Here is a 54,339-nt window from a genome sequence, read left to right as displayed (position 1 = left end):
CTTGCCCCCGTTGGAGCGCGAAGCGTTCCCCCTGCGATTTCCAATTTGAAAAATCAGGGGCTGCTTCGCAGCCCAACGGGGGCAAGCCCCCTCGCCACAGGTATTGTGGGGTTACAACGACTCCAGACACCCCGCCAAATCATTCCCCAACTTCTCCAGCACCTGCTCATACCCCTGAGCGGTCGCCGGCGTGTACCCGCCCAACGCATCCAGTTCCGCCAGTTTCACCGGCAGGCCGGCCACCAGGGTTTCGGCCAGGCGAGGGCGCAGTGGCGGCTCGCTGAACACGCAGGTTTTGCCGACTTCCTGCAATCGCGTACGCATCGCCGCGACATGCTGGGCGCCGGGCTGCACTTCGGCGGCCACGCTGAATACGCCCGTGTGCTTGAGGCCGTAAGCGTCTTCGAAGTAGTCGAACGCTTCGTGGAACACGAAGTACGGCTTACCGGCAATGCCTGCCAGGCGAGCCTTCAAGCGCAGGTCCAACGCATCCAGGCGCTCATCGAAGGCCTTGAGGTTGTTCTGATAACGCGCCGCGTTGGCGGGATCGGCAGCACTCAGGTCGGCGGCCATTTTTGTGGCGATCACCCGGGCATTTACTGGCGATAACCACAAATGCGCGTCCAGGGTACCCGGACGGTGATCGTGGTCATGTTCGTCGGCATCTTCGGCATGAGACTGACTATCTTCGGCGAAGTGTCGCAGTTTCAGATCAGGCAAATCCTGCACGGCCACGGTTGGCAATGTGCGACCTTTCAGCACGCGGGGCAGGAAACCTTCCATGTCCGGGCCGATCCAGTACACCAGATCCACCGATTGCACTTTCCGTACGTCGGACGGGCGCAAGGCGTAGTTATGCGGCGAAGCACCGGGCGGCAGCAGCACTTCCGGAATCGCCACACCGTCCTGCACCGCCGCAGCAATCAGCTGTAGCGGCTTGATGCTGGTCAGCACTTTGACCTCGGCGTGGGCCGAACCGATCAGCAGGAAACTTGCGATGAATGCGACAAAGATAGAAAAAAGTCGGGACACGATGACCACTCGAAGAGGCGAGAACGGGTAACATAATAACGTCTCTCACAAAATGCGTCGCCGCTCATGCCTAAAACACCGATTGCCAGCCGTCCCCACGACCACTCTCATTGCGTTCACAGCGCATTGTCTGAGGCCGATGCCCTGTGCGCACGTCAAGGCTTGCGCCTGACCGCCTTGCGTCGGCGGGTGCTGGAACTGGTGTGGCAAAGCCATAAACCGCTGGGTGCCTACGACATCCTGGCGGTGCTCAGCGAGCAGGATGGCCGCCGCGCCGCGCCGCCGACCGTGTACCGCGCGCTGGATTTCCTGCTGGAAAATGGCCTCGTACACCGCATCTCCTCGCTGAACGCCTTCGTCGGCTGCAATCACCCGGAACATGCGCACCAGGGCCAGTTCCTGATTTGCCGCACCTGTCACGCCGCCATCGAGCTTGAACAGAAATCCATCAGCGACGCGATTGTCATCAGCGCCAAAGACGTCGGCTTTATCGTCGAAGCCCAGACCGTTGAAGTCATCGGGCTCTGCTCCGGTTGCCAGGGGGCTTGATGAGCAATGCGTTGATCCGTCTTGAGCAGGTCGCCGTCACGTTTGCCGGGCAAAACGTGCTGGAAAACATCGATCTGAGCGTCGAGCCGGGGCAGATTGTGACCCTGATCGGCCCCAATGGCGCGGGCAAAACCACGTTGGTGCGCGCCGTGCTCGGTCTATTGAAGCCGGACAGCGGCAGCGTCTGGCGCAAGCCGAAATTGCGCGTTGGCTATATGCCGCAAAAACTTCACGTCGATCCGACCCTGCCGCTCTCAGTGCTGCGCTTCTTGCGTCTGGTCCCGGGTGTGGACCGGGCGCGGGCGTTGGCGGCACTCAAGGAAGTCGGCGCCGAGCAGGTCATCGACAGCCCGGTACAAAGTGTTTCCGGTGGCGAAATGCAGCGCGTGCTGCTGGCCCGGGCGCTGTTGCGTGAGCCGGAATTGCTGGTACTCGACGAACCGGTGCAAGGCGTCGACGTGGCCGGCCAGGCCGAGCTGTACAGCCTGATCACACGCCTGCGCGACCGTCATGGTTGCGGCGTGTTGATGGTTTCCCACGATTTGCACCTGGTGATGAGCACCACCGACCAGGTGGTGTGCCTGAATCGCCACGTTTGCTGTTCCGGGCATCCGGAACACGTCAGCGGCGATCCCGCGTTCGTCGAGCTGTTCGGCAAGAACGCACAAAGCCTGGCGATTTATCACCACCATCACGACCACGCCCATGACCTGCATGGCGCGGTGGTCAGCGCGGCCCCGTCGGCCAAACCCCACGTTCACGGAGATAGCTGCAAGCATGGCTGATTTTCTGCTCTACGCCCTGCTTGCAGGTCTGGCCCTGGCGTTGGTCGCGGGCCCGCTGGGTTCGTTCGTGGTCTGGCGCCGCATGGCGTATTTCGGCGACACCTTGTCCCACGCCGCGTTGCTCGGCGTGGCCCTGGGCTTCCTGCTGGATGTCAGCCCTGCCGTGGCCGTCACCGTTGGCTGCCTGTTGTTGGCGGTGTTGCTGGTGACGTTGCAACAGCGTCAGCCGCTGGCGTCCGACACCCTTTTGGGAATTCTCGCACCGAGCACGCTCTCTCTGGGCCTGGTGGTACTAAGCTTCATGCACGAAGTGCGGATCGACCTGATGGCCTATCTGTTCGGCGACCTGCTGGCGATCAGTCCGACCGATCTGGCCTGGATCCTCGGCGGCAGCGCGGCGGTGCTGGGGTTGCTGGTGACGTTGTGGCGGCCGTTGCTGGCGATCACCGTGCACGAAGAGTTGGCCACGGTGGAAGGTTTGCCCGTGGCGGCGTTGCGTTTGACCCTGATGCTGCTGATCGCCGTAGTAATTGCCGTGGCGATGAAAATCGTCGGTGTGTTGCTGATTACGTCGCTGTTGATCATCCCGGCGGCTGCGGCACAACGTCACGCCCGCTCGCCGGAGCAGATGGCACTGGGCGCGAGCCTGCTGGGTATGCTCGCGGTGTGTGGCGGGCTCGCGTTGTCATGGTTCAAGGACACCCCGGCGGGCCCGTCGATTGTGGTGACGGCCGCCGCGCTGTTTCTGCTGAGTTTTGTCCTGCCCCGTCGAGGGGTGTAGACTTGCTCGTTTTTTGCGCAAATAGAGAGTCGCAGGAATGAAGCCGTTCGCCTCCCGTTATCTGCTCCTTGTCGCATTTTCTCTGCTGCTGGGCGCTTGCCAAAGCACGCCACCGGCGGCCACCGAGGCCCCCGATGCGCGGGCTACGGCCATCGCACAGCTGGAACAAAACCTGGCCAGCAGCGAACTGGCCACCGCCGAAGATCAATTGGCAACCTTGCAGGCCCAGTCGCCCGACGACCCAAGCCTCGTGCAATATCAACGGCAGCTGGCCGAAGCCTATCTGCGCCGCAGCCAGATCGTGCTGCAAAAAGGTGACGTTAACGCGGCCGCTACCGCCCTGAGTCGTGCCCGGGCGTTGATGCCCAAGGCCCCGGCGCTGACGGGCGGGGTGAACAACGCCATCGTCAATGCACGCAAGGCAGAGCTGGACCGGGCCGAAGCGGCGCTGATGGCGGCCGAGGCCAAGCCGAAGGCGAAAGTGATCGATCCAACGGCTGAAAGCACCACGGTGGCGCTGAACCTCACCGATATGAGCAAACTGCGTCGCCAACTGGACGCTATCGCCGCCGATGTGGTGAATTATGAATGTGCCGTGAGCATTCAGGCGCCGCGTACCCAGGATTACCCTTGGTTAGCCACGTTGCTGACCAAGCGGGTGAAGAAGCTGGATTCGGGGTTCGACCTGAAGCTGGAGAAGCAGATCTTGCGCAACATTCCGGCGCAGATGGTGTTGAGTCCGCGTAAGCCCTGAAAAGCTTCGCGGGCAAGTCGAATCGTCGCACCGCTCGCTCCTACAGGTCCGAGTCGCTCAAGACATCGCACCCGTAGGAGCGAGGCTTGCCCGCGAAGGCGTCCTCACTCGCAATGCATCTCTTTAAGCCGGAATCGCCTTAGCCTTAGGCTCCCGATCCCAAACCCGATGCTGTCCGATCGCCGCAAAAAACGGCTTGATCAACTTCGCATCCGCGCCAACCACCAGCCCCGCATCCACCTCCAGCTTCAACACATCCAGCAACTGCTTGGCCTCGCCATGCAGCGCAATCGCCTTCAAGTGTTTGTATGCCTCGAGCAGGTAATGCAGCGCCACTCCATCGGTGCTCAACGCCTTGATCGACGCCGCGCCACCCGGCACGAACACCGCATCGAAGGCCACGGACGGCAGGCCTTCCATCGATGCATCCACCGGCAATGATTTGCCATCGGCGGTCGTCACCGGCGCGGACGTCGGGCCGAGCAGTTTGGCGTGGGCTCCCTCTGCCGCCAATGCCTTCTTCATTGCATCAATCGCGGCACCATCGACGCCGTTGGCTGCAAGAATCGCCACTTTCCGCGTTTTGATATTCTCTGGCAGCAAGTTGGCCTGGCTCAGGGCCGGCGAGCGATCCAGCGAGATTTTCGGCACGTCCACGGTCCCCGCCTTCGGTGCTGGCAGACCCAGGTTTTGGGCAACACGCTTGGCCAGTTCCAGATCAATATTGGCCAGGATCTCATTGACCTGACGTTCACGAATCCACAACCGATCCACCTTGCCCAGCTCAAAGCTGTAAGCCGAGATGATGTGTTCCTGCTCATGCTTGCTCATGCTGTGGAAAAACAGCCGGGCCTGGGAGAAGTGATCGCCGAACGACTCGCTACGCTGACGGATCTTGTTGGCGTCGATGCGCTCCGGATACGTCTCGAAACCGCCATCCTGCGCGGCCGGTGGGGTTTCCTTCGGCCAGCCGCCATCAATCGAATTCGGCTCGTAGGACGCGCGACCCTTGTCGATGGTCATGCGGTGCAGACCGTCACGCTGGCCGTTATGGAACGGCGCTACCGGACGGTTGATCGGGATCTCGTGAAAATTCGGCCCGCCGAGTCGGCTGATTTGCGTATCGGTGTAGGAAAACAACCGACCTTGCAGCAGCGGATCGTTGGAGAAATCGATCCCCGGCACGATATGCCCCGGGCAGAACGCGACCTGTTCGGTTTCGGTGAAGAAATTGTCCGGGTTGCGGTTGAGGGTCATTTTGCCCAGCGGCGTGATCGGCACGATTTCTTCGGGAATGATTTTGGTCGGATCCAGCAGGTCGAAATCGAAGTCGTGTTCGTTTTCTTCCTCGACGATCTGTACACCCAGTTCCCATTCCGGGTAGTCCCCGATCTCGATGGACTCCCAGAGATCGCGACGGTGGTAGTCAGTATCTTTACCGGCGAGCTTCTGCGCCTCATCCCACACCAGCGAACAGGTGCCGGCGGTAGGGCGCCAGTGGAATTTGACGAAGCGCGATTTGCCCTCGGCGTTCACCAGGCGGAAGGTGTGCACGCCAAAGCCCTGCATGCTGCGCAGGCTTTTCGGGATCGCCCGGTCGGACATGGCCCAAATCACCATGTGCGCCGATTCGGGTTGCAGCGACACGAAGTCCCAGAACGTATCGTGCGCCGAGCCGCCGGTAGGCATCTCGTTGTGAGGCTCAGGTTTTACCGCGTGCACGAAGTCGGGAAACTTGATCGCGTCCTGGATGAAGAACACCGGCATGTTGTTGCCCACCAGGTCGAAGTTGCCTTCGTCGGTGAAGAACTTCACGGCGAAACCGCGTACGTCCCGCACGGTATCGCCTGACCCCCGTGGGCCCTGCACCGTGGAAAAGCGCACGAACACCGGAGTTTTTTGGCTTGGGTCTTGTAGGAATCCAGCCTTGGTCAGTACCGAATGGTTCTCGTACGTCTGGAAGAAACCATGGGCGCCGGTGCCACGGGCGTGGACGATGCGCTCCGGGATACGCTCATGGTCAAAGTGCGTGATTTTTTCACGCATGATGAAGTCTTCCAGCAGCGACGGCCCGCGCGCGCCGACCTTCAAGGTGTTCTGGTTATCCGAGACTTTCACGCCCTGGTTGGTGCGCAGGGCTTGCTCGGTGGCGTCAGAGCGAAACTTTTCCAGGCTGTCGAGCTTGGCGTTGGTGTTGCCGCGGTCCAGGGTATCGGTCCCGGCCAGTGCGCTTTTGGGGGCGGCAGGCTTTTTAGTACTCATCAGTCGTAAACTCCTCGTGGCGATTCCTGCCTTAGCCAGGACGCTTATTCATTCCCCTGGCACGGCACCGGGGGTGTTTTCGAGTTGCCTTATTAGTGACTGATGGGATTTTTTGCCGTTCCTTTTTTATGACCTTTGATCGCGTTATTGCCAAATGAAAGGTTGAATGCCGAATAAATGCTAATAACCTCTATACGGACAGGCTAAAATGCGCGCCCGGCTAACCGCTGATCCCATTCCAACGCGCCCCACAAGGTTCGCTACGTGATCGAGTTTCAAAACGTCCATAAGACTTACCGCGTCGCCGGTAAGGATATTCCCGCCCTGCATCCGACCAGTCTGACGATTGAGAATGGTCAGGTCTTCGGTCTGATCGGTCATTCCGGTGCGGGAAAAAGTACCCTGCTGCGTCTGATCAATCGCCTGGAAGAGTCCAGTGGCGGCAAGATCTTCGTCGATGGCGAAGAAGTCACCGCGCTCGATCCCAACAGCCTGCGGCGCTTCCGTCAGCAGGTCGGGATGATTTTCCAGCACTTCAACTTGCTGGCCTCCAAGACCGTGGCCGACAACGTCGCGTTGCCGCTGACCCTGGCCGGCGAACTGTCCCGCAGCGATATCGACCGGCGTGTGGCCGAGTTGCTCAAGCGTGTCGGCCTGTCCGATCACGCCAAGAAGTACCCGGCGCAGTTGTCCGGTGGCCAGAAGCAGCGCGTCGGCATCGCCCGCGCCCTGGCGACCAAGCCGAAAATCCTGCTGTGCGACGAAGCCACCAGCGCCCTGGACCCACAAACCACCGCGTCGGTCCTGCAATTGCTGGCCGAAATCAACCGCGAACTGAAACTGACCATCGTTCTGATCACCCACGAGATGGACGTGATCCGTCGGGTCTGCGACCAGGTGGCGGTGATGGATGCCGGTGTGATCGTCGAGCAAGGTTCGGTCGCCGATGTATTCCTGCATCCCAAGCACCCGACTACCAAACGCTTCGTGCAGGAAAGCGAGCAGATCGACGAAAGCGAACAGCGCGATGACTTCGCTCACGTGCCGGGTCGTATCGTGCGTCTGACCTTCCAGGGCGAAGCGACCTACGCACCGTTGCTGGGTACCGTCGCTCGGGAAACCGGTGTGGACTACAGCATCCTGGCCGGTCGTATCGACCGCATCAAAGACGTCCCTTACGGGCAACTGACCCTGGCCGTCACCGGCGGTGACATGGAGGCGGCGTTCGCCCTCTTCACCGCGGCTGATGTCCACATGGAGGTCCTGCGCTGATGGAAGCCTTGATGAGTTTCTTCGCCAATATCGACTGGTTCGAAATCTGGCTGGCCACGGGCGACACGCTGTTGATGCTCGGCGGTTCGCTGTTGTTCACCATTTTGCTGGGCCTGCCGCTGGGCGTGTTGTTGTTCCTGTGCAGCCCGCGTCAGTTGCTCGAATCCCGGGGCGTCTACGCCGTGCTGTCGCTGGTGGTGAACATCCTGCGTTCGCTGCCATTCATCATTCTGCTGATCGTGATGATCCCGTTCACGGTGCTGATCACTGGCACGTCGCTCGGCGTCGCTGGCGCGATTCCACCGCTGGTCGTGGGCGCTACGCCGTTCTTCGGCCGTCTGGTGGAAACCGCCCTGCGTGAAGTCGATCGCGGCATCATCGAAGCGACCCAGGCCATGGGCGCGACCACCCGGCAGATCATCACCAACGCCTTGTTGCCAGAAGCCCGCCCGGGCATCTACGCGGCGATTACGGTGACGGCGATTACACTGGTGTCCTACACGGCCATGGCCGGTGTGGTCGGCGCCGGTGGTTTGGGCGACCTGGCGATCCGTTTCGGCTACCAGCGTTTCCAGACCGACGTGATGATCGTCACCGTGGTGCTGTTGCTGGTGCTGGTGCAGGTCCTGCAGATGGTTGGCGACAAGCTGGTCGTACACTTTTCCAGAAAATAAATGGTTCGCGTAACCAAGACATGAGCCGGCCATTCGCTGGCAGGCGCCACACGGGCGCCTCACAAGGAGTTAGCTGAATGAAAAAACTACTCGTCGCATTGGCCGCTGTAGCGGCGTTTTCCGCCCAGGCCGACGAACTGACCGTTGCCGCCACCCCAGTCCCGCATGCGGAGATTCTGGAGTTCGTGAAACCGGCCCTGGCCAAAGAAGGCGTGGACCTGAAGATCAAGGTCTTCACCGACTACATCCAGCCAAACGTGCAGGTCGCCGAGAAGCGCCTGGACGCCAACTTCTTCCAGCACCAGCCGTACCTGGATGAGTTCAACAAAGCCAAGGGCACCAACCTGGTGGCCGTTGCCGGTGTGCACCTGGAACCCCTGGGCGCTTACTCCAGCAAGTACAAGGCGCTGACCGAACTGCCTGGCGGCGCCAACGTGGTGATCCCGAACGACGCCACCAACGGCGGCCGTGCGCTGTTGCTGCTGCAGAAGGCCGGCCTGATCAAGTTGAAGGAGCCGAACAACATCCTGTCGACCGTCAAGGACATCACCGAAAACTCGAAGGACCTGAAATTCCGCGAACTGGAAGCCGCGACGATCCCGCGTGTGCTGACCCAGGTCGACCTGGCGCTGATCAACACCAACTACGCGCTGGAAGCCAAGCTGGATCCGTCCAAGGATGCGCTGGTGATCGAAGGCAACGACTCGCCTTACGTGAACATCCTGGTCGCCCGTCCGGACGACAAGGACAGCGAGGCGATGAAGAAACTGGTTGCTGCGCTGCACAGCCCGGAAGTGAAAGCGTTCATTCTCGAGAAGTACAAAGGCGCGGTATTGCCGGCGTTCTGATCTGAACCGTTACACGATCACACCGCTCACACCGCTCACACCGCTCACACCGCTCACACCGATCGTTCCCACGCTCCGCGTGGGAATGCCTCAACGGACGCTCCGCGTTCGGCTCTTGAAGGGACGCGGAGCGTCCCGGGCTGCATGCCCACGCAGAGCGTGGGAACGATCAAACGAAAAAGGGGACGCCATGAGCGTCCCCTTTTTTGTGCCTGAAACACCGGTCCCTGTAGGAGCCAGGCTTGCCGGCGAAGGCGATTTCACGGACGCCTTCGCCGGCAAGCCTGGCTCCTACAGGACCGTGAAAGGCTCAGTTACGCTTGAGCATCACCGGCAACTGCGCCACCAGCTTCACGTTGTTCAGCGGCGCACGAATAAACCCGCGTTGCGTGCCATCCGGCCCGATCACCGCGAGGTTGCCGCTGTGGTCGACCGTGTAGTTAGGCTTGCTGGTGTCCGCCGGAATAAACGGAATGCTCACCGCGTTGGCCAGCTTCTGGATGTCATCCACGCTCGATGCGGTCAAACCCTGAAATTGCGGATCGAAGTAGCCCAGGTATTGCTTGAGCTGCTGGGGCGTGTCGCGGTTCGGGTCGACGCTGACCAGGATGATCTGCAACTTGGCCGCCGCTTCGGGCGGCAGTTCGCTCTTGATCTGGCGCAGTTGGGCGAGGGTGGTGGGGCAGATGTCCGGGCAGAAGGTGTAGCCGAAGAACAGCAGGCTCCACTTGTCTTTCAGCTCGTTGACCGCCACCGGTTTGCCGTCCTGGTCGGTCATGGTCACGTCTGGCAGGTTACGGCTTTGCGGCAGCAGGATGATCCCGGCGTCGATCAGTGCCGTCGGGTCGCCCTGGCCTTTGCCGGACAGCACCTTATTGACGGTCAGGCCCAGAACCAGCGCGATCAGGGCGACGAGGATGAAGACGGTTTTCTGAGTTCGAGTCATAGGTTCAACAGTAAGTAGTGGTCTACGAGCAGGGCGATAAACAGCAGGAACAAGTACCAGATAGAGTACTTGAACGTATTGATCGCCGCGTGCGGCCGAGTGCCACGGTACAGCACCACGGCCCATTGCAGAAACCGCGCGCCCAGTCCCAACGCACAAACCAGATAGAGCACGCCGCTCATGTGGATCACATACGGCATCAGGCTGACCGCCAGCAGCGCGAAGGTGTAAAGCAGGATGTGGATTTTGGTGTAGTGCTCGCCATGGGTCACCGGCAACATCGGGATATCGGCCTTGGCGTATTCCTCTTTGCGGTGAATGGCCAGGGCCCAGAAGTGTGGCGGGGTCCAGGCGAAGATGATCAGCACCAGCAGCAACGGTTCGGCGCTGACATGGCCGGTGGCCGCGACCCAGCCGAGCAGCGGCGGGGCAGCACCGGCCAGTCCGCCGATGACGATGTTCTGTGGCGTCGCCCGTTTGAGGAAACCGGTGTAGACCACGGCGTAACCGAGCAGGGAGGCGAGGGTCAGCCACGCCGTCAGCGGATTGGTGAAGGCCAGCAGCACCGCTTGGCCCAATACGGCGAGTACCAACGCAAACGTCAGCGCCGCGCGAGGCGACACTCGGCCTTCCGCCAGCGGCCGCTTGTGGGTGCGGGCCATGACCGCATCGATGCGCCGATCCACCACATGATTGACCGCCGCCGCGCCGCCGGCACACAACGCGATCCCCAGATTGCCGAACACCAGCACCGTCCACGGCACCCCGGCGCGGGTCGCGAGGAACATCCCCACCAAGGAGGTGATGAGCATCAGCACCACCACTTTGGGCTTGGTCAGCTCCAGATAATCGCGCCAGATCGCTTGGTTGTGACGCTCGCCAATCAGAACCGCCATGGCATTTCTCCTTTTATTGTTATGGGCCCGGCTGAATGTTTACGCGGGCTGAACCGCCAGCGCGCGGGTGCTTGTTGCTTGACCCGAACCAGGCTGGTTCGCGCGTGATAATTGACCAGCACCATGGTCAGCAACAGCGCCGCGCCGCCCGCGTTGTGGGCAACGGCGATCGGCAGCGGCAGGTGAAACAGCACGTTGCTGATGCCGAGGGTGATTTGCGCGCCGAGGGCGATCAGCACCAAGCCGGCGAGGCGCGTCATGCCGACCACTTTCAGTTGCCAGGCAAGGCCCAGCAGTACCAGCGTCACCAACAGGGCGCCGATGCGGTGGGTCAGGTGAATCGCCGTGCGCGCATCGCTGTCCAGTTGCCCGCCGAGGTAGTTGGGGCCGATGTGTTGGGTCAGGTGAAAGCCGTTGGCGAAATCCGCCGGGGGCAGCCATTGGCCGTGGCAAGTCGGGAAGTCGATGCACGCCACCGCCGCGTAATTGGAACTGACCCAGCCGCCGAGGGCGATTTGCAGGATCACCAGCAACAACCCGGCGGTCGCCCAGTACTGCAAGCGCTTGGGCACGGTCAGCGCGGGCAATACGCCGGACAATCGCAACGTCAGCAAAAACAACAGACTCAAAGTCGCAAAGCCGCCGAGCAAATGCCCGGTGACCACTTGCGGCCAGAGCTTGAGCGTCACCGTCCACATGCCAAACGCTGCTTGCGCAAACACCACGCCGAGCAGGAACAGCGGCAACTTCACCGGTTGCCCGGGATGGCGCCGATGCACCCAGGCGCGACCGGCCAGCACCGAGATCAACAGCCCCAGGGTGCCGGCGAAGTAGCGGTGGATCATCTCGTTCCAACCCTTATGGGCCACAACCGGCGTATCGGGAAAATGCAGTTCGGCATGGGCCAGTTGGGCTTCGCTTTTCGGCACGCTGATAAAGCCATAACAGCCCGGCCAGTCCGGGCAGCCGAGGCCCGCGTGGGTCAGGCGGGTGTAGGCGCCGAGCAGCACCACAATCAGTGCCAGCAAGGTGGCAAACAGCGCGAGGCGAAATCCAGGTTTGGCCATGACGATGCCCTTATCCGATGTTCGACAGTTTCAACAGGTGACGCAGGTCGTTCAGCAGGTCCTTACCCTTCACGGTCGGGTCATAGCGCAGCACCAGATTGCCGTGAGGGTCGATGATCCACAGTTGCGGCGCGGTCTTGTCGCCGGTGGTCTTGCTGAAAGTCGTGAGGTCCATGGGGTAGCGCTGCAACTGCGGATATTCGCGGGTCAGCTTGGCTTCGTAGTCGCTGCTCAGCGGTTGAGCGGCGGCCAGGGCGTGGCTGGCCCGGGAGGCATCGCGGCCGAGGCCGATCTGGATCTGTCGCGCCAGGTACACCAACTGCTGGCAATCCACGGCGCAATCCTTGGGCGCGGTCACCAGCATCTGCCAGCGATCTTCCTGGGCCTGCACGCCAAGGTCGGCGCGGGTCTGGCCGTTGCCGATCAGTTCGCCGTGATAGCTGCGACCGTCCGGCACCCAGAAATTCAATTTATACATACCGGTGGCGAGGATCATCGGACCCACCACCCCCAGCACGATCAGCAGCAACTGCAAACGACCCTTGCGCCGACTTGCCGGGGTTTTCGCCTCAGACATGTTGGGTGGATTCATGGCCGCTCCCATGGTGTTTCTCCTTTGCGTTGTGCCAGCCGAGATAGATAAAAAGGCCGAGCAGGGCGATCGCCATGGCGAACCACTGCACGGCATAAGCGATGTGTTTCTCCGGCCCCATGGCCACCACCGGCCAATCGGCCTGGTAGGACGACGGGCCGGTTTCTTCACGTAATTCGTAGGCAAAGCCTTCGCGGTTCAGCGTCGTCCAGAGTTTGGCGGGCTCGACGGCGGTGATGACCTGAGGCCAGGTTGTGGTGCTCGGATCAGCGTGCAGCTGGAAAGTCGCGCCGGGGGATACGTAGACCCAGGCATCAAGGCTTAATGCTTGATTTGGCGTTTTGAATTGCGGCGGCGTGCGCCGGTCCGGCCATGGCAGCCAGCCGCGATTGACCAGCAGCCAAAGGCCGGTGGCCTGATCGTGAAACGGTTGCAGCAGCTCGACGCCGACCTTGCCGTCGCGCTGCCGGTTATCCAACAGCAGGCTGTGCTCGGCATCGAATTCACCGTGCAGACGCACCCGGCGAAAGGCTGGATCTTGCGTGTTCAGCAGCTCGGCACTGGCCATCGGCTCGGCCGCCCGGCGCTCGGCGTAGGTTTGCAGCAGCGCGCTTTTCTCCGCGCCCCGGCTCAACTGCCAGAACCCCAGTGACACCAGCAGCGGCAACAGCAGCGCCACGACGAGGGTCGGCACGACGCCCGGCCGAAAGCGCTTCATGACGTCGCCAGAAAGTCGGTGATCGCGATAGCTATACTCAACTGCATCGCCTGTCCCCCCGGAGTCTCACCATGCTCAAAGCAGCCATCGTCCTGATGCTGATTGCCACGGTTGTCAGCCTGTTCAGCGGCCTGTTTTTTCTGGTCAAGGACGACAGCAGCTCGAACCGCCTGGTCATTGCCCTGAGTATTCGTGTAGCCCTGGCCGCTACCACCGTTGGCTTGATCGCCTGGGGCTTTTTCAGCGGCCAATTGGTGTCCCATGTTCCGTGGTAGCTGCAAGTGGCAAGCTGCAAGCTGCAAGTTCAACGCTTGAAGCTTGAAGCTCAAAACTTGCCGCTCTAAAGCACATACACGAAAACGAACAAACCGATCCAAACCACATCCACGAAGTGCCAGTACCAACTCGCCGCCTCGAAGCCGAACTGGTGCTCGTTATCGAAGTGCCCGCGCATGATCCGCATCAGCATCACGAACAGGATGATGGTGCCGATGGTCACGTGGGCGCCGTGGAACCCGGTGAGCATGAAGAACGTCGCGCCGTAGATGCCCGAACCGAGAGTCAGTCCCAGTTCGTGGTAGGCGTGCATGTACTCTTCGGCCTGCAAGGCGAGGAAGCCGCAACCCAGCAACACCGTGATCGCCAGCCAGATTTTCAGCGCGCCGCGATGGCCCTTTTTCAAGGCGTGGTGGGCGATGGTCACGGTGACGCTGGAGCTGACCAGCAAAATCGTGTTGATCAGCGGCAGGCCCCACGGGCTGATGACTTCCTTGGGTGGCGGGAACAGTTTTGGGTCCGGCGTATGCAGCAGCGGCCAGGTGAACTGGAAGTTCGGCCACAGCATATGCGCGATGCCTTTCGGGCCTTCACCCCCCAGCGCCGGGCCGGAGATGTGCCGCACATAAAACAGCGCGCCGAAGAAGGCGATGAAGAACATCACCTCGGAGAAGATGAACCAGCTCATGCCCCAGCGGAACGAGCGATCCATCTGTGCGCTATACAAGCCTTGGCGACCTTCCTTGATCACCGTGCCGAACCAGCCGAACAGCATGTACGCCAGCAGCAGGCCGCCGACGAAGAAGATCAGCGGGCCGTGGGATTCCGGGCGCGCCGCTTTCAGGTCGTTGAACCAGGTCGCCAGGCCGAATACCGTGACCAACATGCCGACCGTGGCGATGATCGGCCATTTGCTCTGGGCCGGTACGAAATAGTGTTCATGAGTTGCCATTTATTGTTCTCCTTATCGGGCACGCTCAACCGCCAGTGTTTACAGCGACCGGTGGATGTCGGGCGGTGATATCGAACAGCGTGTAGGACAGCGTCAGGTGCTTCACATCCTTGGGCATGTCACGGTCAACGATGAAACGTACTGGCATCTCGATTCGCTCACCGGGCTGCAGCACTTGCTGGGTAAAGCAGAAACATTCGGTCTTGTGGAAGTACGCCGCCGCTTCACTGGGGGCGATACTCGGCACGGCTTGCGCGCTCATCGGGCGGTCGGTGGGGTTGTAGGCGACGAAAATCATTTCGTTCACCGCCCCCGGGTGCGCCGTCAGCTCGTTGCCCTTGGGATAGAACTCCCAGACCATGTCGGCGTTATTGGTCGACAGAAACTGCACGCGCACCTGGCGCGAGGTGTCGACCGTTTGCTCGCCCTCGTACTGCCCGGCGGTTTTGCCGTTGATGCCGAACGCTTTGCACATCACGTCGTAAATCGGCACCAGGGCAAAGCCGAACACAAACATGGCTACCACCACCATCAGCAGGCGAGTGACCAGCTTCTTCAACGAAATCGAATCAGCCATGATTCCAACCCTCACCGCATAACCCTGTGGCAGCGAGCTTGCTTGATGAACACTGACCTGTGGCGAGGGGGTTTACCCCCGTTCGGCTGCGCAGCAGTCGTAAAACCAGCGCCTGCGGTATGCCTGATACACCACGATCACAGGTTTTGGGGCCGCTTCGCGATCCAACGGGGGCAAGCCCCCTCGCCACAAGGGCTTGGTCAGCGCTTACAGAGGTGATGTTCATTTCACTTCCGGCGGCGTAGTGAAGGTGTGATACGGCGCCGGCGACGGCACGCTCCACTCCAGGCCTTCGGCCCCTTCCCACGGTTTGGCCGGTGCTGGCGGGCCACCGCGGATGGTCTTGATCACGATGAACAGGAAGAACAACTGCGTGGTGCCGAACATGAACGCGCCAATCGACGACACCATGTTGAAGTCGGCGAACTGCAGGTTGTAGTCCGGAATCCGCCGCGGCATGCCCGCCAGCCCGACGAAGTGCATCGGGAAGAACGTCAGGTTCATGCCCACGAACGACAGCCAGAAGTGCAGCTTGCCGAGGGTTTCGTCGTACATGTGGCCGGTCCATTTCGGCAGCCAGTAGTACGCCGAGGCGAAGATCCCGAAGATCGCCCCCGGCACCAGCACGTAGTGGAAATGCGCGACCACGAAGTAGGTGTCCTGGTACTGGAAGTCCGCCGGGGCGATGGCCAGCATCAGCCCGGAGAACCCGCCGATGGAGAACAGGATCACGAACGCCACCGCGAACAACATTGGCGTTTCGAAGGTCAGCGAGCCTTGCCACATGGTGCTCGCCCAGTTGAACACCTTCACGCCCGTGGGCACCGCGATCAGCAGCGTTGCGTACATGAAGAACAGCTCGCCCACCAGCGGAATGCCGACCACGAACATGTGGTGGGCCCAGACGATGAACGACAGGAACGCGATGCTCGCCGTGGCGTAGACCATCGAGGTGTAGCCGAACAGCGGCTTGCGCGAGAAGGTCGGGATGATCGAGCTGACGGCACCGAAGGCCGGCAGGATCATGATGTACACCTCGGGATGCCCGAAGAACCAGAACACATGCTGGAACAGCACCGGGTCACCGCCACCGGCGGCACTGAAGAAACTGGTGCCGAAGTGGATGTCCATCAGCATCATCGTCACGCACCCGGCCAGCACCGGCATTACCGCGATCAGCAGGAATGCGGTGATCAGCCAGGTCCAGACGAACAGCGGCATTTTCATCAGCGTCATGCCGGGGGCGCGCAGGTTGAGGATGGTCGCGATCACGTTGATCGCGCCCATGATCGAGCTGATGCCCATCAAGTGGATGGCGAAGATAAAGAAGGTCACGCTTTCCGGCGCGTAGGTCGTGGAGAGCGGGGCGTAGAAGGTCCAGCCGAAGTTCGGCCCGCCACCGGCGGTGAACAGGGTCGACACCAGCAGGATGAACGCCGCCGGCAACAGCCAGAAGCTGAAGTTGTTCATCCGTGGCAGGGCCATGTCCGGCGCGCCGATCATCAACGGGATCATCCAGTTGGCGAGGCCGACAAACGCCGGCATCACCGCACCGAACACCATCACCAGGCCGTGCATGGTGGTCATCTGGTTGAAGAACGCCGGTTCGACGATTTGCAGCCCCGGCTGGAACAGCTCGGCGCGAATCACCATCGCGAACGAGCCACCGAGCAGGAACATGGAAAACGCGAACCACAGGTACAGCGTGCCGATGTCCTTGTGGTTGGTGGTCAGCACCCAACGCATCAGGCCCTTGGCGGGACCGTGGGCGTGGTCGGTGGCATGACCATGATCATCGATGACAGCACTCATGGCCGTTCTCCTGAGAACGAATGGGCTGGGCAGGCCGGGGCGCACTGCCCCGACCGGTTCCTGACGTGCGCGATAGACCGGGTCATTTGCTTTCCGCCTGTTTCAGCTCCAGCACTTCTTTAGGAGTGACCATGTCGCCTTTGTTATTGCCCCAGGCGTTACGTTCGTAGGTCACGACCGCCGCGATATCGACTTCCGAGAGCTGCTTGCCGAACGCCGCCATGGCGGTGCCCGGTTTGCCGAAGTAGACGCGGTGCAGGTGGTCGGCTTTCGGTCCGGTGGCAATCGGCGAGCCTTTGAGCGCCGGGAACATCGGCGGCAGGCCCTGGCCTTCGGCCTGGTGACAGGCCACGCACGTGGTGTGGTAGATCTTGTCGCCACGTTCCTTGAGCTCGTCGAGGGTCCATTCCTTGCTGGTCAGCTCTTTGAGCTGCAGGGCTTCAGCCTTGCGCTCGGCCAGCCACTTGTCGTAATCGGCCTTTTCCTTGACCTCGACCACGATTGGCATGAAGCCATGGTCCTTGCCGCACAACTCGGCGCACTGGCCACGGTAGATGCCGGGCTTGTCGATGCGGGTCCAGGCTTCGTTGACGAACCCCGGAATCGCATCGCGCTTGACCGCGAAGGCCGGCACCCACCAGGAGTGGATAACGTCGGCGGAGGTCACCAGGAAGCGCACCTTGGCGCCAATCGGCAGCACCAACGGCTTGTCGACCTCGAGCAAGTAGTGCTCGCCTTTGGCCTCCTTGTTATGGATCTGGTCCTGGGGCGTGGCCAGGTTGCTGAAGAACTCGACGTCCTGGCCCAGGTATTTGTAGTGCCACTTCCACTGATAGCCGGTGATCTGGATATCGATATCCGGCTCACTGGCGTCGTACATCTTGATCAGGGTCGCCGTCGCGGGAACCGCCATGGCCACCAAAATGATGAAGGGCACGATGGTCCAGAGGATTTCGACGGTGGTGCTTTCATGAAATTTGGCGGCCACCTGCCCGGTCGAGCGGCGGTGGACCATCATCGACCAGAACATGGCGCCGAAGACGATGATGCCGATCACTACACAGATCCAGAAGATGGTCATGTGCAGGTCGAATACTGCGTGACTGATTTCAGTCGCTCCCGGCGCCATATTCACAGTCCAGGCCGCTTGTGCCTGGCTGAAAATTGACCACAACAGGAGGCCCATCCAGACGTGTGGATGTCGCATCATTGCGGGTTCCCCTTATCGTTCTTGTTATCCCGCCGGCTTTCACCAACGGCAAGGGAGCGGCTTTTTCAGACTACGAACTTGAATTGCCGAGCCTTGCTGCGTGTGCAGTCGGGCGTCATCAGCTAACTCCATTCCCACCCGAGTATAGACAGCGACCGCTACCTCGCAACGTGAGGGCGTAAATGATCTGAAACAGCTGGGACTTGCGTTCAAGGGCACGAATGGAGAAGGATGCAGACGAGTGGTGGCAAAATAGATATAACTTCGAAGTATCAAGGATGAAATAATTATGACAAATGCGTCTTAGGAAATTTCCTACGCCAGCTAAGTTATGTCTTCCCTATTTCACAGCCTTTGTTTCCTGGAGTTTTCATGAACACCGCCGCATTGCGCGAGCAGATCCAAAAAGCCCAACAACACGAGGCCGAGACCGGCCTGTTAACTCGTCAACTGGAAACCCAACTGCCTCACCTGCACGCTGCCATCCAACTCCCGGATGTCGATGCCAAAGGCGTGATGACCCGTTTTGTGACGGCTTATATAGAACAAGTGCCGGACCTGTTGGACGCAGCCAATGATGTCGCACGGGAAGCGGGCATCGAATCGCAGATCAAACCGGTGCTGAAAATCGCCGAGCAGTTCTTCCTCCAGCCGCCGGCGATCATGACCGGGCATATCGGCCTGGACAGCCTGCTGGACGAAGCCTATCTGGCGCATCGGTTGGTCGAAGAGGTCAATGACCTGTACATCAAGCATTTTGGCCAGCCACTGATCCCCTTGGACATGACTGTCGCCAACCTGATTGCCCACCAACTGATCGGCGAGGAATTTGCCAACCAGCTGGATGAGGCGGTGCATCACGCCGTGGACGAGATGCTTAACGAAGACAGTTTCGCGCTGGAATCGGTGGAGGCCTACCGCGAGAAACTCAACAGCCCGGACACCGGTGCTGCGTGGAAACGCTGGCCGTGCCTGTCGCGCCAGTTGGGCGTGGGCCTGGAGCTGGATCAGCCAGCCGCCTAAACGACACATCCCGCTGTAGGAGCAAGGCTTGCCCGCGATGGCGTACTCAAGTACGCCAAAAGCTTCGCGAGCAAGCTTCGCTCCTACAGGTTACGTATTACCCGGCGGAACCTACGCCGGATGTGGTCCGTAAACGCCCCTCCAACCGACGCTTCAACCCCCGCGCTTCAATCACCAATTTCGAGCCCTTGGCCGCATTTGCCCGGCCCCACTCCTCAAGTAACTCCAGACACGAATGGTCGATGTAGCTCAGGTTATTGAGCGGCACATGCACCGTCGCGCCCGCGGGAATGGTCCCCAGTACTTGAGTCAGCGCCGGCACCTTGAGAAAGGTCGCCGCACCGATCAAACGCAGCTCCATTTCGCCGTCCTTGGGCAGGTCGATCAGGCTGATCTTCAGTCGCGAGGCTTTCCAGGCCAGTTTGGCCAGGGTCAGGCCGAAGCCGATCAGCACGCCGGTCAGCAGGTCGGTGAAGATGATCGCCAATGCGGTCGCCGCATAGGTAAACATCGGCATCCGGCCGTAACGGCCCAGGCCGCGAAAGGCCTTGAGGTCCACCAGTTTGAACCCGGTGTAGACCAGCACACCCGCCAGGCTCGCCACCGGAATGCTTTGCAGCACGCTGGACAGCAACAGCACGAACGCCAGCAACCACAGGCCATGGAAAATGGCCGAGTAGCGGGTTGTTGCACCGGCTTGGACGTTGGCCGAACTGCGCACGATCACGCCGGTCATCGGCAGTGCGCCGAGCAAACCGCAGAGCATGTTGCCCACGCCTTGTGCCGACAATTCCCGGTCGAAGTCCGAACGCTCGCCGCTGTGCATGCGGTCCACGGCGGCAGCCGAGAGCAGGGTTTCGGCGCTGGCGATAAAGGCCACGGCGAACGCGGCGATCAGGATCGTCGGATCGGCCAGGTTGAGCAGGTCCGCCGGTTTCAGCCAGTCGATGGCTTCCGCCAGATTGGCCGGGACTTCCACGCGTTTGACCTGCAAGGCGAGCATCAGGCTGGCAACCGTCGCCAGACCGACACCCAGCAAGGCACCGGGCACGAACCGCAGGGAATGAGGGCGGAATTTTTCCCACAACCACATCACCGCAATCGTCGACAGCCCGAGCAAACCGGCCTGCCAGCCAAAGGACGGCAAGGCCTGGAGCACCGCCGCCGGAAAAGCCGCCAGGTTATCCAGCCCGGACGGTTTGGGCACGGCATCGAGCATCACATGCACTTGTGACAGCACGATCAACACGCCAATCCCGGCGAGCATGCCGTAGACCACCGCCGGTGCCGTCACCCGAAACCAGCAGCCCAATTTGAAGCGCCCGGCCAGCAGTTGCAGAAAACCCGCCAGTAGCAGGATCGGTCCGAGCATGGCGACACCATGCTGGCGCACCAGCTCGAACACCAACACCGCCAGACCCGCCGCCGGGCCGCTGACTTGCAGCGGTGAGCCGGCAATCCAGCCTACGACCAGGCCACCGATGATCCCGGTGATCAGGCCTTTGGCCGGCGGCAACCCCGAGGCGATGGCGATGCCCATGCACAAGGGCAGGGCCACCAGGAACACAACCACCGAAGCCAACAGCTCCCGTGGCAGAACAGCTTTCAGTTGCGCAGCACGCATAGGGAATCTCCCGAAGTTTTCTTCAGGCATGGCAAAGCCTGGCTGCTCAATCGGCAGCCTCGGCTCAACCACGCTGGGGATTTAGGAGGTTTTAGAAGCGCGCTTTAGGCGTCGCCACCGGAATCGGATGACTGCCATCCAGGGGCAGGAAACAGCCCTGATCGGCGTCATAGGCTTTGATTTCGCTGGTTTCGATGCTGTAGACCCAGCCATGGATAAACAGCTGACCGTTGGCCATGCGCGAGGCCACCGATGGATGGGTGCGCAGGTGCTGCAACTGGGCGATCACATTCTCTTCGGTGAGGATGTGCATGCTTTCGCTTTCGTTAGCGCAATTGCAGTTTTCCTGGACCATGGTTTTCGCCACTTCGGCGTGCCGCAGCCAGGCTTTGACGGTGGGCATTTTTTCCAGGCTTTGCGGGTTGAGCACCGCGCGCATGGCGCCGCAATCGGAATGGCCGCAAATGATGATGTGTTGCACGCCCAAGGCCAGCACCGCGTATTCGATGGCCGTGGAAACGCCGCCGTTCATTTGCCCATAAGGTGGCACAACGTTGCCGACGTTACGGGTCACGAACAAATCACCCGGGGAGCTTTGGGTAATCAACTCCGGCACGATGCGCGAATCGGCGCAGGCGATGAACATCGCCCGTGGGCTCTGGGCCGTGGCGAGTTTCTTGAAGAGTTCTTCCTGCTGCGGAAAGACTTCGTGATGAAAATGCAAAAAGCCGTCAACGATATGCTTCAGCGCTGCATCGGCGGATTCCGCCTCGGGAAGCGCTTGCGCCGACGCAGCCAGCGGCTGTTTATCCTTGTCACTCATGATTCATCCTCTTTGACGGAGTCGGGGGAAGTTTCCCGTTTTGTCCGATATGAAGCCAGTGGCTGTTTAAAAAACGTCCAGGTCGAAGATCTCGACCCATCAGTCACTCGATGAACAAGGTAACTGCCGAAACTTAACTCAAACTGAATCAAACGCTCTAGAACGTGTGTTCCAGGTCACAAAAAACGTGACCGGCGTAATGGCGCAGTGCCTTTTACCCTACTCAACCTTAGGCCAATTGTCCTTAAATCAACGACATTTGGCGACCCGGCGGACAGAAGGCATCGCAGTCCAGATTAAACCCTTCGCGCCGATTGAGCCCCAGGCGTTTGATGGACTTGGCGAAGCGTTGGGCCAACAGGTTGGCGAACGGTCCTTCACCGCGCATCCGCGCACCGAAACGGCTGTCGTACAGCTCCCCCCCTCGACTCTGGCGGATCAGGCTCAGCACATGCGCCGCACGCTGCGGGTAGTGGGCGGCCAGCCATTCCTCGAACAGCGGCGCGACCTCCAGCGGCAGGCGCAACATCATATAGGCCGCGCTCTGGGCCCCGGCCGCGTGGGCTTCGGTGAGCAGGCTTTCAAGCTCGCTGTCATTGATCATCGGAATCATCGGTGAGCACAAGACCCCCACCGGAATCCCCGCTTCGCGCATCACCCGAATGGCCCGCAACCGCGCCTTGGGTGCCGCCGCGCGAGGTTCGAGGATGCGCTTGAGTTCATCGTCCAGGGTGGTGAGGCTGATCATCACCGCCACAAGGCGCTGTTCGGCGAGCTCAACCAGCAGATCCAGGTCGCGCAGGATCAGCGAACCCTTGGTAATGATGGTCACCGGATGCCGGTAACGCAGCAGCACTTCCAGGGTTTGCCGGGTGATCTTGTGTTCGCGCTCGATCGGCTGATAAGGATCAGTGTTGGAGCCCAGGTTGATTGGCGCACATTGATAGCCGCGTTTGGACAGTTGCTCCTCCAGCACGTCGGCGGCGTTGGTCTTGGCGATCAGCCTGGTTTCGAAATCCAGCCCCGGCGACATGTCCCAATAGGCATGGCTGGGTCGCGCGTAGCAATAGATGCATCCATGCTCGCAGCCGCGATAGGGATTGATCGAACGGTCGAAGGGCAGGTCCGGCGAGTTATTGCGGGTGATGATGGTTTTCGCCGTCTCGATACGCACTTCGGTGCCCTGGGTGACCGGCGCTTCCTGATACCAGCCGTCATCCTCGGCCACCGAACGGTTCGGCGCGAAGCGGTTGTGCGGGTTGGTGGCGGTGCCGCGACCGCGAGGGGGCAATGGCGTGTGCATTAGATGATCCTGCGATGCTGTATGCACATACAGTATCGCAGGAGGCAATCGGCGACCAGTGCCGTTCGGCGTCCGGAGCGACGCCGTTTTCAAGTTAACAAGCGTTTCAGAGCTTGAGGTCCCTCATTGATCTGGAGGATTTTGCAATGACCCTGTAGGTCGGTTCATCTTTATGGCTGATCGGTTCTACCTTGAACACTTCGGTAACTTGCTCTTCTTTAAGTGCTGAAGATCTAATGATTAAATCGGGTAAGCTCAAGTTGTACTGGTGGCTATAAGCCCCGATTTGGTGAAATCACGAAACATATAATCAGTTGTCTGCCGGCTGATAGTCTAATTAAAATCCGCAGCACACGGATTCTCGTGTTTAACTTAATTAAATGGAATTAACCCATGTCGTTTTTTAATCAGCGCGGTATCTTTTTGCAGCTAATGGCTCCAAGTATTGTTAGCCCGAACGAGGTACAAGTCTCGATGCAACTTGCCCGCAAAGAAATGGGCTGGGACGCGGTCAATGAAGAACAGACCGAATCTCTGGTGGATTCCATCACTGTTACTGCGGTGTCCGGCGATGCCGGCCAGTCCTTCAGTATCAACACTGTCCCAAGCGATGTAGACGGTGACGGTGATATCGATGGCGCTGACAAGGCAAAGCTGTTGGCTCTGGCCAAGGCATACGCGGCCATCGTCAATCCTTGATACGCGGTTAGTTGATCAACCTGCATGATCACTCATGCAGGTTTTTATGCGCGTGACGATTTAGTTATGTTGCGTAAGTTGGCCAAGGTCATCGCTGGATGTTGTTTTCATATCGTCTTTGCGCAACTCCGCCACCTCGCCGGGTTTAACTATCGACCCTTTATTTCCCCAACTCGTACGGATGAAAGTTACGACTTCCGCCACTTCCTGATCCGACAAGCGCCAGGCAAACCCAGGCATGGTGAAGGTTGAAGGCGCGGTGTGAGTCGCCGGTAACGTACCGCCCTTGAGTACGATGTGAATCAGCGACGTCGCATCTTCCGACTGCAACACCGGGTTGCCCGCCAGCGCCGGGAACACCCGCGTATAGCCATGGCCGTCCGTCCGGTGACAGGCAGCGCAGTTGTCGATGTACACCGAGGCGCCCGGCTTGCTGTCATCACCCTTCCACAGTGCCTGGGCGACTTGCTTGTCGTACTGGTGCGGCTGGTCGTTAGGGTCGTTGGCTGGCAGGGACTTGAGGTAGCGGGCAATCGCGGTCAGGTCGGCGTCGGTCATGTATTGCATGCTGTGGGTCACCACATCGCTCATGCCGCCGAATACTGCACTGCGGTCGCTGCGGCCGGTCTTGAGGAATTGCACCAGTTGCTCTTCGCTCCAGCTACCGAGGCCGTCCTTGTGGTCGCCCCGCAGACTTTTCGCGATCCAGCCTTCCAGCGGCGCGCTGCCTGACAGAAACGTGCTGCCTTCGCTCGCATTCAGGGATTTTTCCTGCATGGTCAGGGCGCGCGGCGTATGGCAGGCGCCGCAATGTCCCAGGCCTTCCACCAGATACGCCCCACGGCTGACGACCGCATCGGCGCCGGGCGCTGCCTGGTAATCCGCCACGGCCGGGGCGAACAGCCAGCGCCAGCCCATCAGCGGCCAACGCATGCTCAACGGCCAGGGAATGTCGCTGGTCTTGTTCTCTTGGGCCACTGGCGCCACGCCGTGCATGAAGTAGGCATACAAGGCCTGCATGTCGGTTTGGTTGACGCTGGCGTAGGACGGATACGGCATCGCCGGGTACAAGGTGCTGCCGTTTTTGGCCACACCGTGGCGCACCGCTTTGTCGAAGTCTTCGAAGCTGTAGTCCCCGAGGCCGGTTTTGTCCGGGGTGATGTTGGTGGAGTAGATCGTGCCGATCGGTGTTTCCATCGGCAAGCCGCCGGCGAACGGCTTGCCGTCCTTGGCGGTGTGGCAGGCCACGCAGTCGCCGGCCCGGGCCAGGTATTCGCCTTGTTTGATCAGATTTTGATCAACTTCTGCGGCGCAGATCGAGCCACTGCCGAGCAGGAAGAAGGTCGCGATAACGAGTGCTTTCATGGTGATCGCTCCTTAAGCCTGAACCAGCGGGCCGGGGTTTTTCAGGTACTGCTCGCGGATCGCCCGGGCCGACCAGTAGGTCAACGCCGCCACCAGACCTGTAGGGTTGTAGCCCAGGCCTTGTGGGAAAGCGGATGCACCAGGGACGAATACGTTGTGCACGTCCCAGCTCTGCAAGTAGCGGTTCAGCGCACTGGTTTTCGGGTCGGTGCCCATGATCGCGCCACCGTTGAGGTGAGTGGTCTGGTAGGCCGCAGTGTTGAAGTGATCACCGACCTGTTTGCCGATCACCGCGATGGCTTTGGGGCCCATGGCTTCGGCGATCTTGCCCATTTTCTCGACCATGAAGCGGTTCATCTTGATGTCGTTTTCCTGCCAGTCGAAGGTCATCCGCAGCAGCGGCAAGCCGTAGGAATCGCGGTACACCGGGTCGAGATCGAGGTAGTTGCCACGGTAGGACTGATGCGCACCGTGGGCGTCCATCGACACCTGATGGGTGTAGTAATCGGCGGTGGCGCGTTTCCAGGCACTGCCCCAGGCCGGTGTGCCCGGCGGGTTGGAGGTCCCGGCGATCGGTCGGCTGCCGGCCTGGTTGACCCACATCGGCGAACCGCCGACGAAGCCATGAGGGCCGTGATCGAAGTTGTCAGCGTTGAAATCATCGATCGCCACGCCATTGCCGCCGGCTCCGATGAAGTTGTTGGTGTGGGTGCCCTTGTCAAAGAACGCCTTGATCGTGGCCATGTTCTGGTAGGCGAAGTTCTTGCCGACCACGCCTTCGCCACTGATCGGGTCGTACGGCTTGCCGATGCCGGACAGCAGCATCAAGCGCACGTTGTGGAACTGGAAGGCGCCGAGGATCACCAGGTCGGCGGGTTGCTCGATCTCCCGGCCCTGGCCATCGATATAGGTCACGCCGGTGGCTTTGCTCTTGGTGCTGTCGAGATTGACCCGCAGCACGTGGGAGTTGGCGCGCAGTTCGAAATTCGGCAGCGGCTTGAGCGCCGGCAGAATGTTCACGTTGGGCGATGCCTTGGAATACATGTAGCAGACGTAACCGCTGCAAAAACCGCAGAAGTTGCACGGGCCCATCTGTGCGCCGTAGGGATTGGTGTACGGGCCGGAGGTGTTGGCCGACGGCAGGTTGTAGGGTTTGTAACCCACGGCTGTGGCGGCTTTCTGAAACAGTTGTGCGGAAACGGTGTTCTTCTGCGATTCCAGCGGGAAGGGGTTCGAGCGATCCGGCGCGTAAGGGTTGCCGCCCTTGCCTTCACCGACCAGCTGACCGTTCACCGTCCAGGCCTGGCCCGAGGTGCCGAACACTTTTTCGGCGTAATCGAAAAACGGTTCCAGTTCTTCATAGCTGACGCCGAAGTCCTGGATAGTCATGTCCTTGGGGATGAAGTGTTTGCCGTAGCGTTCTTCGTAATGGCTGCGCATCCGCAACTCAATCGGATCAACCCGAAAGTGCACGCCGGACCAGTGCAGACCCGCGCCGCCCACGCCATTGCCGGGCAGGAACGCGCCGAGCTGGCGGTTCGGCAGGGCGATGTCATTCACGCTATGGCGAATGGTCACGGTTTCTTTGGAGATGTCCTGGAAGAGTTTTTTCCGCACGCTGTAGGTGAGTTCGTCGATCACCTGGGGATAGTTGCCGTCGGGGTAAGTGTCCTGCATCGGCCCGCGCTCCAGCGCCAGCACGTTCAGGCCCGCTTCTGTCAGCTCCTTGGCCATGATCGCGCCCGTCCAGCCAAAACCGACGATCACTGCGTCGACCTTCTTCATTACCGTTGCCATGGCTTATGCCCTCTCGCCGCGAATCGAAACTGCCGGGAAGGGGTATTGCTCGTTGCGTTCCACCCAATCCATGAAATCGGCGCGGGCGCCGGGGAAGCCGATCATGGTCCAGCCGACCATGCCTTTGTTGCCGCCGTGGATCGGGTCGCAGAAGAACCCTTCCTTGGTGTTTTGCAGCAGCAGGTTGAAGAAAATTTTCGACGGCACGCTGGCGAAATCGGGTTTTCCGGCCTCGAGTTGCTTGAGCAAATCGTCTCGGGTAGCGCTGTCTTGCTCAGCAAATACTTTACCGTTGAAGGTTTTCGACCAAGCGTCCGTGGCGGCGATGCCCAGGCGATAGATCTCTTTGGGTACGAGTTTGCTCTGCCAGCCCATTTCCGCCGGGGCGTCGGCATTGAACGGACCCTGCATGAACCACAACGCGCCGGCGGCGTACGGGGTGTTCATCTGGCGATCGATGTATTCCGGCACGCCGGCTTCCAGGGCGCCGGGGCCTTGGGCATCGTTCGGGATCAGTTGAGCGACGGCGGCCTTGATGAATGCCCATTCTTCGGCGGTGAAGTAGCTGGGTTCATAGGTGCTGGCGCCGACGGGCGTCTTGCCGGGACTGGCAGGCGCCGCTTCGGGTGCGGCGAGCAGGACAGAACTGCCCAGCGCGGTGCTGGCGACGGTGACCACCGGGATCAAGGTCAGGGATTTGCGCAAAAACTCACGCCGGGGGTTGTCTCGATCTTGATCAGACATGGGGGTGCACCTCATCAGGCATTGATGGTTTTTTAGCCGTTTCGTGGAGCGGCTTTTCGTTTTGGCAGGAATGGGGACGATGGTTAATGAGTAAACCTCCCGCATTTCTGCAAACTTTGGTAACAAATGGTAGCAGCCTAAGTATCAAGAAAAACCGATTCAGCCTAAATAAACCGGGCTTTTGCGACGAAAGTCGCCTGCGGTGCGATGGATTCACGATTCTTTGACAGGCGGCTCACGGCCCTTTGACCGCTCAAAGCCGAAGCTGACTGTCATCAATCCGCTTCCTCCTGCACGGTCCCAGCATGTCTAAAACCCGTCTTATCCCTGCGATGTGCCTGTCGCTGGTTGCCTTTTTCAACCTGTCGCTGGCCATGGCCGACGATGCCGTTTCACCTCGGCCTGCGGAATGGGCGCAGTCGGTGGAGACGAAGTACAACCTCTTTCAGATGTCCCCGACCCTTTACCGCAGCGCCTTGCCCGATAGCGCAATAGTGCCGCTGCTGGAAAAGCTCAAGGTTGGAACCGTTATCAACTTCCTGCCTGAATCGGACTCCCGCTGGCTGACCACGCCTGGCATCAATCAGGTCCAACTGCCTTACCGCACCAATCACGTGGATGACGCGCAGGTACTCGCCGCCCTGCGCGCGATTCAGACCGCTGAGGCCAAAGGCCCGGTGCTGATGCATTGCAAACACGGTTCTGATCGCACTGGCCTGATGGCCGCGATGTATCGGGTAGTGGTGCAGGGCTGGAGCAAGGAAGACGCGCTGAAAGAAATGACCGAAGGTGGTTTTGGCGACAGCACCCACTTCAGGGAGGGCGTTCGCTACATGATGCAGGCCGATGCCGACAAACTGCGCACCGCGCTGGCCAATGGCGATTGCAGCACCAGCCCGTTCGCCATGTGCTCGATGAAGAGCTGGTTCAAGTCGGCCAACGTCGAGAAGTAGTCAAGCGGCCCACCGTCCACACCCTTGCGGCATGGACGGCGGTATCGACTCAGTGTGGCTCGTCAGGCTTTTTCTTCAGCTTCGGGTTCGGGAAGAATTGCACTGCCTGAACCTTGGCATCCGGCGCTTTTAGCGCCGAAACGTTGACCCGCGTGCCCAATTCCTTGGGCACCGACAGGCCTTGTTCATTGAGCGTGTCGGAATAACCGCAGGCCACGCACTCTCGGTGCGGGACCTCGTCTTCGTTCCACATCATCAATTTGTCTGGCTCGCTGCACGCCGGGCAGACCGCCCCGGCGATAAAGCGTTTTTTCGTGATCACAGGCCCCTCGCTCATGCTGCCGCGTCCTCACTCAGGCCGCTGTGGCGCAAGAGTGCGTCAATCGATGGCGCACGGCCACGGAAGTCGACGAACAGCACCATCGGTTCCTGAGAACCACCGCGGGCCAGGATCGCTTCGCGGAAGGCGCGGCCGGTTTCGGCATTCAGTACGCCGTCTTCTTCGAACTTGGAGAAAGCATCGGCCGACAGCACTTCCGCCCACTTGTAGCTGTAGTAACCCGCCGCGTAACCGCCGGCGAAGATGTGGGCGAAGCTGTTCGGGAAGCGGTTGTAGGCCGGCGGACGCATCACCGAGACTTCGTCGCGCACGCCTTCGAGCACTTGCGCCACACTGCGGCCATCGCCGTGGGTGGCATGCAGTTCGAAGTCGAACAGCGAGAACTCCAGTTGGCGGACCATCATCAGGCCGGACTGGAAGTTCTTCGCTGCGAGCATTTTGCCCAGCAGGTCCTGGGGCAGCGGTTCGCCGGTTTCGTAGTGACCGGAAATCAGCGCCAGGCCTTCCGGCTCCCAGCACCAGTTCTCCATGAACTGGCTTGGCAGCTCGACCGCATCCCACGCCACGCCGTTGATGCCGGACACGCCAGCATGCTCGACGCGGGTCAGCAGGTGATGCAGGCCATGGCCGAATTCGTGGAACAGGGTGGTGACTTCATCGTGGGTCAGCAGCGCAGGCTTGCCGCTGTCGGCCGGGGTGAAGTTGCACACCAGATTGGCCACCGGGCTTTGCAGCACGCCTTCAGCGGTGCGACGACGGTCGCGGGCGCCGTCCATCCAGGCCCCGCCGCGCTTGTTGGCGCGGGCGTAGAGGTCGAAGAAGAAGCGGCCGACGTGCTGGCCGTTTTCCTTGATCTCGAACAGGCGAACATCCGGGTGCCAGGTGTCGAAGCCTTTCTGCTCGGCGATTTCGATGCCGTACAGACGCTGAACGATGGCGAACAGCCCGCCCAGCACTTTGTCGATCGGGAAGTAGGCGCGCAGGGCTTCCTGGGCAACGCTGTAGCGTTGTTCACGGAGTTTTTCACCGTAGAAACCGCTGTCCCAGCTTTGCAGGTCCGGGCAGCCTTGTTCGGCGGCGTAGGCCTTGAGCTGTTGCAGGTCCTGGGCGGCGAACGGTTTGCTGCGCTTGGCCAGGTCACGTAGGAAACTGAGTACCTGGTCGCTGGATTCAGCCATTTTGGTCGCCAGACTCAGCTCCGAGAAGCTGGCGAAACCCAAGAGTCTTGCAAGCTCCTGACGCAGGTCGAGGATTTCTTCCATCACCGGGCCGTTATCGTTCTGACCGGCATTCGGGCCTTGGTCCGACGCACGGGTGCAGTAGGCGGCGTAGACTTCTTCGCGCAGGGCGCGGTCGTGGGCGTAGGTCATCACCGCGTAGTAGCTCGGGAATTCCAGGGTGATCAGGAAACCTTCCAGGCCTTTGGCCTGTGCCGCAGCAGCCATTTGCGCCTTGGCCGAATCGGTCAGGCCGGCAAGCGCGGCTTCGTCGGTAACGTGTTTGGTCCAGGCCTGGGTGGCGTCGAGCAACTGGTTGGAGAAGCGGCTGCCCAGCTCCGACAATTTGCTTTGCACTTCGGCGTAACGCTTCTGTTCGGCTTCCGGCAGATCGATACCCGACAGGCGGAAGTCACGCAGCGAGTGTTCCAGGACGGTTTTCTGCGCCACATCGAAACCGGCGGCTTCCGGGCTGTTGGCCAGGGCTTCGAAGGCTTGGAACAGTTCGCGGTTCTGGCCCATCTCGGTGGAATAGGCGCTCAGGGCTGGCAGGCAGGATTCGTAGGCTTCACGCAATTCGGCGCTGTTGCACACGGCGTTCAGGTGGCTGACCGGGCTCCAGGCAGCGCCCAGGCGATCATTGAGTTCGTCCATCGCCAGCACCAGGCCGGCCCAGGTCGGTTGTGTGGCCTGGGTTTTGAGGATCTCGATGATGGCGGCGCGGTTGTCAGCCAGGATCTGTTCAATGGCCGGTTGCACGTGCTCGGCGCGGATCGCCGAGAACGGCGGCAGGTCGTAGGACTGCAAAAGAGGGTTGTTCACGCTCACGGTTGGCACCTTGGCTGGAAGAAACATGCGGCCATCTTAATTACAATCGACGCTCACCGCAGCTATCAGCGACAGAGAGAGAACCTATCGTGACCCTTCGCAAGTATCTGAACCACACGCCACTACTGGGCAAAGGCGCTTTTGTCGATGGCTCGGCGGTGGTGATCGGCGACGTCGAAATCGGCGATGACAGCTCCGTCTGGCCGCTGACGGTGATTCGCGGCGACATGCACCGCATCCGCATCGGTGCACGCACCAGCATCCAGGATGGCTGCGTGCTGCACATCACCCATGCCGGGCCGTTCAACCCGGATGGCTTTCCGTGTTTGATCGGGGATGACGTGACCGTCGCGCACAAGGTCATGCTGCACGGCTGTTCGGTGGGCAATCGGGTGTTGATCGGCATGGGCAGCATTGTCATGGATGGCGCGGTGGTCGAGGACGATGTGATCATCGGCGCCGGCAGCCTGGTGCCGCCGGGCAAGCGCCTGGAAAGCGGTTTCCTGTATGTCGGCAGCCCGGTGAAACAGATCCGGCCATTGACTGACAAGGAACAGGCCTTTTTCACCTACAGCGCGGCGAACTACGTGAAGCTCAAGGACCTGCATCTGGCTGAAGGCTACGACCAGCTCTGAACCGTCCCACTATTGACCAGGATTTTTCATGCATTACCAAACTGTTCTGTTCGACCTCGATGGCACCCTCACCGACCCGCGCGAGGGTATTACCCGTTCGATCCAGTTCGCCCTGGCCAAACTGGGCATCGACGAGCCCGACCTGACCAAGCTCGAACACTTCATCGGCCCGCCGCTGTTGCAGGCGTTCATGCAGTTCTATGAGTTCGACGTGCCCAAGGCCTGGGAAGCGGTGAACTTTTATCGCGAGCGTTTCAAAGTCACCGGCCTGTATGAAAACCGCGTATTCGACGGCGTTACACCGCTACTGGAAACCCTGAGCGGGCAAGGGCGGCAGCTCTACATTGCCACCTCCAAACCCTGGGTGTTTGCCCGGGAAATCGCCCGGCACTTCGACTTCGCCAAGCACTTCAAAGTGATTTACGGCAGCGAACTGGATGGCACCCGCACCAACAAAGTCGAACTGATTGCCCATTTGATCGCCGAAGAAGGCCTCGACCCGGCCAACACCCTGATGATCGGCGATCGCAAACACGACTTGATCGGCGCCTGCAGCAATGGCCTGGACGCAGCGGCAGTGGGTTACGGTTTTGGCAGCCGGGAAGAACTGAGCGCCGAAGCACCGGCGTATCACTTTGAAACGCTGGAAGAGATGCATCGGGCGTTTTTGCGGCGTTAATCAATACGCCTTCGCGGGCAAGCCTCGCTCCTACAGGAAGTTCATTACATTGGTGTATCACCTGTAGGAGCGAGGCTTGCCCGCGAAGGCGTCCCAGCAGACACATCCTGACCAACTGTCCTCACTCCGATCCCTTCTGATCGTCCTAGGCTAAAAACCAAGGCCACGATCAAGGAGGATCATCATTGCCAGAGCTCAAACATGCCCATCGATTGCGCAACGGACGCTATTCGGAAACTGGGCAGATTTATCTACTGACGGCCGTAGTGCTCAATCGAGAACCGCTGTTCCACGACTTCAAGTGTGGGCGTTCGGTGGTCGACGCCTTTAGAACGGCTGAGCGAGAAGGCTTCGCGGACTCACTGGCCTGGGTCGTCATGCCGGACCATTTCCATTGGCTGATCGAGTTACAAAACACTCAACTGCCCACGTTGATGGCTCGGACCAAATCACGCATTGCAGTGACGCTGAATCGTGCGATAGGGCGCCAAGGTCCCGTTTGGCAACACGGGTATCACGATCGCGCAATCCGAAAGGAAGAGGATTTGCAGGCTGTTGCTCGATACATCGTGCGCAATCCGATACGTGCGGGATTGGTTTCGAAGGTTGGGGATTATCCGCTGTGGGATGCGATTTGGTTGTGATTTCAAAGACGCCTTCGCGGGCAAGCCTCGCTCCTACAGGTTCACGTCGATTTCGAAATCAACGCAAAACCCGTAGGAGCGAGGCTTGCCCGCGAAAAGGCCGGATTAGCCACCGCCAATTCCTGACCCCGCCAACGATTTCAACGCCGCCTTACGCTCAAGCACCGGCAACCCACCCAACCGCTCCACCTCGGCATAAAACCTCACCCAATCCCCATCAACCTGCTTGAACAACGCCGCAAACGCCGGCACCCACTGGTCATACAAACCAAATGGCAGCAGCTTGGCGTTGTTCATTGGCGCATTGATCCACGCGTCATAGCGTTTATCGCCAGCCCATCGGGTATCACGCATCGTCCGATAATCACGGCGTAACCGTTCGAACTCCGCGGCTTTGCGTTGGCGCATCTGCTCGGCAGCCAAGGGTTGTGCGTAGAGGCGTTCCAGGCGTGCGCGGGTGTCCAGAATCAGTTGAGTGAGCTGATCACGCTGTTGCATCAGTGCGCCATTGTCCGGGGCGAGCCCGCGACTGGCACGCCATTGGCGAGTGCCTTCCTGCTCGACAAACGTGGCAAAGGATTCGTTGAACTCAGTGTCGTCCTTCACATAAAAACGTTGATGGGCCAGCTCATGAAAGATCAGCGTGGCCAGCCGCTCGTCGCCCCAGTTCATCATCGAGCTGATGATCGGATCGTTGAACCAACCCAGCGTCGAGTAGGCCTCGACCCCGCCAATTGACACGTCCATGCCCTTCAGTCGCTGCAATGCCGCTTCGCCCCTGGCCGCGCTCTGGCTGTAGTAGCCGCGATAGGCGACGCACCCGGCGATGGGAAAGCAATGGTTTTGCGCCTTGAGGGAAAATTCCGGCGTGGCGAAGACATTCCAGACGACATACGGCCGGCCAATGTCGGCGTACAGACGGTAACTTTGGTTATCCGGCAGGTGCAGATGCTCGCTGGCGAATACCCGGGCCTTTTGCGACTGGGCCAGATGCGCACGCAGTTTTGGATCGCGTTGGGGATCGGCAATCACTTGGGAAACCGGCTCCCGGACTCGCAGCAATTGCAGCTGACCCTCGGCCAATTGGCCGTAGTAGCTGACGCTGGTGCAACCGTTGAGCAACAAAAACAACACACCCGGAAACAAAACGCGCAAAACGCGATCAAGTAACCCAAGGCTTGGAAGCGGCCTGATCAAAATAAGAACATCCCTGGAAAGTCTGCCCACAAGACTATCCCGCCACACTGGAGCTCCGCTATGCGCAAGTTGATGCTGACAGGGGGCCTGCTGATGCTGGCCGGCTGTGCCGGATTCGGAATGCCCGACCCGGACCCGAACCAGGCGTGGATCGACCTGAACTCAAAACAGGAAGATGCCGCTCTGCAAGCGCTGAAGGTCGATGACAAGGCCGCCACCGACAAACGCTACTTCGAAGTGCAGCCCGGCAGCCATGAATTGAAGGTTCGCTACCAATTCGCGGTGCAGCCCACCAACATCGGCACCGACGCCGAGCCGCTGTGGCGCGATTGCCAGTTGAATGTGAAATTCAAGGATTTCAATGCCGGTGAGCGTTATCAACTGCAAGCGGGGAATATCGGCTTCCGGCCGTGGGCCAAGCTCTACGACCAGCAGCGCAACGTGATCGGGCAGGGCACACCGGCAGGCTGCCAACGCACGTGATCGGCGTTATGCTGAATGCCCAATCCTCGGGACATTCATCATGCGCAGGTTCTTGCTATTGCTCAGTGCGGGCGTTATCGCCGGTTGCGTGAGCCCGTTGCCCAGCGTCAATCCGCAGATGGCGTGGATTGACCTCGCGACCCCGACGCCGGGCGGCAAATTACTGATGGCGGAGCGTTTGGATAATCAGCGCCTGACTGATGGGCGATTCTTCCAGGTAACGCCTGGCAGCCACGAACTGACGGTGCGTTTCGATTTTGAAACGTTCGCCGGAGGGCTGGGCATGCTGAGCGATCCGCAGGAGCGGCTGTGTTATATGACCGTGCCGTATGATCACTTTGAAGCCGGCCAGCGCTATCGCCTGGAGGGGCGCTCCCTGTCCTTTACCCCGAGCGCCCGACTGGTGAACGCCAAGGGCCAGATTGTGGCCACGGAGCGGCAGATCAACTGCGTGCCCTAGGCCAATCAGCGATCGTTCTTTTGGTAGATGATGGCTTTGGTGCCGTTCTCACAGGTGCCAACGACCATGGCGGCGTCGTGCTTGTCGGCTTCTTCTTTCGTGACAATCTCCAATGTGTAGGAGGGCACAGCTTTGGCCTGAATCTTCACTTCAATCTCTTTCTTGAGGTCTTCACAGGATTTCGGTTTCGCCAGGGCCGAAGTGGCCAGCGCGCAACAGATAATCGCCAAGGCAAAACGTTTCATGGTTGAAGCTCCTTGAAGCAGCGCGCAGGGTGCTGCGCTTCAGACTGCTGTCATTTATTCGAACACCATTGTGCCTGCCGGGTTTTGTTCTGAGACAAAAAAGATCGCAGCGTTCACCAGCCCCAAGTCATCTGGAGCTGCCGAAGGCTGCGATCTTTTCGTCTCGACGCCGTTTTAGCTGACTAGCGTGGCATCCAGGCTGATCTTCGCATTCAGCACCTTGGACACCGGACAGCCTTCTTTGGCCTTGTTGCTCAGCTCTTCAAACTGCGCCTGGGTCGCCCCGGGGATTTTCGCCTTAAGGATCAGTTTCACTGCGGTGATCGCAAAACCACCGTCTACCTGATCCAGCGTGACCTCGGCATTGGTATCGATGCTGTCAGCCTTGAGGCCGGCATCGCCGAGGATCATCGAAAACGCCATGGAGAAACAGCCCGCATGGGCCGCGCCGATCAGCTCTTCGGGATTGGTGCCCTTGCCGCCTTCGAAACGGGCCTTGAAGCCGTAGGGCGCTTCTCTGAGGACACCGGTTTCCGTGGAAATCGAGCCGATGCCGGTTTTCAGATCACCTTCCCAATGAGCCGATGCTTTCTTCGTGATAGCCATGTCTGCCTCCTCAAGATCCGGCGCGGAATGTCGCGCCTTCGTGGTTTTCGGTTGCTAAGGGTTCTGAGGATAGAAGACTTGGCAAAGTTCATCTTGTCGGATCAAACCGCTTATCTGGCAGGCAAATTCAGGTCTGCTATTGAAACTCGGGTATATGCCCTCATTGCATAGGGAACGCCTTTAGACTCGGCAGGTTTTCGTTCGTGAAAAAACCTGCGCCCCCATTGGAGAAGCAGGTTTATGAAACGATTGTCCGATATCAAATACTCCACCCTCGACCTGGTGCCCGTGCGCGAGAACGGCAGCGCGGCCCAGTCGCTGCGCAATTCCCTGGACCTGGCGCAGCATGTTGAAAAATTTGGCTACACCCGCTTCTGGGTCGCCGAACACCACAACATGGATGGCATCGCCAGTTCCGCGACCTCGGTGCTGCTCGGCTATCTGGCGGGCGGCACCTCGACCATTCGTGTCGGTTCCGGCGGCGTGATGCTGCCCAACCACGCGCCTTTGGTGATTGCCGAACAGTTCGGCACCCTGGAAAGCCTGTACCCCGGCCGTATCGACCTGGGCCTGGGCCGCGCACCGGGTTCCGATCAGATGACCGCCCGCGCGTTGCGTCGTGAGCGCTCCGGCAGCGCCGACGAATTCCCGGAAGACGTGGCAGAACTGATGCGCTACCTCGGCCCACGCACGCCGGATCAGCGGATCATCGCGATGCCGGGGACCGGCACCAACGTCCCCGTCTGGTTGTTGGGTTCGAGCCTGTTCAGCGCGCAACTGGCCGGTGAGCGCGGTTTGCCCTACGCCTTCGCCTCGCATTTCGCACCGCGTTTCATGCACGAGGCGATTCGCGTCTATCGCAATCATTTCAAGCCTTCGGCGGTGTTGGACAAGCCCTACGTGATGCTCGGCGTGCCACTGGTGGCGGCCGACACCGACGAACAGGCCGATTACCTGGCAACGTCGGTCTACCAGCGGATTCTTGCGCTGATGCGTGGCCAGAGCCTGGTGCAGCGTCCGCCGGTGAAAACCATGGACGGCCTGTGGCTGCCCCATGAGAAAGAAGCGGTCGGCGATTTCCTCGGCCTGGCCATGGTCGGCAGCCCACAGAAAATCCGCGCCAAACTGGAGGTGCTGATTGAGCAGACCCAGGCTGACGAGCTGATTTTCACCAGCGACCTGTATGAACATGCCGATCGCGTGCATTCCTACGAGTTGCTGGCGCAGGCGATGAAGGGCTGACGCTCAAACTGCGGGCATAAAAAAGCCGACGCTGATACGTCGGCTTTTTCATTCTTGAAGGAAATCAGCCACGCTTGTAGACGATTTCCTTGGAGCCTTTTTCGCACTTACCAACGACTTTGCCGTCGGCAGCGGCGCCTTTATCGACGATTTCCAGTGTGTAATTCGACGCGCCTTTGGCATCGATTTTCGCTGCGATTTCGGCTTTGAGCTCTTCGCACGACTTGCCGTCAGCAAAGGCTGTTCCTGCAAGGCTCAACAAACCTACTGCCAAAATAAACTTCTTCATCGGTTGCATTCCCTGGTCGGATCAATAGGGGCCCCCGGCATTCAGCCAGGTGCACACATGTAGCGCTTTGCCATTCCCTATGGCACTCGGCCAGCGCGCAAGTTCAGAAGACTAGCTCAAACTCAGCTGCTGGCAATCCGGAACCCGACTTTCAACGTCACCTGGAAGTGCGCAGCCTTGCCGTCCTTGATGTGCCCGCGGGTTTCGGTCACTTCGAACCATTCCAGATGCTTGAGGCTTTTGCTGGCTTCGGCCAGCGCGTTGTTGATCGCATCTTCGATGCTGGTAGGGGACGAGCCGACCAGCTCGACTTTCTTGTAGGTGTGATGGTCAGTCATGGCGTTCTCCTTGGGGTATGAAATACAGCCTAGCAGTGATTTTTCGTATTACTTCTGTCGGTCATTCCCACAGCAAAGTTCAGATTTACTGCACTTTCTCAAACCCCTGAAGTCCCAACCAACACACGCTACTCATCACCAATGAAGGAGAGCCACCATGGCCAACACCTCTTTACGTAAAGCCTCATTGCAAAGCATGGAAGCCGAGATCGAGAGTCTTCTCAAGTCGCTGGAAAACCTGAAGGACGACGCCTCGGACGAGTCGCGTAAAACCCTCAAGGCGTTGAAAGCCAATGCCGAGAGCGCGCTGAAACATTCGCGTCATCTGCTCAGCGATGCTTATGAAGAAGTCAAAGTGAAAACCCGCGAAACCGGGATCGCCACTCGAGACTACGCCCAGGAACACCCTTGGACGACAGCCGGTGTCGCGGTTGGCGCACTGGGTTTGCTCGCGGCTTACCTGTTGTGCAAACGCGGCGACTAATCCGCTTGGCGAAGCTCGTTCTTGAGCCACTGCGCCAGTTGCCGAGCGCGCCCATCCGCGGCGCGCTTGGGTAGCCAAAGCGCCAGTTGCGCCGGGGTTTCACAAAAACCCCATGGCGCAACCAGGCGACCGGCCTTCAAATCCTCGGCCACCAGTGGTTCAGGGGCAATCGCCACACCCAACCCTGCCACCGCCGCTTCCAGCAAATAATACAAATGCTCGAAACCCTGCCCGAACTTCAACGCCTTGGCGTCGAGGCCGCTTTGCTGTGCCCAGCTCGGCCAAGCCTGAGGGCGCGATGTGGTGTGCAACAGCGGCTCGGTCATCAGCGCACTGGCTGGCGCCTGTTGTAGCCGTTCGTAACCGGCGAAGCGAGGGCTCATGACCGGGCCGATGCGTTCACTGGCCAGTTCGTAGACCTGCATGTCCGCCGGCCAGGGAGGCTCGGCAAATACCAGCAAGGCGTCCAGCCCCGGCCGCCGAGGGTCAAGATCGCCTTCCCCGGCCGACAGGTGCAGGCGCAGGTCCGGCAAGTCCGCATTCAATCGTCCCAGGCGCGGAATGAACCAGCGCGCGAGCAAACTCCCGGAGCAGCCAAGCACGAACGGTGCATCGGCGGTGCTTTGGGTCAATTCGGCACATACGGTGCGCAAGCGCTCGAACGCTTCAGTGCTGGCATCGCGCAAACGAATGCCGGCATCTGTGAGTTTAAGGCCACGCCCGTCCTTGATGAACAGGCTGACGCCCAAGTGTTCTTCCAGCACCTTCAGTTGCCGGCTGACCGCGCCATGGGTGACGTGCAGCTGTTCGGCAGCCTGGCTGACGCTGTTCAGGCGGGCAGTGGCTTCGAAGGCCCGAAGGGCGTTCAGCGGAGGGAGGTCGTGGCTCATGGGATCTGTGAGTTTTCCTGACAGGTTGCGGCGATCTTATCGGTTTTCAGGCCGGGACGTCAGGGGTAGAGTGAGCGTCATTGTCATCACACGAATCCCACTGGAGCGACCCATGACCCAGACTAATCTGCGCAACGGCCCCGACGCCAACGGCCTGTTTGGCTCGTTCGGCGGCCGTTACGTCGCCGAAACCCTGATGCCGTTGATCCTCGACCTGGCCCGTGAATACGAACTGGCCAAGGAAGATCCTGCCTTCAAAGAAGAATTGGCCTACTTCCAGCGCGACTATGTCGGACGTCCAAGTCCTCTCTATTACGCTGAACGCCTGACCGAGTTCTGCGGCGGCGCGAAGATTTACCTCAAGCGCGAAGAGCTGAACCACACCGGCGCGCACAAGATCAACAACTGCATCGGCCAGATCCTGCTGGCGCGGCGCATGGGCAAGAAACGCATCATCGCCGAGACCGGCGCCGGCATGCACGGCGTGGCGACCGCCACCGTGGCCGCGCGTTTTGGCCTGGATTGCGTGATCTACATGGGCACCACTGACATCGAACGTCAGCAGGCCAACGTGTTCCGCATGAAGCTGCTGGGCGCCGAAGTGATCCCGGTCGTGGCCGGCACCGGCACCCTGAAAGATGCAATGAACGAAGCCCTGCGAGACTGGGTGACCAACGTCGACAGCACCTTCTATCTGATCGGCACTGTTGCGGGTCCACACCCTTACCCGGCGATGGTTCGTGACTTCCAATCGGTGATCGGCAAAGAAACCCGTACTCAGTTGCAAGACCAGGAAGGCCGCCTGCCAGACAGTCTGGTGGCGTGCATCGGCGGTGGTTCCAATGCCATGGGCCTGTTCCACCCGTTCCTGGATGACAAGAGCGTCGAGATCATCGGCGTTGAAGCCGCCGGCTACGGTATCGAAACCGGCAAACACGCGGCCAGCCTGAACGGCGGCGTACCGGGCGTGCTGCACGGCAATCGCACCTTCCTGTTGCAGGACGACGACGGTCAGATCATCGACGCCCACTCGATCTCCGCCGGCCTCGACTATCCGGGCATCGGCCCTGAACACGCCTGGTTGCATGACATCGGCCGCGTCCAGTACACCTCGGTGACCGACGACGAAGCCCTCGACGCGTTCCACAAATGCTGCCGCCTGGAAGGGATTATTCCTGCGCTGGAAAGCGCCCATGCCCTGGCCGAAGTGTTCAAGCGCGCACCGAAGCTGCCGAAGGATCACCTGATGGTGGTCAACCTGTCCGGCCGTGGCGACAAAGACATGCAAACCGTGATGCACCATATGGAACAATCGAAGCAGGAGAAACACTGATGAGCCGCCTGCAAACGCGTTTTGCTGAACTTAAAGAACAGAACCGCGCTGCGCTGGTGACCTTCGTCACCGCCGGCGATCCGAGCTACGACACCTCGCTGGCGATCCTCAAAGGCTTGCCGGGCGCTGGTGCCGACGTGATCGAATTGGGCATGCCCTTCACCGACCCGATGGCCGACGGCCCGGCAATCCAGTTGGCCAACATCCGCGCCTTGGGCGCCAAGCAGAACCTGGCGAAAACCCTGCAAATGGTTCGCGAGTTCCGTGAAGGCAACACCGAGACGCCGCTGGTGCTGATGGGTTATTTCAACCCGATTCACATGTATGGCGTGCCGCGTTTCATCGCGGATGCCAAAGAGGCTGGTGTCGATGGTTTGATCGTGGTCGATCTGCCGCCGGAACATAACGGTGAGCTGTGTGACCCGGCTCAGGCTGCGGGCCTGGACTTCATCCGTTTGACTACGCCGACCACCGATGATGTGCGCCTGCCGACCGTGCTGAACGGCAGCTCCGGCTTCGTCTATTACGTGTCGGTTGCGGGTGTGACCGGTGCGGGTGCGGCAACGTTGGAGCACGTCGAGGAAGCGGTGGCGCGTCTGCGTCGCCATACCGACCTGCCGATCAGCATCGGTTTCGGTATCCGTACACCGGAGCAGGCAGCGGCTATCGCTCGTCTGGCGGACGGTGTGGTGGTGGGTTCGGCGTTGATCGATCACATCGCCAATGCCTCGACGCCGGACCAGGCCATCGACGGCGTGCTGAGCCTTTGTGCGGCGTTGTCCGAGGGCGTGCGTAAGGCCCGGGTCAGTTGAAGGTAAAGTTCTTGATACAGAGGAATTAGCGCCTCGCCGCACACACTAATCAGCAAGACCGAGGGATTCAGAACATCGTTCTGAATCCCTTTTTGCTGTATGTGCAGTGAGGAAACCCCCGATGAAAATGCCGAAACGTCTGATTGCCAGCCTGGGCGTACTGATGCTCAGTGCGACCCCGTTGCTGCACGCCAGCGCCGACCAGCGCGACGATCACGACCACGGCGGCCCGCAGCAGGGCCAGTACGATAACCGCGGCAACGATCATGGTGATAATCGTGGCAATGATCACCGTGGCCCGCAGGACAACCATCGTGGCGGCCCTCCGCCACGGGACTTTGGCCCGGTGCGTCAGAGCATTCACGATAATCACGGTTATTTCGTGCGCGGTGCGCCGCCACCTCCAGGTATTCGCCTGGAACGTGGTCGGCCGTTGCCTCATGGCTATTACGGTGAGCGCCTGGATAATCGCGCGTTGTCGCATCTGCCGAATTACCAGGGCTACGAATGGCGTCGTGCCGGTGGCGACATTGTGTTGATCGCGGTGGGGACAGGGATTGTTTATGAGATTCTGGATAACGTGTTGAATTAAGGGGGTGTTCGGCACAGCGCATTGCGCGTTGTGCCGCAAAAAAGTTCGCAGCCTTCGGCGGCTCCTACGCACCTGTGGGCGCTGCCGAAGGCTGCGATCTTTTGCTTTTCTATCAGGGCAGCTCCAACCCGCCCGCCGCCTTGTGCAACGCCCGCAAATGCTCGCCAACCTGCTTCAGGTTGGCTTCATTGGCCGCAATCTCCGCCGCACGGCTCGGTTCCAGCAATGCCCGCACTTCCTTGTCCAGATCCCCGGTCAGCGATTGCAGCTGTTTCTGGCGCAGGCTGCTTTCCGCCTCCAGTCGCGCCGACTCGCTTGGCTGGGGCAAACCATAACCGCCAGAGCCGAGCAATTCGGCGGGGCGGCTGAGGAAGCCGCTGTTGGCGAGAATCTGCTGCAAGGTCGCGTTGGCCTTGTCCATGCCGCCGTTCTTCAGTTCGCGAGCCCCCAGATAGCGCTGCTTCACTTCATCCTGAGCCAACTGGAGCTGGCGACGGAAACTGGCCTGCTCCAGCAACAGCAACGCCGCACTGGTGCGCAGGTCCGCCTGGTCGATCCATTGCCGACGTTCTTCAGCGCTCAATGACAGCCAGTCTTCGACGGTGGTCTGTTTGATCGGCAAGTGCTTCTTCAGCACTTCGAACATCGCTTGATAACGATCGCGGAAGGAGTCGAAGCGATAGCCCAGGCGCAAGGCCTCGCGCGGGTCGTCGAGTACGCTGGTGTCCGCCAGTCCGCGACCCTTGAGCACTTCCAGCAAGCCGTTGGGCATGATGCTGTCCAGACCCGTCAGTTGCGCGTTGTTGCTGCCGCTGCGCAGCAGTTTCAGGCTTTCCACCGCGCAGTTGTTGGACAGGAAGAAGTAGTTGCCGTCGTAGCTCCAGTGCATCTCCGCCGCGTGTTCCACCACTTCCTCGATCTCGGTGCGCGACAGGTTCAATGGCACCGAAGCGAGGCTGCGCAGTTCGGTCTTGGTGTATTCATCGATGACTTGGGCCAGGGGCAAGACAAACAGGCGCGACGGGTATTTGCCGACGAGGCCGTCCCAACTCGACAGCTGCACGTCACCGACGAAAGCGCGGTAGGACAGCACCAGGTGCTGATCCAGGTCCAGTCGGCAATCCGGCCCGCGTGGACGGCCCGGCGCGCAGATCACCAGGCGCAACATGCTGTGGCCCCAGCGGCTGACCCAGTTCTGGTTGGCTTCAGCCAGCAGGTAGTCGACGGCGTAAACCCGCTCCGGGTCGACCTGGCCCAGCGGTGTCTTGGCGAAGTCGTTGCCGGCATTCAGGAAGGCGAAGGTTTTGGCGCAAGTGTCCTTGGCGGCAGGCGCCCAGCCGAAATGTTCCTTGTAGTAACGGTACAGCGCGGGACGACGGCAGGCATAGCTTGGGTCGAGGAGGAAATACTCCATGTTGACCGCCACGAACTCCTTGGGATTGGTCGTCTCGTAGAGGTCCGGGCTGCGGGCGACTTGCCGGTTGTGCGCTTCGCGTTCGCCACGACGGCCGACGTATTGCGGCCAGCCGGCCAGGTCCAGCAGTCGTGGGTCATCACTGAGGGTAAAGCGGCGTGCTGTCTGGCCGCGGCATTGATCGGGAATGCCGATCAGCCCTGAGCTGCTGTTGCGTCGATTGCAACGCTGGATCAGCGTGCGCTCGGCGTCTGGCCACAGGCGCGCGCGGTCATAAATATGGGTGAGTTCGTGCAGGACCGTGGCGAGCATTTCCCGGCGCACGGTGCCGTGGGGGCGATACGTCTTTTTTGTCGCGGCGCTGCCGTCGGTGAGGCTGGCGAGTAGATTGCGATTCAGATCGAGCTCGGACACCAGGGACGCCTGGCCGTAGGCGTTACTGGGCATGTCGTCGGTCCAGCCGACATCGATGCGCCGATCCAGTTGCTCGACGAAACGCGGCGGCAGCGCCTGCATGGCTTCATCAAGCAGCGCCTGGCTGGCCTGCACTTGCGCGGGGCTCAGACCGTCGGTCTTGAGGCGTAGTTGCAGGCTGGCCTGGGCGGTGTTGCCGAGCAGCAACACCATCCCGGCCAGCAGCCAGACGCTAAGCGACCTCACAGTGCGAGGATGGCTTCGGCGAGAACCTGGTCACTGGCATCGCGGGCTTCCGGCACGCGGGTGCGCAAGGTATTGAAGGCCGCTTCCAGGTGGGCGCCACGAATATCACCATCGCTGGCGATGAAACTGGCCGCATCGTCATGGGCTTCGCGGACGATTTTCGAATCGCGAATGGACGTGGTGGTATCGGACGTGAAGTCGAGTGTGCGCTGGGTGGCGCGAATGAGGATATTACTGGTGGCAACCAGGGTGTGTGCCTGGGCCACGTCGGCCAACAACAGCAGGCCAAGGGTGGCAGCAATCAGCGGGCTACGCATGGAACGACTCCGGAGGAACGATGATAACTATTGGACGAGAATTGCCTGTGCCAGTTCAAGGTCGCTGGCATGAAGTTTTGGCTGGGTCCGACGCAGGTAAACCAGGGCGGATTCCAGTTGCGCTCCTCGCAGTTGGCCGTCACTGGCGATGAAAGCCGCGGCGTCATCCTGAGCGGCGATCAGCAGTTTATGGTCGAAGGGCGCGGAGGTCACCATGCTTGTGGCGTAGCCACTGACGACAGTGCCTTGTGTAGACAGGTTGAAGGCATCGAAGGCATGGGCCGAGCCCGACCAGGAGGCCGCAATAATCACTTGCGTGAGTAACAGATTTGAAAGAAACCGCATGGGACTCGATAGCTGAAAGCGAGTCCCAAGGCTAGCGCAATGCCCGGACTAGAGCCAGCGCCGAAACATCGGGACACGATGGGCGTGCCCCGTCGTTCAGCTGACGTTCAGATCGCCAGGATGGCTTGGGCAATCTGTGCATCAGTAGCGTTCAACTGAGGCAATTGGCGGTGAATCTCATCGATTGCACTTTCCAGTTTCACACCACGAATGTCACCGTTGCTGGCGACAAAGCTGGCGGCGTCATCACGAGCAGCACGTACGATTTTGTTATCGCGCAGTGAAGAAGAGGCGTCGGAGGTCGCATCGGAACTGGATTTGAGGGCGCCGACTACGGCGTCGGTGGTCACGATAAAACTGGAGGCGTGGGCATTGGCAGCCACGGCGAGCAGGGCTGCGGCGCTCAGCAGACGAAGACGGGACATGGGGTAGCTCCTTTGGATAAACCGATTGAGAGGTGGCGCAGTGTCTGGTTGATCAGACGCCTGCTGGGAAGCGTTCGCCACGTTCTGATTGGATATTAGGCCGGTGAGGATGAATTCGAATAGCCCATCTAGATGAAACGGCCGCTCCTTTGAAGGTGTACTGCTGCATTTTCGTAATTTTAAAACTGTACCTGTATGGCTTTTTCCGGGTCCTGAAACGACAAAACCCGTCGTGGTTTCCCACGACGGGTCTTGTTTGTTCAATTCGGGTGCTGGCGGTGGACCCTACAGGTCAGGGCCAGCGACGCTAACTTAGCGCCAGAACGGCTTGCTCAGCTCTTCGTAGCGTTGTGCTTCGCTAATCCCGGCATCAGCCAGCAGACGCGAATCCAGACGAGCCAGTTGATGGCGGCTGGTAATGCGGCGCTGCCACAACATCAGGTTGGCGATAACGCGAAGAGGCATGGAAGCCTGGGTTTTTGCAGCAGTGTCTTCGAAGAACAGTTCGGAACTGAGTGTACGTTCCATGGTTAGCATCCTTCCGCTTGTGGCGGGATTAGGTAGTGGTTTAACTGATGCCAATGATCCTCTCGTTTGGCCAGACTCCCTAGATACAGTTCACTTGTATTGTGAGAGACCAGTTAACTGTTTACAGGGGGTGTACTGGTCGTAATTGAGGCAACTGTACCTGTCGGCACTAATAAGGTGCATTTTCCACCGAGGCGTTAGGAAATGTAGGCAAAAGCCGTAGGAAACGACCAGTACAGCAGTACAGTTTTTTACAGAAGAGTGTGTTGCACGTACCAGCTGACGCAACTGTGTGTGCGTCAGCTGTGTTTTTGTTCAATCAGGCCTTAAGCATCCGCCCGGTTTCTTCCAGGTTGATGTGCCAACTCAGGGCATCGCGCAGGATGTGCGGGGTGTGGCCACCGATTGCACAGGCCGCCGTGAAGTAGTCATTCAGGGCTTCGCGATAGTCCGGGTGCACACAGTTGTCGATGACCACCCGAGCCCGCTCCCGCGGCGCCAGGCCACGCAGGTCGGCCAGGCCGATCTCGGTCACCAGGATGTCGACGTCATGTTCGGTATGGTCAACGTGACTGACCATCGGCACCACGCTGGAAATCGCGCCACCCTTGGCGATCGACTTGGTGACAAAGATCGACAAGTGCGCGTTGCGCGCGAAGTCCCCCGAACCACCGATGCCATTCATCATCCGCGTGCCGCAGACGTGGGTGGAGTTGACGTTGCCATACAGATCAAACTCCAGCGCTGTGTTGACGGCGATGATACCCAGGCGCCGAACCACTTCCGGGTGGTTGGAGATTTCCTGAGGACGCAGCACCAGCTTGTCCTTGTAATGCTCCAGGTTGCCGAACACATCGGTATTGCGTCGTGCCGACAACGTGATCGAACTGCCCGATGCAAAGCTCAGTTTGCCGGCGTCGATCAGGTCGAAGGTCGAATCCTGCAACACTTCGGAGTACATGGTCAGGTCTTCGAATGGCGAGTCGATCAAGCCGCACATCACCGAGTTGGCGATGGTGCCGATCCCGGCCTGCAGCGGACCGAGCTTGTTGGTCATGCGCCCGGCCGCGACTTCCTGCTTGAAGAAGTCGATCAGGTGATCGGCGATGGCCTGGGTGTCGGCGTCCGGCGGCAGCACAGTGGAAGGCGAGTCGGATTGGTTGGTGATCACGATTGCCACGATCTTGTCCGCAGGGATCGGGATTGCAGTGCTGCCAATCCGGTCATCGACCTTCACCAGTGGAATCGGCGTACGGGTCGGGCGGTAGGTCGGGATATAGATGTCGTGCAAACCCTCCAGATTCGGGTTGTGCGCCATGTTGATCTCGACAATCACGTGCTTGGCGAAGATCGCGAAGCTGGCCGAGTTGCCCACCGACGTGGTCGGCACGATATGGCCCTGCTCGGTGATCGCCACGGCTTCAATCACCGCGATGTCCGGCCGCGTGAGTTGCTGGTTGCGCAGCATCTCGACGGTTTCCGACAGATGCTGGTCAATGAACATGACTTCGCCGGCGTTGATCGCCTTGCGCAGGGTGCTGTCTACCTGGAACGGCATGCGCCGCGACAGGACGCCAGCTTCGGTCAGTTGTTTATCGAGGTCGTTGCCCAGGCTCGCGCCGGTCATCAGGGTGATTTTCAGCGGGGTGATTTTGGCGCGTTCGGCCAGTGCGTGGGGCACCGCCTTGGCTTCACCGGCGCGGGTGAAACCGCTCATGCCGACGGTCATGCCGTCCTCAATCAGAGCGGCAGCGTCAGCGGCGCTCATCACCTTATCCAACAACGAAGGCAAGCGAATACGATCACGGTACATGGATTGTTATCTCGGGCAACGAAAGCAAGGTACGCAGTCTAGTGATTTGAAAAACATCCGTCCCGCTACCATGGTCGAATGCCAAGCCCTGATTTAGAGCCTTTGGTCGGGTTTCACGGGAATAAAAAAACCCCAGCCTACTAAAGGCTGAGGTTTTGGGTATTGCGTTGGAGCAGGTTTTACTCGACAGCTTTAACCATGTCTTCGATGACTTTCTTGGCGTCGCCAAAAACCATCATGGTTTTGTCGAGGTAGAACAGTTCGTTGTCCAGACCGGCATAACCGCTGGCCATCGAGCGCTTGTTGACGATGATGGTCTTGGCCTTGAACGCTTCGAGAATCGGCATGCCGGCAATCGGCGATTTCGGATCGTTCTTCGCGGCCGGGTTGACCACGTCGTTGGCGCCCAGCACCAGCACCACGTCGGCCTGACCGAACTCGGAGTTGATGTCTTCCATCTCGAACACCTGGTCGTAAGGCACTTCGGCCTCGGCCAGCAATACGTTCATGTGGCCAGGCATCCGACCGGCCACCGGGTGGATCGCGTACTTCACGGTCACGCCGCGGTGGGTCAGCTTCTCGGTCAGCTCTTTGAGCGCGTGTTGCGCCCGTGCTACCGCCAGGCCGTAGCCTGGAACGATGATCACGGTGTCGGCGTTGGTCAGCAGGAAGGTCGCATCGTCAGCCGAACCGGATTTCACCGGACGCGCTTCTTTCGAACCTGCCGGACCCGCCGCGTCCGCGGTGTTGCCGAAACCGCCGAGCAACACATTAAAGAAGGAGCGGTTCATCGCCTTGCACATGATATAGGAGAGGATCGCACCCGACGAACCCACCAGCGAACCGGCGATGATCAGCATCGAGTTGTTCAGCGAGAAGCCGATACCCGCCGCTGCCCAGCCGGAATAGCTGTTGAGCATCGAGACAACCACCGGCATGTCCGCGCCGCCGATCGGGATGATGATCAGCACACCCAGCACGAAGGCCAGGGCCAGCATCAGTGCGAAAGCATTGAGGTTGCCGGTCAGCATGAAGGTGACGCCCAGTGCCAGCGTTGCCAGGCCCAGCACCAGGTTTAGTTTGTGCTGGCCACCGAACTGTACCGGTGCGCCCTGGAACAGGCGGAACTTGTACTTGCCCGACAGCTTGCCGAAGGCGATTACCGAACCGGAGAAGGTGATGGCACCGATGGCCGCGCCGAGGAACAGCTCCAGGCGGTTACCGGCAGGAATCGCATCACCCAGTTGCTTGACGATACCCAGCGACTGCGGCTCAACCACGGCAGCAATGGCAATGAACACCGCCGCCATACCGATCATGCTGTGCATGAAGGCAACCAGTTCCGGCATCTTGGTCATTTCGACGCGCTTGGCCATGATCGAGCCAGCGGTGCCGCCGACCAGCAGGCCAACGATGACGTAACCGATGCCGGCAGTGGCCAGCTCAGCGCCCAGCTTATAGATGAGGCCGACAGTGGTGAGGATCGCCAGCGCCATGCCGAGCATGCCGTAGACGTTGCCGCGCCGCGACGTGGTCGGGTGCGACAGGCCTTTGAGGGCCTGGATGAAGCAGATCGACGCGATCAAGTAGAGCGTCGTGACAAGGTTCATGCTCATTACTTGGGCGCCTCTTCTTTTACGACTTTCGGGGCTTTTTTCTTGAACATCTCAAGCATCCTGCGGGTGACCAGGAAGCCACCGAACACGTTTACCGCTGCCAGGGCCACGGCGAGGGTGCCCATGGTCTTGCCCAGTGGTGTCACGGTCAAAGCCGCTGCCAGCATGGCGCCGACGATGACGATCGCGGAAATGGCGTTGGTCACCGCCATCAATGGCGTGTGCAGTGCAGGTGTAACGTTCCAGACCACGTGATAACCGACATAAATCGCCAGCACGAAGATGATCAGGTTGTAGATACCGGGGGAGATAAGCTCTTCCATCGTCTGAATCCCTGCTTAGGCGTTTTTGCGGATGACTTGGCCGTCGCGGCACATCAGGCACGCGGCGACGATGTCGTCTTCGAGGTTCACTTCGAACTGGCCTTCTTTGTTGAAGACCAGCTTCAGGAAGTCCAGCAGGTTGCGGGCGTACAGCGCCGAAGCGTCTGCCGCGACTTCACCAGCCAGGTTGGTCGGGCCACAAATGGTTACGCCATTCTCGACGACGACTTGATCGGCCACGGTCAGCGGGCAGTTGCCGCCCTGGGCGGCGGCGAGGTCGATGACTACCGAGCCTGGCTTCATCTGCGCCACGGTTTCCGCGCTCAACAGTGTCGGTGCCTTACGGCCCGGGATCAGTGCGGTGGTGATGACGATGTCGGCTTGTTTGGCGCGTTCGTGCACGGCCAGGGCCTGACGTTGCATCCAGCTTGCGGGCATAGGCCGCGCGTAGCCGCCGACACCGACAGCGCATTCGCGCTCTTCGTCAGTCTCGTAAGGCACGTCGACGAACTTGGCGCCGAGGGATTCGATTTGCTCTTTTACCGCCGGACGTACGTCAGACGCTTCGATCACTGCGCCCAGGCGTTTCGCCGTGGCGATCGCCTGCAAGCCCGCCACGCCAGCGCCGAGAATCAGCACGCGCGCCGCTTTCACGGTACCCGCAGCGGTCATCAGCATCGGCATGAAGCGTGGGTAATAGTGAGCGGCGAGCAGCACGGCTTTATAGCCGGCAATGTTCGCTTGCGAGGAGAGCACATCCAGGCTTTGAGCGCGGGAGGTACGCGGCGCTGCTTCCAGTGCGAACGCGGTAATGCCGCACTCGGCCAGTTTGGCGATGGTTTCATTGCTGAACGGATTGAGCATCCCCACCACAACGGTGCCGCTTTTAATCAGCGCCAGCTCGCTGTCGCTGGGGGCGACCACCTTGAGAATCAGCTCGGCACCAAACGCATCGTTGGCGCTGCCAATGGTCGCGCCTGCCGCTTCATAAGCACTGTCGACAACGCTGGCTTTGACGCCGGCGCCGCTTTGTACAGTGACCTTATGACCCTGGCCGATCAACTTTTTGATGGTTTCCGGGGTTGCAGCAACCCGTGTTTCACCCGTCTGGGTTTCGAGAGGAACACCAATGTGCACGTCAAATCTCCTGCGTGATCTTATTGAGTAAACCCAGGCACTTCGGATGGTGCGGCTGGGGCGGCCGATCAGCACGATCCCGCCAAATCAGGGCGGGGCGCGGCATTTTGCAGGCGAACTTTGTGCCCTTCAAGGGATTATGACGGGTGACGGAAAATTAACTACAAGTCACCCCGTGACCGAATGTCGCAACCAACCTGTTCAATCCCTTGCAGGCCGTGCCTTGTAAGGAGTCTGGTCGAAATTGAAGAATTTCCACATCGGCGCGGTGAATGAGTGGTCATTGCTTCGAAATAGAGGCTCAAGGCCACGTCTTCAGGCACTTGTGGGACGTTTGTACTGCTTGTCGGTACAGTCTATGGATATGCGACAAATACTTATATCTGTAGTGTTTTGTTTTTATTGACTACGAGGTCAGTTAATAGCTAAAAGCCTCTATCCTTCTAGGCTGTAGCTGTGTGCCTGGTTTACCAGCCAGTCGCGAAAAGCCCTTAAAGATGCCGATTCGACCTTCCGCTCAGGAATCATCAGGTAATACGCCTTGATGCTCGATAGCGCCTGAGTATTGGCAATCACCAGGCGCTTCTCCGCCAATTCACGCTGGATCAGAAACGGCGGAATCAGTGCGATCCCCATGTCGTGCATGGCTGCCTGGGCGAGCATGGAGAATAGCTCGTAACGCGGGCCTGTCATGTCGCGGGGGATATTCAGGTTCTGAAAGTTGAACCATTGGCGCCAGGCATAGGGGCGGGTGGTTTGCTGCAACAAGGGTAATTCCGCGATTTCAGTGGCTGTCAGATTTGTCTTATTGCCCAGTAGGGCGGGGCTGCACACCGGCATCGGGTTTTCTCCCATCAGTCTGTGGGATTCGGTACCGGACCAGTCCGCATCGCCGAAATAGATCGCCGCATCGAATTCGGTGTCGGCAAACAGAAAGGGGCGGGTGCGGTTGGTGAGGTTGACGGTCACCTCGGGGTGCTTGTGCTGAAAGTCTTTGAGTCGCGGCAGCAGCCATTGGGTGCCGAAGGTCGGCACCACCGCGAGTTCGATCACGTTGGCGCCTTGCTGGCCCATCACTGACAACGTGTCCCGCTCAACCGCATCGAGTTGCGTGGCCACCCGACGGCTGTAGGAAAGTCCGGCTTCGGTCAGCTTCACTCCGCGCCGGGAGCGTCGGAACAGTTCGACGCTGAGGAACTCCTCCAGGCTGGCGATCTGTCGGCAAATCGCTCCTTGGGTGAGGGAAAGTTCCTGTGCAGCCTTGGTAAAGCTCTCATGGCGCGCTGCCGCTTCGAAGCTGATCAGGGCGGTGGTGCTGGGGATTTTCCTGCGCATGTACGTGAACCTCACTAATACATCGCATTAATGACCTTGCGCGATGCTTCGGAGTGAGAAATTAGCACAACAGTATGCGAAATCCTCGTTTGCCGTGACGCCGAACGGGGCCTAGGATCAGTTCACGTTATTTGACCCGATTCGAGAGGACACACTCATGGGCGGTAAAGCTAGCTTCAACTGGATCGATCCCCTGCTGCTGGATCAACAGCTCACCGAAGAAGAGCGCATGATTCGCGACACCGCCGAGCAGTTCGCTCAGCAGAAACTCGCGCCGCGTGTTCTGGAAGCTTTCCGCCATGAGAAGACCGACATCGCGATCTTCCGTGAGATGGGCGACGTGGGTTTGTTGGGCGCGACCATTCCTGAGGAATACGGTGGCAGCGGCCTGAACTACGTCAGCTACGGCCTGATCGCCCGTGAGGTCGAGCGCGTCGACTCCGGCTATCGGTCGATGATGAGCGTGCAATCTTCGCTGGTGATGGTGCCGATCAATGAGTTCGGTACTGAAGCGCAAAAGCAGAAGTACCTGCCGAAACTCGCTTCGGGCGAGTGGATCGGTTGCTTCGGTCTGACAGAGCCGAACCACGGTTCCGACCCGGGCGCGATGATTACTCGTGCACGAAAAGTGGAAGGCGGCTACAGCCTGACCGGCAGCAAGATGTGGATCACCAACAGCCCGATCGCCGATGTGTTCGTGGTCTGGGGCAAGGACGACGCCGGCGACATCCGTGGCTTCGTACTGGAGAAGGGCTGGAAAGGCCTGAGCGCTCCGGCGATTCACGGCAAGGTTGGCCTGCGTGCGTCGATCACGGGCGAAATCGTCATGGACAACGTGTTTGTTCCTGAAGAAAACATCTTCCCGGATGTCCGTGGCCTGAAAGGTCCGTTTACCTGCCTCAACTCCGCACGTTACGGCATCTCCTGGGGCGCGCTGGGCGCCGCCGAGTTCTGCTGGCACACCGCGCGTCAATACACCCTGGATCGTCAGCAGTTCGGTCGCCCATTGGCCGCCACTCAGTTGATCCAGAAGAAGTTGGCCGATATGCAGACTGAAATCACCATGGCGCTGCAAGGCTGCCTGCGTCTGGGTCGCATGAAGGATGAAGGCACGGCTGCGGTCGAGATCACTTCGATGATGAAGCGCAACTCCTGCGGCAAGTCCCTGGACATCGCGCGCATGGCTCGCGACATGTTGGGCGGCAACGGCATCTCCGATGAATTCGGGGTGGCTCGCCACCTGGTCAACCTGGAAGTGGTGAATACCTACGAAGGTACGCATGACGTGCACGCGCTGATCCTGGGTCGCGCGCAGACCGGCATCCAGGCGTTCTATTAATAGGAGAACGGCAATGGGCGCGCTTTCGCATTTACGGGTACTGGATTTATCGCGGGTGCTGGCCGGGCCTTGGTCCGGGCAGATCCTGGCGGACCTTGGCGCTGAGGTGATCAAGGTCGAGCGCCCGGGCAATGGCGACGACACGCGCGCCTGGGGACCTCCGTTCCTGAAAGACGCCTATGGCGAGAACACCAGCGAGGCCGCTTATTACTTGTCGGCCAATCGCAACAAGCAATCGGTGACCATCGACTTCACTCGGCCTGAAGGCCAGAGGCTGGTGCGCGAGCTGGCAGAGAAGTCGGACATTTTGATTGAGAACTTCAAGGTGGGCGGTCTGGCGGCTTATGGGCTGGACTATGAATCGCTCAAGGCGATCAACCCGAATCTGATTTATTGCTCGATCACCGGGTTTGGTCAGACCGGGCCCTACGCCAAACGTGCGGGCTATGACTTCATGATCCAGGGGTTGGGTGGCTTGATGAGCCTGACGGGGCGGCCTGAAGGTGATGAGGGTGCCGGGCCGGTGAAAGTCGGTGTAGCGCTGACGGACATTCTGACCGGGCTCTATTCGACGGTGGCTATATTGGCGGCGCTGGCGCATCGGGATCATGACGGTGGAGGTCAGCACATTGATATGGCATTGCTGGATGTGCAGGTGGCATGCCTGGCTAACCAGGCGATGAACTACCTGACTACCGGCAATGCGCCGAAGCGCTTGGGGAATGCGCACCCAAACATCGTGCCTTATCAGGACTTTCCTACGGCGGATGGCGATTTCATCCTCACCGTGGGTAACGACGGGCAATTCCGCAAGTTTGCCGAGGTGGCGGGGCAGCCGCAGTGGGCGGATGATCCGCGTTTTTCTACCAACAAGCTGCGGGTGGCCAATCGGGCGGTGCTGATTCCGCTGATTCGTCAGGCGACAGTATTCAAGACGACGGCTGAGTGGGTGTTGCAGCTGGAGCAGGCTGGCGTGCCGTGCGGGCCGATCAATGATTTGGCGCAGGTGTTTGCTGATCCGCAGGTTAAAGCGCGTGGGTTGGCTATTGAACTGCCTCATGTGCTGGCCGGGATGGTGCCCCAGGTGGCGAGTCCGATTCGTCTGTCCGAGACGCCTGTGGAGTACCGCAATGCGCCTCCGCTATTAGGGGAACATACGCTGGAGGTTCTGCAGCGGGTATTGGGTTTGAGCGCTGGTGCTGTGGCTGCTCTCAAGCAAGACGGAGTGCTCTGAAGGTTTCTTCTATATAGAGGGAGCGGTTTTGCTCTTCTATATATAGCGCGAGCGGGGTGTTTTCCGGCTTTCTGCAAGTTATTGATAGAAAAGCCAAATCAGTGCTTGACGGCAGATTCTGGAAGTCTATAATTCGCCCCACTTCCGGCGCAGTCGAAACGGAAAACTCCTTGGTAAACAAAGAGTTACGCAGTTTTCGACAGCG

Annotated in this window: 58 protein-coding genes; 23 read left to right on the top strand and 35 right to left on the bottom strand. The window is 59.8% G+C overall.

Translation table 11 applies throughout. The annotated features are described in order from the left end of the window. Positions 1-111: 111 nt before the first annotated feature. The gene (gene znuA, locus ACZ89E_RS22315) at positions 112-1,032 is read right to left on the bottom strand and encodes a zinc ABC transporter substrate-binding protein ZnuA (protein ID WP_463258984.1); all 921 of its coding nucleotides are present in this window, start codon (positions 1,030-1,032) and stop codon (positions 112-114) included. 66 nt (positions 1,033-1,098) lie between these two features. Between znuA and zur the strand changes: the two genes are divergently transcribed. From zur to ACZ89E_RS22295, 4 genes are read left to right on the top strand one after another with little or no spacing between them, the layout of a single operon-like run. Next, positions 1,099-1,581 (top strand): zinc uptake transcriptional repressor Zur, encoded by a 483-nt coding sequence (zur, locus tag ACZ89E_RS22310; RefSeq protein ID WP_149659285.1) that lies wholly within the window; start codon positions 1,099-1,101, stop codon positions 1,579-1,581. After that, positions 1,581-2,366 (top strand): zinc ABC transporter ATP-binding protein ZnuC, encoded by a 786-nt coding sequence (znuC, locus tag ACZ89E_RS22305; RefSeq protein WP_149659284.1) that lies wholly within the window; start codon positions 1,581-1,583, stop codon positions 2,364-2,366. The genes zur and znuC overlap by 1 nt, the downstream gene beginning before the upstream one ends. Beyond that, positions 2,359-3,147 carry a zinc ABC transporter permease subunit ZnuB gene (gene znuB / locus ACZ89E_RS22300; RefSeq protein ID WP_149659283.1) on the top strand — a complete coding sequence of 263 codons (789 nt, stop codon included), beginning with the start codon at positions 2,359-2,361 and terminating at the stop codon, positions 3,145-3,147. Before znuC ends, znuB begins: the two co-directional genes overlap by 8 nt. Positions 3,148-3,184: 37 nt before the next feature. After that, a complete protein-coding gene (locus ACZ89E_RS22295) occupies positions 3,185-3,901 on the top strand; it encodes a PA5502 family lipoprotein (RefSeq protein WP_149659282.1) in 717 nt (238 codons plus the stop codon). Positions 3,902-4,024: 123 nt separating this feature from the next. Here ACZ89E_RS22295 and katE read toward each other — a convergent pair whose 3' ends face one another. After that, positions 4,025-6,163, bottom strand: a complete 2,139-nt coding sequence (katE, locus tag ACZ89E_RS22290; RefSeq protein ID WP_476256467.1) for a catalase HPII — start codon at positions 6,161-6,163, stop codon at positions 4,025-4,027. 264 nt (positions 6,164-6,427) lie between these two features. Here katE and ACZ89E_RS22285 point away from each other — a divergent pair, with 264 nt between their 5' ends. From ACZ89E_RS22285 to ACZ89E_RS22275, 3 genes are all read left to right on the top strand, one after another. Beyond that, a complete protein-coding gene (locus ACZ89E_RS22285; protein WP_429513319.1) occupies positions 6,428-7,435 on the top strand; it encodes a methionine ABC transporter ATP-binding protein in 1,008 nt (335 codons plus the stop codon). Next, on the top strand, positions 7,435-8,109 hold the full coding sequence (locus ACZ89E_RS22280) for a methionine ABC transporter permease (RefSeq protein WP_149659280.1): 675 nt from the start codon (positions 7,435-7,437) through the stop codon (positions 8,107-8,109). Before ACZ89E_RS22285 ends, ACZ89E_RS22280 begins: the two co-directional genes overlap by 1 nt. Positions 8,110-8,186: 77 nt before the next feature. Then, positions 8,187-8,957: a MetQ/NlpA family ABC transporter substrate-binding protein gene (locus ACZ89E_RS22275; RefSeq protein ID WP_149659279.1), complete on the top strand. Its 771-nt coding sequence runs from the start codon at positions 8,187-8,189 to the stop codon at positions 8,955-8,957. A 310-nt stretch (positions 8,958-9,267) separates the two neighbouring features. Here ACZ89E_RS22275 and ACZ89E_RS22270 read toward each other — a convergent pair whose 3' ends face one another. The 5 genes from ACZ89E_RS22270 to ACZ89E_RS22250 are packed head-to-tail and all read right to left on the bottom strand — an operon-like array spanning position 9,268 to position 13,176. After that, positions 9,268-9,903: an SCO family protein gene (locus ACZ89E_RS22270; RefSeq protein ID WP_476256466.1), complete on the bottom strand. Its 636-nt coding sequence runs from the start codon at positions 9,901-9,903 to the stop codon at positions 9,268-9,270. Next, complete coding sequence (cyoE, locus tag ACZ89E_RS22265; RefSeq protein WP_149661913.1) at positions 9,900-10,799, bottom strand: heme o synthase; 900 nt, start codon at positions 10,797-10,799, stop codon at positions 9,900-9,902. Before cyoE ends, ACZ89E_RS22270 begins: the two co-directional genes overlap by 4 nt. After that, the gene (locus tag ACZ89E_RS22260; protein WP_054047982.1) at positions 10,787-11,866 is read right to left on the bottom strand and encodes a COX15/CtaA family protein; all 1,080 of its coding nucleotides are present in this window, start codon (positions 11,864-11,866) and stop codon (positions 10,787-10,789) included. Before ACZ89E_RS22260 ends, cyoE begins: the two co-directional genes overlap by 13 nt. 10 nt (positions 11,867-11,876) lie before the next feature. Next, a complete protein-coding gene (locus ACZ89E_RS22255; RefSeq protein ID WP_149661912.1) occupies positions 11,877-12,470 on the bottom strand; it encodes a hypothetical protein in 594 nt (197 codons plus the stop codon). Then, positions 12,436-13,176: an SURF1 family protein gene (locus ACZ89E_RS22250; protein WP_476256465.1), complete on the bottom strand. Its 741-nt coding sequence runs from the start codon at positions 13,174-13,176 to the stop codon at positions 12,436-12,438. Before ACZ89E_RS22250 ends, ACZ89E_RS22255 begins: the two co-directional genes overlap by 35 nt. A gap of 71 nt (positions 13,177-13,247) precedes the next feature. Here ACZ89E_RS22250 and ACZ89E_RS22245 point away from each other — a divergent pair, with 71 nt between their 5' ends. Then, positions 13,248-13,451 (top strand): twin transmembrane helix small protein, encoded by a 204-nt coding sequence (locus ACZ89E_RS22245; protein ID WP_054047979.1) that lies wholly within the window; start codon positions 13,248-13,250, stop codon positions 13,449-13,451. A 65-nt stretch (positions 13,452-13,516) separates the two neighbouring features. Here the strand turns inward: ACZ89E_RS22245 and ACZ89E_RS22240 are convergent, their stop codons facing one another. From ACZ89E_RS22240 to coxB, 4 genes are all read right to left on the bottom strand, one after another. Then, positions 13,517-14,404, bottom strand: a complete 888-nt coding sequence (locus ACZ89E_RS22240) for a cytochrome c oxidase subunit 3 (RefSeq protein ID WP_149661910.1) — start codon at positions 14,402-14,404, stop codon at positions 13,517-13,519. A gap of 25 nt (positions 14,405-14,429) precedes the next feature. Further along, the gene (locus ACZ89E_RS22235) at positions 14,430-14,981 is read right to left on the bottom strand and encodes a cytochrome c oxidase assembly protein (protein ID WP_149661909.1); all 552 of its coding nucleotides are present in this window, start codon (positions 14,979-14,981) and stop codon (positions 14,430-14,432) included. A 222-nt stretch (positions 14,982-15,203) separates the two neighbouring features. Next, positions 15,204-16,793, bottom strand: coding sequence for a cytochrome c oxidase subunit I (ctaD, locus tag ACZ89E_RS22230; protein WP_123408478.1), 1,590 nt, complete (start codon positions 16,791-16,793; stop codon positions 15,204-15,206). A gap of 82 nt (positions 16,794-16,875) precedes the next feature. Next, a complete protein-coding gene (coxB, locus tag ACZ89E_RS22225) occupies positions 16,876-18,003 on the bottom strand; it encodes a cytochrome c oxidase subunit II (protein ID WP_123408477.1) in 1,128 nt (375 codons plus the stop codon). 372 nt (positions 18,004-18,375) lie between these two features. Here coxB and ACZ89E_RS22220 point away from each other — a divergent pair, with 372 nt between their 5' ends. Then, complete coding sequence (locus tag ACZ89E_RS22220; RefSeq protein WP_149661908.1) at positions 18,376-19,026, top strand: hypothetical protein; 651 nt, start codon at positions 18,376-18,378, stop codon at positions 19,024-19,026. Between the two features lie 97 nt (positions 19,027-19,123). Here ACZ89E_RS22220 and ACZ89E_RS22215 read toward each other — a convergent pair whose 3' ends face one another. From ACZ89E_RS22215 to ACZ89E_RS22205, 3 genes are all read right to left on the bottom strand, one after another. Continuing rightward, positions 19,124-20,650 carry a SulP family inorganic anion transporter gene (locus tag ACZ89E_RS22215; RefSeq protein WP_149661907.1) on the bottom strand — a complete coding sequence of 509 codons (1,527 nt, stop codon included), beginning with the start codon at positions 20,648-20,650 and terminating at the stop codon, positions 19,124-19,126. A gap of 91 nt (positions 20,651-20,741) precedes the next feature. Continuing rightward, positions 20,742-21,473: a carbonic anhydrase gene (locus tag ACZ89E_RS22210; protein WP_149661906.1), complete on the bottom strand. Its 732-nt coding sequence runs from the start codon at positions 21,471-21,473 to the stop codon at positions 20,742-20,744. 244 nt (positions 21,474-21,717) lie between these two features. After that, the gene (locus ACZ89E_RS22205; RefSeq protein WP_476256464.1) at positions 21,718-22,776 is read right to left on the bottom strand and encodes a PA0069 family radical SAM protein; all 1,059 of its coding nucleotides are present in this window, start codon (positions 22,774-22,776) and stop codon (positions 21,718-21,720) included. A 393-nt stretch (positions 22,777-23,169) separates the two neighbouring features. Here ACZ89E_RS22205 and ACZ89E_RS22200 point away from each other — a divergent pair, with 393 nt between their 5' ends. After that, a complete protein-coding gene (locus ACZ89E_RS22200) occupies positions 23,170-23,475 on the top strand; it encodes a hypothetical protein (RefSeq protein WP_149661904.1) in 306 nt (101 codons plus the stop codon). A 60-nt stretch (positions 23,476-23,535) separates the two neighbouring features. On the opposite strand, the gene ACZ89E_RS22195 is transcribed toward ACZ89E_RS22200, so the two are convergent. From ACZ89E_RS22195 to ACZ89E_RS22185, 3 genes are read right to left on the bottom strand one after another with little or no spacing between them, the layout of a single operon-like run. After that, positions 23,536-24,840: a c-type cytochrome gene (locus ACZ89E_RS22195; protein ID WP_476256463.1), complete on the bottom strand. Its 1,305-nt coding sequence runs from the start codon at positions 24,838-24,840 to the stop codon at positions 23,536-23,538. 12 nt (positions 24,841-24,852) lie between these two features. Continuing rightward, on the bottom strand, positions 24,853-26,637 hold the full coding sequence (locus tag ACZ89E_RS22190; protein WP_476256462.1) for a GMC family oxidoreductase: 1,785 nt from the start codon (positions 26,635-26,637) through the stop codon (positions 24,853-24,855). A gap of 3 nt (positions 26,638-26,640) precedes the next feature. Next, positions 26,641-27,381, bottom strand: coding sequence for a gluconate 2-dehydrogenase subunit 3 family protein (locus tag ACZ89E_RS22185; RefSeq protein ID WP_476256461.1), 741 nt, complete (start codon positions 27,379-27,381; stop codon positions 26,641-26,643). Between the two features lie 305 nt (positions 27,382-27,686). Between ACZ89E_RS22185 and ACZ89E_RS22180 the strand changes: the two genes are divergently transcribed. Continuing rightward, the gene (locus tag ACZ89E_RS22180; RefSeq protein WP_476256460.1) at positions 27,687-28,334 is read left to right on the top strand and encodes a phosphatase domain-containing protein; all 648 of its coding nucleotides are present in this window, start codon (positions 27,687-27,689) and stop codon (positions 28,332-28,334) included. 49 nt (positions 28,335-28,383) lie between these two features. Here ACZ89E_RS22180 and ACZ89E_RS22175 read toward each other — a convergent pair whose 3' ends face one another. Next, entirely contained in the window at positions 28,384-28,671 is a 288-nt protein-coding gene (locus tag ACZ89E_RS22175) for a YheV family putative zinc ribbon protein (protein WP_149661899.1), read from the bottom strand. Next, positions 28,668-30,746 (bottom strand): oligopeptidase A, encoded by a 2,079-nt coding sequence (gene prlC, locus ACZ89E_RS22170; protein ID WP_178129290.1) that lies wholly within the window; start codon positions 30,744-30,746, stop codon positions 28,668-28,670. Before prlC ends, ACZ89E_RS22175 begins: the two co-directional genes overlap by 4 nt. A gap of 62 nt (positions 30,747-30,808) precedes the next feature. Here prlC and ACZ89E_RS22165 point away from each other — a divergent pair, with 62 nt between their 5' ends. From ACZ89E_RS22165 to ACZ89E_RS22155, 3 genes are all read left to right on the top strand, one after another. Further along, a complete protein-coding gene (locus tag ACZ89E_RS22165) occupies positions 30,809-31,354 on the top strand; it encodes a gamma carbonic anhydrase family protein (RefSeq protein ID WP_149661897.1) in 546 nt (181 codons plus the stop codon). Positions 31,355-31,382: 28 nt separating this feature from the next. Continuing rightward, positions 31,383-32,033, top strand: a complete 651-nt coding sequence (locus tag ACZ89E_RS22160) for an HAD family hydrolase (protein WP_476256459.1) — start codon at positions 31,383-31,385, stop codon at positions 32,031-32,033. 185 nt (positions 32,034-32,218) lie between these two features. Next, positions 32,219-32,677 (top strand): REP-associated tyrosine transposase, encoded by a 459-nt coding sequence (locus ACZ89E_RS22155; RefSeq protein WP_476256458.1) that lies wholly within the window; start codon positions 32,219-32,221, stop codon positions 32,675-32,677. A 105-nt stretch (positions 32,678-32,782) separates the two neighbouring features. Here ACZ89E_RS22155 and ACZ89E_RS22150 read toward each other — a convergent pair whose 3' ends face one another. Then, complete coding sequence (locus ACZ89E_RS22150; protein ID WP_476256457.1) at positions 32,783-33,874, bottom strand: aminopeptidase; 1,092 nt, start codon at positions 33,872-33,874, stop codon at positions 32,783-32,785. Between the two features lie 60 nt (positions 33,875-33,934). Between ACZ89E_RS22150 and ACZ89E_RS22145 the strand changes: the two genes are divergently transcribed. Together ACZ89E_RS22145 and ACZ89E_RS22140 are read left to right on the top strand one after the other, a co-directional pair. Continuing rightward, a complete protein-coding gene (locus ACZ89E_RS22145; RefSeq protein WP_476256456.1) occupies positions 33,935-34,357 on the top strand; it encodes a PA0061/PA0062 family lipoprotein in 423 nt (140 codons plus the stop codon). 40 nt (positions 34,358-34,397) lie between these two features. Beyond that, a complete protein-coding gene (locus tag ACZ89E_RS22140) occupies positions 34,398-34,817 on the top strand; it encodes a PA0061/PA0062 family lipoprotein (protein ID WP_429528218.1) in 420 nt (139 codons plus the stop codon). A gap of 5 nt (positions 34,818-34,822) precedes the next feature. Here ACZ89E_RS22140 and ACZ89E_RS22135 read toward each other — a convergent pair whose 3' ends face one another. Next, on the bottom strand, positions 34,823-35,062 hold the full coding sequence (locus tag ACZ89E_RS22135; protein ID WP_476256455.1) for a DUF1161 domain-containing protein: 240 nt from the start codon (positions 35,060-35,062) through the stop codon (positions 34,823-34,825). Positions 35,063-35,236: 174 nt separating this feature from the next. Next, positions 35,237-35,668: an OsmC family protein gene (locus ACZ89E_RS22130; protein WP_008152515.1), complete on the bottom strand. Its 432-nt coding sequence runs from the start codon at positions 35,666-35,668 to the stop codon at positions 35,237-35,239. A gap of 240 nt (positions 35,669-35,908) precedes the next feature. On the opposite strand from ACZ89E_RS22130, the gene ACZ89E_RS22125 reads away from it, so the two are divergent. Further along, positions 35,909-36,910, top strand: coding sequence for an LLM class flavin-dependent oxidoreductase (locus ACZ89E_RS22125; protein WP_476256454.1), 1,002 nt, complete (start codon positions 35,909-35,911; stop codon positions 36,908-36,910). Between the two features lie 64 nt (positions 36,911-36,974). On the opposite strand, the gene ACZ89E_RS22120 is transcribed toward ACZ89E_RS22125, so the two are convergent. Then, positions 36,975-37,199, bottom strand: coding sequence for a DUF1161 domain-containing protein (locus tag ACZ89E_RS22120; protein WP_476256453.1), 225 nt, complete (start codon positions 37,197-37,199; stop codon positions 36,975-36,977). A gap of 122 nt (positions 37,200-37,321) precedes the next feature. Further along, positions 37,322-37,537: a dodecin gene (locus tag ACZ89E_RS22115; RefSeq protein WP_054047931.1), complete on the bottom strand. Its 216-nt coding sequence runs from the start codon at positions 37,535-37,537 to the stop codon at positions 37,322-37,324. Between the two features lie 157 nt (positions 37,538-37,694). On the opposite strand from ACZ89E_RS22115, the gene ACZ89E_RS22110 reads away from it, so the two are divergent. Next, the gene (locus ACZ89E_RS22110) at positions 37,695-38,021 is read left to right on the top strand and encodes an ElaB/YgaM/YqjD family protein (protein ID WP_008027738.1); all 327 of its coding nucleotides are present in this window, start codon (positions 37,695-37,697) and stop codon (positions 38,019-38,021) included. Here the strand turns inward: ACZ89E_RS22110 and ACZ89E_RS22105 are convergent. Then, positions 38,018-38,911: a LysR family transcriptional regulator gene (locus ACZ89E_RS22105; RefSeq protein WP_149661889.1), complete on the bottom strand. Its 894-nt coding sequence runs from the start codon at positions 38,909-38,911 to the stop codon at positions 38,018-38,020. The genes ACZ89E_RS22110 and ACZ89E_RS22105 overlap by 4 nt on opposite strands. A 112-nt stretch (positions 38,912-39,023) precedes the next feature. Here ACZ89E_RS22105 and trpB point away from each other — a divergent pair, with 112 nt between their 5' ends. The 3 genes from trpB (at position 39,024) to ACZ89E_RS22090 (ending at position 41,648) form a co-directional block, all read left to right on the top strand. After that, a complete protein-coding gene (trpB, locus tag ACZ89E_RS22100; protein ID WP_149661888.1) occupies positions 39,024-40,244 on the top strand; it encodes a tryptophan synthase subunit beta in 1,221 nt (406 codons plus the stop codon). Beyond that, on the top strand, positions 40,244-41,056 hold the full coding sequence (trpA, locus tag ACZ89E_RS22095) for a tryptophan synthase subunit alpha (protein ID WP_123408454.1): 813 nt from the start codon (positions 40,244-40,246) through the stop codon (positions 41,054-41,056). Before trpB ends, trpA begins: the two co-directional genes overlap by 1 nt. Positions 41,057-41,177: 121 nt before the next feature. Further along, entirely contained in the window at positions 41,178-41,648 is a 471-nt protein-coding gene (locus ACZ89E_RS22090; RefSeq protein ID WP_476256452.1) for an anti-virulence regulator CigR family protein, read from the top strand. 112 nt (positions 41,649-41,760) lie between these two features. Here the strand turns inward: ACZ89E_RS22090 and ACZ89E_RS22085 are convergent, their stop codons facing one another. From ACZ89E_RS22085 to ACZ89E_RS22040, 10 genes are all read right to left on the bottom strand, one after another. Next, positions 41,761-43,689, bottom strand: coding sequence for a DUF7844 domain-containing protein (locus ACZ89E_RS22085; RefSeq protein WP_476257069.1), 1,929 nt, complete (start codon positions 43,687-43,689; stop codon positions 41,761-41,763). A 29-nt stretch (positions 43,690-43,718) separates the two neighbouring features. Next, positions 43,719-44,039 (bottom strand): DUF2388 domain-containing protein, encoded by a 321-nt coding sequence (locus ACZ89E_RS22080; protein ID WP_149661885.1) that lies wholly within the window; start codon positions 44,037-44,039, stop codon positions 43,719-43,721. A gap of 27 nt (positions 44,040-44,066) precedes the next feature. Then, a complete protein-coding gene (locus ACZ89E_RS22075; RefSeq protein WP_149661884.1) occupies positions 44,067-44,384 on the bottom strand; it encodes a DUF2388 domain-containing protein in 318 nt (105 codons plus the stop codon). A gap of 107 nt (positions 44,385-44,491) precedes the next feature. Next, complete coding sequence (locus tag ACZ89E_RS22070; RefSeq protein WP_149661883.1) at positions 44,492-44,809, bottom strand: DUF2388 domain-containing protein; 318 nt, start codon at positions 44,807-44,809, stop codon at positions 44,492-44,494. Between the two features lie 312 nt (positions 44,810-45,121). Beyond that, the gene (locus ACZ89E_RS22065; RefSeq protein ID WP_030129620.1) at positions 45,122-45,337 is read right to left on the bottom strand and encodes a DUF1127 domain-containing protein; all 216 of its coding nucleotides are present in this window, start codon (positions 45,335-45,337) and stop codon (positions 45,122-45,124) included. Between the two features lie 319 nt (positions 45,338-45,656). Beyond that, entirely contained in the window at positions 45,657-47,150 is a 1,494-nt protein-coding gene (locus ACZ89E_RS22060; protein ID WP_463259001.1) for an acetyl-CoA hydrolase/transferase family protein, read from the bottom strand. Positions 47,151-47,329: 179 nt separating this feature from the next. After that, positions 47,330-48,766, bottom strand: coding sequence for an NAD(P)(+) transhydrogenase (Re/Si-specific) subunit beta (locus ACZ89E_RS22055; protein ID WP_463259002.1), 1,437 nt, complete (start codon positions 48,764-48,766; stop codon positions 47,330-47,332). Next, positions 48,766-49,089, bottom strand: a complete 324-nt coding sequence (locus ACZ89E_RS22050; RefSeq protein ID WP_007947884.1) for an NAD(P) transhydrogenase subunit alpha part 2 — start codon at positions 49,087-49,089, stop codon at positions 48,766-48,768. The genes ACZ89E_RS22055 and ACZ89E_RS22050 overlap by 1 nt, the downstream gene beginning before the upstream one ends. Positions 49,090-49,104: 15 nt before the next feature. Continuing rightward, positions 49,105-50,226 carry a Re/Si-specific NAD(P)(+) transhydrogenase subunit alpha gene (locus ACZ89E_RS22045; RefSeq protein ID WP_149661880.1) on the bottom strand — a complete coding sequence of 374 codons (1,122 nt, stop codon included), beginning with the start codon at positions 50,224-50,226 and terminating at the stop codon, positions 49,105-49,107. Between the two features lie 435 nt (positions 50,227-50,661). After that, positions 50,662-51,561 (bottom strand): LysR family transcriptional regulator, encoded by a 900-nt coding sequence (locus tag ACZ89E_RS22040; protein ID WP_476256451.1) that lies wholly within the window; start codon positions 51,559-51,561, stop codon positions 50,662-50,664. A gap of 157 nt (positions 51,562-51,718) precedes the next feature. Between ACZ89E_RS22040 and ACZ89E_RS22035 the strand changes: the two genes are divergently transcribed. Continuing rightward, entirely contained in the window at positions 51,719-52,900 is a 1,182-nt protein-coding gene (locus ACZ89E_RS22035) for an acyl-CoA dehydrogenase (protein WP_133835126.1), read from the top strand. A 13-nt stretch (positions 52,901-52,913) separates the two neighbouring features. Then, complete coding sequence (locus ACZ89E_RS22030) at positions 52,914-54,134, top strand: CaiB/BaiF CoA transferase family protein (protein ID WP_476256450.1); 1,221 nt, start codon at positions 52,914-52,916, stop codon at positions 54,132-54,134. Positions 54,135-54,339: the final 205 nt, after the last annotated feature.

This window comes from Pseudomonas sp. TE3899 (assembly GCF_056279105.1).
Note: the sequence above shows the minus strand (reverse complement) of the source record. Positions and strands in the feature narration are given on the sequence as shown.

Excerpts from the sequence above, each read along its gene's own strand:
- ctaD (WP_123408478.1), bottom strand. The coding sequence starts at position 16,793 with ATGAGTGCTGTCATCGATGATCATGGTCATGCCACCGACCACGCCCAC.
- ACZ89E_RS22210 (WP_149661906.1), bottom strand. The coding sequence starts at position 21,473 with ATGAGTGACAAGGATAAACAGCCGCTGGCTGCGTCGGCGCAAGCGCTT.
- trpA (WP_123408454.1), top strand. The coding sequence starts at position 40,244 with ATGAGCCGCCTGCAAACGCGTTTTGCTGAACTTAAAGAACAGAACCGC.
- ACZ89E_RS22120 (WP_476256453.1), bottom strand. The coding sequence starts at position 37,199 with ATGAAGAAGTTTATTTTGGCAGTAGGTTTGTTGAGCCTTGCAGGAACA.
- ACZ89E_RS22245 (WP_054047979.1), top strand. The coding sequence starts at position 13,248 with ATGCTCAAAGCAGCCATCGTCCTGATGCTGATTGCCACGGTTGTCAGC.
- ACZ89E_RS22090 (WP_476256452.1), top strand. The coding sequence starts at position 41,178 with ATGAAAATGCCGAAACGTCTGATTGCCAGCCTGGGCGTACTGATGCTC.
- ACZ89E_RS22160 (WP_476256459.1), top strand. The coding sequence starts at position 31,383 with ATGCATTACCAAACTGTTCTGTTCGACCTCGATGGCACCCTCACCGAC.
- ACZ89E_RS22055 (WP_463259002.1), bottom strand. The coding sequence starts at position 48,766 with ATGAGCATGAACCTTGTCACGACGCTCTACTTGATCGCGTCGATCTGC.
- ACZ89E_RS22235 (WP_149661909.1), bottom strand. The coding sequence starts at position 14,981 with ATGGCTGATTCGATTTCGTTGAAGAAGCTGGTCACTCGCCTGCTGATG.
- ACZ89E_RS22295 (WP_149659282.1), top strand. The coding sequence starts at position 3,185 with ATGAAGCCGTTCGCCTCCCGTTATCTGCTCCTTGTCGCATTTTCTCTG.
- ACZ89E_RS22280 (WP_149659280.1), top strand. The coding sequence starts at position 7,435 with ATGGAAGCCTTGATGAGTTTCTTCGCCAATATCGACTGGTTCGAAATC.
- ACZ89E_RS22195 (WP_476256463.1), bottom strand. The coding sequence starts at position 24,840 with ATGAAAGCACTCGTTATCGCGACCTTCTTCCTGCTCGGCAGTGGCTCG.
- ACZ89E_RS22270 (WP_476256466.1), bottom strand. The coding sequence starts at position 9,903 with ATGACTCGAACTCAGAAAACCGTCTTCATCCTCGTCGCCCTGATCGCG.
- ACZ89E_RS22130 (WP_008152515.1), bottom strand. The coding sequence starts at position 35,668 with ATGGCTATCACGAAGAAAGCATCGGCTCATTGGGAAGGTGATCTGAAA.
- ACZ89E_RS22060 (WP_463259001.1), bottom strand. The coding sequence starts at position 47,150 with ATGTACCGTGATCGTATTCGCTTGCCTTCGTTGTTGGATAAGGTGATG.
- ACZ89E_RS22275 (WP_149659279.1), top strand. The coding sequence starts at position 8,187 with ATGAAAAAACTACTCGTCGCATTGGCCGCTGTAGCGGCGTTTTCCGCC.
- ACZ89E_RS22035 (WP_133835126.1), top strand. The coding sequence starts at position 51,719 with ATGGGCGGTAAAGCTAGCTTCAACTGGATCGATCCCCTGCTGCTGGAT.
- ACZ89E_RS22110 (WP_008027738.1), top strand. The coding sequence starts at position 37,695 with ATGGCCAACACCTCTTTACGTAAAGCCTCATTGCAAAGCATGGAAGCC.
- cyoE (WP_149661913.1), bottom strand. The coding sequence starts at position 10,799 with ATGGCGGTTCTGATTGGCGAGCGTCACAACCAAGCGATCTGGCGCGAT.
- ACZ89E_RS22085 (WP_476257069.1), bottom strand. The coding sequence starts at position 43,689 with ATGGTGTTGCTGCTCGGCAACACCGCCCAGGCCAGCCTGCAACTACGC.
- ACZ89E_RS22140 (WP_429528218.1), top strand. The coding sequence starts at position 34,398 with ATGCGCAGGTTCTTGCTATTGCTCAGTGCGGGCGTTATCGCCGGTTGC.
- prlC (WP_178129290.1), bottom strand. The coding sequence starts at position 30,746 with ATGTTTCTTCCAGCCAAGGTGCCAACCGTGAGCGTGAACAACCCTCTT.
- ACZ89E_RS22255 (WP_149661912.1), bottom strand. The coding sequence starts at position 12,470 with ATGGGAGCGGCCATGAATCCACCCAACATGTCTGAGGCGAAAACCCCG.
- ACZ89E_RS22125 (WP_476256454.1), top strand. The coding sequence starts at position 35,909 with ATGAAACGATTGTCCGATATCAAATACTCCACCCTCGACCTGGTGCCC.
- ACZ89E_RS22135 (WP_476256455.1), bottom strand. The coding sequence starts at position 35,062 with ATGAAACGTTTTGCCTTGGCGATTATCTGTTGCGCGCTGGCCACTTCG.
- ACZ89E_RS22250 (WP_476256465.1), bottom strand. The coding sequence starts at position 13,176 with ATGAAGCGCTTTCGGCCGGGCGTCGTGCCGACCCTCGTCGTGGCGCTG.
- zur (WP_149659285.1), top strand. The coding sequence starts at position 1,099 with ATGCCTAAAACACCGATTGCCAGCCGTCCCCACGACCACTCTCATTGC.
- znuC (WP_149659284.1), top strand. The coding sequence starts at position 1,581 with ATGAGCAATGCGTTGATCCGTCTTGAGCAGGTCGCCGTCACGTTTGCC.
- ACZ89E_RS22065 (WP_030129620.1), bottom strand. The coding sequence starts at position 45,337 with ATGGAACGTACACTCAGTTCCGAACTGTTCTTCGAAGACACTGCTGCA.
- ACZ89E_RS22050 (WP_007947884.1), bottom strand. The coding sequence starts at position 49,089 with ATGGAAGAGCTTATCTCCCCCGGTATCTACAACCTGATCATCTTCGTG.
- ACZ89E_RS22075 (WP_149661884.1), bottom strand. The coding sequence starts at position 44,384 with ATGCGGTTTCTTTCAAATCTGTTACTCACGCAAGTGATTATTGCGGCC.
- ACZ89E_RS22185 (WP_476256461.1), bottom strand. The coding sequence starts at position 27,381 with ATGTCTGATCAAGATCGAGACAACCCCCGGCGTGAGTTTTTGCGCAAA.
- ACZ89E_RS22040 (WP_476256451.1), bottom strand. The coding sequence starts at position 51,561 with ATGCGCAGGAAAATCCCCAGCACCACCGCCCTGATCAGCTTCGAAGCG.
- ACZ89E_RS22190 (WP_476256462.1), bottom strand. The coding sequence starts at position 26,637 with ATGGCAACGGTAATGAAGAAGGTCGACGCAGTGATCGTCGGTTTTGGC.
- ACZ89E_RS22080 (WP_149661885.1), bottom strand. The coding sequence starts at position 44,039 with ATGCGTAGCCCGCTGATTGCTGCCACCCTTGGCCTGCTGTTGTTGGCC.
- ACZ89E_RS22145 (WP_476256456.1), top strand. The coding sequence starts at position 33,935 with ATGCGCAAGTTGATGCTGACAGGGGGCCTGCTGATGCTGGCCGGCTGT.
- trpB (WP_149661888.1), top strand. The coding sequence starts at position 39,024 with ATGACCCAGACTAATCTGCGCAACGGCCCCGACGCCAACGGCCTGTTT.
- ACZ89E_RS22175 (WP_149661899.1), bottom strand. The coding sequence starts at position 28,671 with ATGAGCGAGGGGCCTGTGATCACGAAAAAACGCTTTATCGCCGGGGCG.
- ACZ89E_RS22200 (WP_149661904.1), top strand. The coding sequence starts at position 23,170 with ATGTCGTTTTTTAATCAGCGCGGTATCTTTTTGCAGCTAATGGCTCCA.
- katE (WP_476256467.1), bottom strand. The coding sequence starts at position 6,163 with ATGAGTACTAAAAAGCCTGCCGCCCCCAAAAGCGCACTGGCCGGGACC.
- znuB (WP_149659283.1), top strand. The coding sequence starts at position 2,359 with ATGGCTGATTTTCTGCTCTACGCCCTGCTTGCAGGTCTGGCCCTGGCG.
- ACZ89E_RS22215 (WP_149661907.1), bottom strand. The coding sequence starts at position 20,650 with ATGCGTGCTGCGCAACTGAAAGCTGTTCTGCCACGGGAGCTGTTGGCT.
- ACZ89E_RS22070 (WP_149661883.1), bottom strand. The coding sequence starts at position 44,809 with ATGTCCCGTCTTCGTCTGCTGAGCGCCGCAGCCCTGCTCGCCGTGGCT.
- coxB (WP_123408477.1), bottom strand. The coding sequence starts at position 18,003 with ATGATGCGACATCCACACGTCTGGATGGGCCTCCTGTTGTGGTCAATT.
- ACZ89E_RS22030 (WP_476256450.1), top strand. The coding sequence starts at position 52,914 with ATGGGCGCGCTTTCGCATTTACGGGTACTGGATTTATCGCGGGTGCTG.
- ACZ89E_RS22205 (WP_476256464.1), bottom strand. The coding sequence starts at position 22,776 with ATGCACACGCCATTGCCCCCTCGCGGTCGCGGCACCGCCACCAACCCG.
- ACZ89E_RS22240 (WP_149661910.1), bottom strand. The coding sequence starts at position 14,404 with ATGGCAACTCATGAACACTATTTCGTACCGGCCCAGAGCAAATGGCCG.
- ACZ89E_RS22220 (WP_149661908.1), top strand. The coding sequence starts at position 18,376 with ATGAACACCGCCGCATTGCGCGAGCAGATCCAAAAAGCCCAACAACAC.
- ACZ89E_RS22115 (WP_054047931.1), bottom strand. The coding sequence starts at position 37,537 with ATGACTGACCATCACACCTACAAGAAAGTCGAGCTGGTCGGCTCGTCC.
- ACZ89E_RS22105 (WP_149661889.1), bottom strand. The coding sequence starts at position 38,911 with ATGAGCCACGACCTCCCTCCGCTGAACGCCCTTCGGGCCTTCGAAGCC.
- ACZ89E_RS22180 (WP_476256460.1), top strand. The coding sequence starts at position 27,687 with ATGTCTAAAACCCGTCTTATCCCTGCGATGTGCCTGTCGCTGGTTGCC.
- ACZ89E_RS22260 (WP_054047982.1), bottom strand. The coding sequence starts at position 11,866 with ATGGCCAAACCTGGATTTCGCCTCGCGCTGTTTGCCACCTTGCTGGCA.